Raw genomic sequence first — 57,247 nt, forward strand, 5'->3', positions numbered from 1 at the left:
TTTCGTCACTTTCAATAAAATAATTTAAGGTATGCGCAATGACTTCACTCTCTGAAATCTTAAAAACCTGCAATCCTAACTCATAAAATGCCTGCGGGTTGAAAGCAAAATTGTTAACCTTAAAAGCACGTAAGAAAGCCAGAATTTCCCACTGGTACTCCAATGAAATGGGAAAAGCAGAAATTGTAGAATCTCCCTGTTCATCCGGATTTAAAACCAGGCGCATACCAAAAGGTAAATCAAGACCGATATTTGCTGTAACAATATCCAGGCTATAAAAAGCAGAATCCCCTCTTTGACTCTTAGAATACTGTAAATTCTTATAATGAATCCTATCCAATAGCAGATTCAAGCCATCTTCTGCGAAATGCAAAAATTCAGGCAAATCATCAACTGTAATCACTTCTGAAAGTGATGGATAGTATCTTTTAGTTATCGGCTTGGTAATTGGCATTTCGTTCTTATCTATTGTTAATGATTTATTTCAAAGAAATTAATTTCTTCTATCTTTTATTATTGAGAAACCACTGAAGCTAAGCTTAACTCTATATGCATTTTTATTCTTATTCTTCCAACACTATGCAATAAAACTTACTAAGCATAATCATTCAATCTCACTTCTAAAATTGATCCCATATTTGATTATTAAGAATTGATTCATATTCTTTTTATTATAGAATTGAAGATTGGTACTATAAATCGTACTTTGAAACGTACCATGTATTATTACCTTTTAATAAACAATTATCTACTTAATTCTACCAGGAAGTGGTTTAGACATCAAAAACTCTTTCCACCCGATAACAATCTCCTTGAAATCTTGAAGTGGCATTGTACTATGAAATCCTTCAGAATCAAAAAAATTAACTACATTATTCTGAATCATAATATCTATCACCGTGGCGCCTGTATCTATTTCAAGCGCTGGATTTTCCAGTGCACTTTCGATATCGGGCAAAAGCGATTCATCAATTTCTGGGATTCGATGCCAATCATTTAAAAAATATGTCAGCGAAGAATTGCTCGTATCTACAACTTTCATTATCTCCCTGTTCGACATCCCCCAGTCAAAGACTTTATTTTCAAATAATATTTTATATTGAACTATTAAATTGTTGTTCATAACTTTTTAATTAAATTTTATAAATCTGGATATGCACTTTTTATTACTCCTTTTTCAATATGAAATCTTATTTTTTTCCCATCAGACATTATACCTAAATACACATTTCCATGCAATCGAATTCTGTTACGTGAAGCTATTACTATTTCTGATTGAACTCGTAACTCAGACCAATTGTCAGGAAAAAAAGTGCTAGCATTTTTTTTCATTTTCCAATTTCCCAAATCTATATTCCACACTCTAATTTTAGCACTGTAAAAACCATCACCAAGCGGAGTCACATTCCCGACGATATCACCGAGACTACTTGGGTTTATATTTCTTAATGCTGATTTGTAGTGAACACCATGGGCTCCGTAAGTGTAATCATTAAGAGAGTATGGAGGAATAGCACCATCTTTAAGTTTTTTTCCTGCTCTACCAACGAATAATTCATTATTTAATTCTTCCGACTTTTTTATAACTAAAGTACCGTCCAGAAACCAAATATTTTTTCTATAATTTAATAATTCTCTAGGGCATTCTCTCCAAATTACCGTTCTTGTGGCTGGAATTCCATCTTGGGTTTCATTCATTAATTTCCAAAACGAATCATTTAAAGGCGATTTCTCCACTTTTCCAACAAAATCTTGCCAAAAGGCTTCCCGTTCAACATCACTAAAAAAATTATCATACAAACTAGCTATGTGATTTGCCTCGTCTAACTCACTTTCAGCTAGTGAGACAATCCTATTTCTGAATAAGGCTTTACTAACTTGAGCGAGACCTCTAACTTTATTTATAACCAACAAAACATCATTGGGCAGGTTATGAGGAATTCCAAAATCGCTTAAATACTCCAGTTCTTCGAGGACATCATCAGCAGCCTTTGAGGTTTTTTTACTACTGTAAATAGCGTTACCAGCAGAACCTATGGCGAAAAGCATAAAAAAAAGGCTTAACTTTTTGTTAAGATTTTTCAGGTCTGTGTTATTGGCAATCTGCTCTTGATAAGCAAAAAAAGAGGATAATACGCCTGCAGTAAGTGAAACAATTTCACTTCCCGCATCTACTCCTCGCCAGAATAAGACAGCTGTTTCTAGAGAGACCAAATCATTTTTAACATTATTAATTTCCGAGATATATTTTAGATATCTCAAATGTCTCATGGTTGATAAACCGCCTGTAAAATAAAATATAGCTAATTCTAAACTAACTTCTGCTGCGAATAAAATAGAAGCATCGAAATCTTTCAGTTCATCGAATTCGACAGCATAATAAAATAAAAACACTGGAATAGGCAGAAAATTTGGCACATTCAAATCGAGATTTGAAGTATATCCTATTAACGATATTGGTTGATATAAGTGATATTCACCATATTTGATCTCAGTACTTTGAAAAGATTGAGTATTTGTTCCGTAAGGGTTATAATTTGAGTATGTCGATTTTGTTACTTTATTAATTATTACCTTTTCTCCAATAAATTCTGTCGTAGGTTTATATGTTATTTCATTAGATACCAAATTATAATACTGATTTGATTGGTTATCCACTTTGGATATTGAGAATTCTAAAATTGGATTGGCTCCATGTAATATCTTACCATCTTGACTATATTTCGGATAATATTTTTTTCCCTGTTTTAGAAAATAAGTATCAGGATTAAGGCCATCTTCGTTAGCGGTAACTCCATTAGGTATAAAGTAAAAATTAAACTCTGAGATTTTCCAAATTTCATAAATAGCGTAAACAAAATGTTTTCTATTTGTTTGCTGGTTCACAAACCAGTTCACAATTGGGTAACGCTCCAACCTACCATCATCCAGAAGCAAATACAACACTTCAAAAATAGTGACTGAACCATTTTCCTTTTTTAGAAGTAAAGTCAAAAAATCGTTTGCTAAATTATTTCTTTGTGTCATGGAAATAATCAAGTGAACGAGATATCGTTGAGAGTTTTGGGGTAATTCCTTTAATTTGTAATAAAAGAATAATTGTTCTTTAACAATTGCATATGGTATAGTTGCTAGTGCTGAAAGGGGCAAAATCTCTAAGATATACCTTAAACGGAGGTCTTCGCTAAATTCTATTAATTTATCCTGTATTTTATATAACGCGAAGTATAATTCTGTTAACCCATTATAATATTTCTCATAATCTTCGTAAGCAGCACCATCTTGAAAAACAGGCTCAAAATCATGTTTATGGATGTAATTTTGATCTGCATTTGGGTCATGGTAATATCCCCAACTTTTTTTGAGCTCGAAAAGAAGCTTACCATAATCAGTTAACGAATCTGCATTTCCTGATATCGTATTTGCAATGGAATCGATACTAGCCCACAAGGATACGCTGGCAATTTTTGGAAAAATTTCATTGTAAATTTCAGCTATTCTAAAAGAAATTAAAATTGTAAATTTCTTTATATTTTTTTTAGTGTTATCGTCGATCCATGTGCTTAAGTATCGAGTATAATTATTATTAAAAAAATATCTGGAAGCAAGATTTTTAGGCGCAGAGGGATTAACGACCGATGTAGCTATGTCCGGAATTGCTACCTCATAGCCAATCAACTTATTTCCTTCAAATATTTTCCCCAAATATTTCTTAATTCCACTATTTAGTGTTGCCTCTACTAAAAATCTATACCTTATGACATTAAAATAAAAACTGAATGGTTCACCAGAATCAACTTTATTTACAAAAACTTCATCCCCCACCTTTGCCGCAAACCTTGTAGAAATGAACTTATGCTTTTTGACAAACACTTTAATTTCACTGTCTTCATCATTAGTATAATTCAAGTATTCCCTTTCAAGAAAATAACCGTTAAGAGTATCTTTCAAATACCTATCTTTTTGTTTAAAATCCCCCGTCTGATAGTACTTGTATCTAAACACCGGATTACTCAGATAATTAAACTCAAGAATAAAGCCTTCAATATCGAATGCTAATTCTGTAAAAGTGGCGTCTAAATCAACTGCCATTCCATCGTTCTTTAGAATCACTACTGCCATTTATCCAATTTTATTAGTTATAGTAAAACTATTCTCAGGTGTTAGGTCCTCCATATATTCACTATAAGCTTTCGAAAAGTGATATTTTCGATCTAAGGAGTAGATGTTTATAGATGTAAGTGGCGTATACAATCTTAGCGCACCAGTAGCTATTTCTCCTACTACACCTAGACTATACTTTTGATATTTTATATTTTCAATCGATACGAATTCATTACCGCCGTCGAACAAATCAACCAAAAATAGTCTTGGGTAAATTAGATTCTTTGATACAATCAAACTAAGAATTGCATTATTTTCCTCTGTCGTTAATCCCAAAATAATTTTCGTTGGAGTACTTCCGTCTTTGGCATTTAATATTAGTCCGTTAATAATTTCGGAGCTATCGGTAAAAGATTCTAAGGTGTAATACAAGGTATCTGGCAACTGATAAGTTTTGATATCATTACTGGCTTTGGACGTAGAAGGATTGGACCGGGTATCCGGTGTAATTGTTCCTGTTACAGACAAACCGCTATTTAGTAAATCGACCGTTTCGGTAACGTAAGTTACTCTGCTAAGCGTTGTTGGGTTAGAAATACTTGTAGAAATTGAGTCCTGAACATTAACCGTTTGTACCCCGGAAATGCCAAGCTGGCGTTTGTCGAAAAAATGATTAACCAACTTTAACTTCTGTGAAGACAACACCGAATACCCACTCGTTTGATCTGCCTTAAATAAAGGCTCCGCACTAACCAAATCGAATACATCATCAAAGAAATTTGCTTTGGCCAATATATCGGTCGTGACATTCTGTTCATCAGTCTCCTGCCCAGAGATGTAATAATTTGCCTTGCCTTGGAAAATAAGAATATTGAAGTTGGCTACTGAGGTAAGGTTGCCACCCATACTTAAAGCAGCATTACTGAGCACAATTGATTTAGTAAAATCATTTGGTGTCCCATCCACAGTATCAGGCAATTTCAAGTATTCTGCATCAATAAAATTATTCTTGACCGCATTATCAATATTCGCAATTTGTCCATAAAGCATGCTGTTCTCATTATTATCGGTCACAAACTGCAGATAGAGCATGCCTTCTAAATTGTCTTTAATGATGACTGGCCAACCTTGCGTAGCGTAAACAGCATCTGCTAATGTGTTTTCCGATAATCCTATCTTGAGGCTTTCCGCTCCAGTTTCTCCAATTAGATAATTATTATAAAAGTTATAACTCCTACCCCTATCGCTCTGGATATAAAGGTAAAGGCGGTTTTTGTATGAAAATTTCGAAATGACATCATTGTAAATATCTGCACCTTTTTTAACGGCATTGCCAATGGCAATACTTCCGTTTGAATAGTGGAACCCAAAAAAAGCTGCAGCATCCAGAAACTGAAAAATATGTTCTTTTTTCAGTTTTTTCTGAAATTCACTCATGGTATTATTGAGCACTATTTTAGCTTCCTTGGCCCTTGCATAGCTTAAGTCAAATACAAACTCATCATTAGGCGTCGGTAAGCGGTAATCGCCATAATTTAAAACAATATCAATTCCGCATTCACCAGCCTGGAAATTCCCTAAAGACTTTCCCATATCAATAACGGGGAGCTCAAACGCTTCTGTATCCTTTTCTACGAATTCTCCATTACTTTCCACATAAACTGATTCCTTAAAGAAAAAATCAGAAAGCGGTAAATTATCAGCTTGCGCCACTGGCTCAAAGCCAATATATTTTGCCAGAAAATCTGGTACCTGCTGTCCCGGGTCTGTGCTATTATGAAAGGCCACGAAGCTGGCATTAATCTGATTTACGAAATCTGAAGTAGAGGAGGTCGGCGTTAGAACTTTATTTCCATTAAAAAAATCCGCTTCAACCAGTCCTCTATAAATAAAATATTTAATATTAAATCCTTCTATCGGCTGGGTAAAGGGACGTAAAATTAGGTTGACAAGACCTGTTGATCCAGTTTGGCGTTGAACAAGTACAATACCTTTACAAATGGCAAAAGCTGTTTTAACTCCAGAACCCACAGTAAATTTTGTTGTCAAGCGATATTCGTTTTCATCAACTGGACCAAAGGACTGACTTTCGGTCTGCGAAAGAACGTCCGGGTTTATAAAAAAATGCGATGTGGGTTTGAATTTTGAAATGTAACTATCTTTGTTCTCAGCCATATATTTTTAGGATTTTAATCCGCTTTTTTCATTGTTTAAATGTGATGTGATTTTTGCTCAGCCTCAAACTAAATTGGTAATTGATTTATGTATACCTCAATCCCCGATTTGTCGGTAACTGTTTTCACTACCCCATTAACCGCCCCTAGGTCAAAAGTTTCCTGGAAACCATGATCTGATTTTAGCGTAATTGATATTTGTTGATTTGAGGTGTTTTCTATTGCAACCAATTGGGATCCGTTATCGTTAACTACATTATAAGCACCATTTCTTGGGCTATTATATGCAGGCATTGGAAAATGATCTAACATCACATAACCTGTTGTACTATCTGTAATGCTAATCAGAACTGCACCATCACCTATATCCGACCTGTCGTTGAACATTTTATATCCAGGCGTTGAGAGCGACGTATCGGTGCTATGGCTTGACACTTCTATAAGATATAAGTTATCTGTAAGCACAAAACTGTGGCTATGTACATCTGCTACATCAACAACCCCACCCTGAAAATGATGCACGACATTTCCCGAGTTATCCTTTATATCTAAACTAAGTGAGGCATCATCTGGCCATCGGGTGCTGAGGTAATGAAACGTATTTACCGTTAAGGTATCACCAATATTATAGCTTCCATTGGAAGTTCCTGTCCCGACAAAAGTAACCAGATCTGTACTGACCCCATTTTTCTGCAGACTGAAATTTGCATCTACACTTGGCGGAGGTGGATTTCTTTGTAAATTATAGTTTATCGTAACCGGAGAAGAATAACTAAGTGTTTTGCTCGGCACATTATAGTTAAACCTTATAATAACCGGAAGGTCACTTTCAAGGTAGCTTCCATTTGCTCCAGCGCTTATCGGTCTGTCAAAATTTGTTAGTCCACCAATATTACTGCCGCCTGAAACTGATGGCATGTAATTCCCCGTATTTCCATTCATAACCATCACTGCATCACTACTGCGAAGACTATATGCTCCAGTCAGTTGGCCAGCTGAAGTTCCCCTACCGTTAATGGAAAATGCAAAATCGCTAACTAAAGGATTTTCGGCGATCAGTTTAGCAAGATTAAATTCGAACCGCCAATTGGTATTGGAGGGATTTAAATCAGATGCCAGAATTAATGCGCTAGCTGGCAAAGTTGCTCCTGGTACAATATTATTTCCAGTAAATGCAGGGTTATGGTTATGCGGGATATCAGCGTTTTCAAGAAACGCGATTATATTGAGCCCGGTATTATTATAAAAATCAACGACCAGAATACCTGCGCCAATGGAATTATCAATTACATTAATTTGTAAGGTGGCTTTTACCAATCCATCCTGCGAGGCACTTATGCTCACCTGCCGGCTGTCTCCAGATATGGTGTTTACAACTGCAGTATAAACTTGTCCATTAAAAAATCCCTCTGAGGCGGAGAAACTATATTGTGAAGATATATCTGCTATTGACCCATCAGAATAAGTACCCATTACTGTATAAGTTCCACTTGCACCCTCATTAAGGCTGGCTGGACCAGTGATTTTTATGAAAGCAAGTGTCACTTGAGTAACGTTTATAACAGTAATTACCCTTACCGCTTTTACTTCGCCATCTTCCAGGGCACCTATTGTTACGGCTTTATTTTGAAAGTCCTGATCATCATTTATCGCTGTAAAGATATTTCCCGAAAAAGTTCCTCCAGCGCTGCTTTGAAAAGTATATTTTGAGGTTAATTCTTCTGCATACCCATCGGTAAATGTGCGAAAGACCTTATAGGTAGCCTGGTCACCTTCGGGAACCGTTTCCGGACCAGAAATCACGATGGAAACTGGAAGTCTGCAAGTGCTGAATTCATGAGAAACAATTCCTGACCAACCCTCTCTTGTCAGTACCCGCACAGCGATCTGGTGACTTCCGCAACTCAGGGAAGAAGCAAATAATAAATTGTTATTGTCTATGACCAGACAATTATCTAAATACCACTCATAAGCGATTATTAGCGATTCATCTTCTGGCTGCTCAAAAACAACCGCAACTTCAACATTGTTATCACTAAAATATGTTTCTGCATTTAACGAAAAGGAAGGCTCAAATAGGCAGCTTGAACTCATAAATTATACTTAGTCGGTTTCTTTTTACTCAAAATCCTGCAAATTGCAGTGTTTTCATTATTTGCTGTCGTTTAAAGACAATAGCCACTCATCTCCGAAATAATATTATTTCTAATGTCTCCAAATTACCCACTTAATATTAGCACTTAATTAACTTAATATCAATTTTTACATACGAACACTATATTAATCGGGACAGAAACCCTTTTTTACAGGACTAACTTAAATCTGATACATAATTTCAACTCCCAGTTCGTTTTCGATAAAAATATAGAAAACCTATTTTACCTGACAGGGTAAAAAAACGGTATTTAAAAATATATTTCGTTTCAGATGATAAATGCAATACTTAGCCAGACTAATGCGCTTACCAGGGGGAGAGTATGTTGTAAAGAGTTATCTTGATATAAATCTTCCTTATTATAAATAGAAAGTAATAGAATTTTTCATAATATGAATTCTATTATCTCCTATAAGAAAACAAAAATTCACGAGGTCTGCGGGCAGCATATCGGTGCGTGAGGTTATATTCAAGAAAATCAAAACTGGTTTTGGTGGGGGAAGTGGAGAAATAAAAGATGTAGATAACAAAGCTGTGTCTTCAAAACCCGCTGCGATAACATTGATAATGGTATTGCTTTCACAAAAACTGAGAATTGCTTGCCTTAGTCTGATCTAAATTCCCGTTCCACCTAAGTTTAGTGTTCAAAAAAATAGATCGGTTAAGACCTTAAGTCAGCGCTATCGAAAGTTGGCTTGAGAAGATTCCGGCAGATTATGCGCGGAGCGCGACCAGAAATATTTCAAGAAAGAGGCTTTAGGCCTCTTTCTCAATTAAACAAACTACCACCAGATTTTGCAAACGCTTCACAAAGTTCAAATGCTGTTTGTCCGCGTTGCATGGCTGTTCCATACATGATGCTTTTTAATTTATATTCATCGTTAGCAAATTTGCGTACATTCTGAAAGTAACCTGTTACAGCATTGTAGGCACCAAACAAACTTCCTTTAGTAGTGTCTTGCTGTTGTGATGGAGCTGATTGTGCATATTGATATACATCCTCAACCATATTGAGGTAATGGCTGGAAAGCTGATGGAATTTTTCCTCTTTGATGCTCAACAAAGTTTCCTTTCCAGGCGACATGGCAATTTCAATTAATTTTCTTACTTGTTTATCATCAATGCGAATTTTTGCCCAGTGATTGTATAGCTGTTCCATTTCCTCGGCCAGTCTGCTGGTAATCCCCATTAGCTGGTGCGCCTGTTTTAACCTTTCAACAGCGCTGGCCGTATGCCTGATTTTGATACTATTCTGTTGGTTTCTAAAAGCCGCATTGAGCGTATTCTGACAAACAATTCTCACGGGAGTAAATGCTGCTGTAATGCTCCCGTAACCATCATGTGAGGTGGTTAAGAAAACATATTGTTCAATTAGATCATTCCTTCCAACCTTTATGTATTCGGTTAACTTAGCGGTAATAAAAATACGCTCACCCTTGCCCAAAACCCCAGCGGTTTCATATTTTACGCCCTTGTCTGCGCCAGTAATGCTATCAAAAAAGGAAAATGCATCTTTGTTCTGTACAATCTGATAGTCTTTACCAACAACACCTAAAACCTCCTGTGTATCGCTTCTTAAGGTGGCAAAAAAAATTATGGGCTAATATATCTGCTTCAATGGTTTGGCCTTGCAAATGATTATTAAAATTTTGATTATCAAGGGTAAAAAGCGGTCTTTTTTCGACGCTGTAATCCAGTCCTGCAAAGCCAATGGCCTCGCTACTGGTGGGATAATCTTCAACGACTATCCCAAGGTTATGCCAGGTCTTTTCCTTTACGGAAAAAAAACTATGTCGCTGGCTCTGTTGGTTATAATTTAGGTTATGCGCCATGATTGTTGTTTTTAAGGTTTCTGATTTTGGTGGTCAATATTTCGGCATGGACTACCTTTACGTTTGGGGTATTGGTCATTAAAAATCGCGAGGTTGATTCCATTTCCTGCAATGTTTGGTCAATAAGGGCATGGGTAGAGTATACCTCGATGCGGACGATAAAAAATATTTCCTGTGTTTTCATGATATTTAATTATGATAATGGTTTAAAAATTCATGGTAATGAAAATTGAAAATCTTTGGATTTTCTTCCAGCAGGTTTTCTGCATAGCCTTTCCAGTAAAGTTGGTCGAGTAGTTCAAAAAATGCGGTATTCATAAGATTATTTTAAAATTACACCCCGCCCGTTATGGACGGGATAAATAGATTGGTTATGCAGGAATGGTAATTTCTGCTTCGATTTCGGCTAAACGGCTTGTGCAAAGGTCACGTACAAACAATGCTACAGCTTTAATAATTACAGGGTTCTTGGTGGAGAACTTGTTACGTTTATCGTCGGTAATTTCGATTTCACAACCCTGATAATAATTGGAGGTTGCGTCCTCGGCTTCTTCTTTTTGCTCGATTTCGAATTTATCAAGGTTATCAATGGTGTGGACTAATCTGCCACGTTGCACCATTCTGCGGTGCAGTTCTTCTACCAGTTTCAGCGTTCCCTCTAAGTTTAGGGCAGGCCTTTCTGCAATTGCTTTTACTACTACATTCTCCGCTTTTTGTGGTTCGGACTGAACAACCGCAGCAATTGACTTTGGTCCCTCCTTTTCATCTTTTTTAGGTTCATCGTTTACGGCTGTTTTGTTTTCCGTGCTCAGATTTACCTTTACTGCCATCGGCTGATAAAATGGATTTTTGGCATCTTTAAGGTTTATAAATTCTGCTTTTCCGTTTGCGGTGTTGATATTTTGATTTTTCATGATTTTTGATTTTAAATCGTTATTAAAAACTTGATAAATGATCTCCTCTGGCTGAGGGGTAATTTTCCCATTGCGCTCCGCAATTGCGGAGGGAGTCGGATCAGTGGGTTTCTCATCTTTAATCGATACATGGCTTAACTATTAATTGTTCAATCCAGTCGGCAGGAGCCTCCTGGCTTTTTGTTAAGCCACCTCACCTTGATACAATCCAGGTTGCAAGGCAAGACTTTGCGAAAAAAAATACGCTCCCGAAGGGAGGAAGATTATTTTTCTGCAAACCCTTCAGGGCATGGTCTTTCCGGCAATCGGATTGTTCAGAAATTTGCTACTCAAAATGCCTATGGGTAATGAATTGAGGTGAGCACAGGAAGGAAAACAGGCAGAGAAGAAAAAAATGAACAAAAAATAAGCTCCTATGGATATTTCCACGGGAGCTTTAATTACAATCAGATAAGACCTTCATCCCTGAAGCTGAAGTATCGGTCGTTACTAACGATTAGGTGATCCAGGATCTTAATATCGAGCAGTTCTCCGACTTCCAAAAGTCTTTTGGTAAGTTTAACATCAGCATCACTGGGATCTGTTTCCCCGGATGGATGATTGTGGTAGAGAATGATATTACTTGCGCAGGCTTTAAGTGCTATGGCGAATATAACTTTCACGTCTACTATGGTCGCTGATTCCGCCCTGAGAGATGTTGACAATTCCTAAAACCCGGTTACGCCGGTTGAGCAATAAGATTTTAAATTCTTCAAGTAGCTCTATTTTATCCTGATTCCAGTTATCTAAAATAACCTGGTAGGCAAGCTTTGAGCTGTCAATCTGTGGCCGGAGTGCAGACTTAAATTTTGGTTTGTAGCTGATCTCGATTTCAGCAAGCTGATAGAATGAATTTTCCATAATATTTTGATTTAATTATGGAGCCCCAGCTGGTTTGGGTTCCGCCAAAGCGAATGAAGCAACGGAATAAATAGGATTGCAGCGCAAGGGCCACCAGCGGGTTTATGCCGGAATTTCATGCGCATGCCGGAAATCAAACCTAAATTTGATCCTAAATAAATGCAAATAATGAAATAAAAAAACTTAACCCAGCAGGTTAATTCGCTCGAGTAGTGCCGTTTTCCAAGGCATATAGCCTAACCTGGCACAAAGTTCATTGACAAAATATTCGACATCGGAGGGCACATCATTGACTACGCGAAAGCGAATTTTAAACTTTGGGTTATAGCTGAGGTAAACGATCAGGTCATCAGTCGAAAAACCGCTGCCCGAAAGGGTTTTAAGATGAACCTGCTGAAGTTCCTTTGCGGCACGCTCCAGTCGTTCATTCATAATTTTTGCCAGGTTTTTTTGAGGGACAAAATCAGTTTCCAAAATTGCTAAAACGGTAACAATCATAGCACAAATATATATTTGAAAAGGGAATTCACAAGTGGATAATAGTAAGGCGCTGGCTTCCAGCAATTTTCTTTTTTACAACATAAAGCTATAAGCGAGCAATTTCATTGAGGAAATATTTTTTGTTGTATTAGATTTGCAGCTATGTCCAGGCCATACAAGATCCATAACCTTTTCGAAAACACAGATTCTTTGCTCATAGAACTTAAGGAGTTTGACCTGGCGCTACCCGAAGAGGTTTCCATGGTCAACCACTGGCTGTTATACGATAAGATTTCGGAGGCAATGATCAAGCTCTGGTTACGTTCAGTTGATTCATCATCAGAAATTGAGGAGCGTTATTTTGAGCAGGGTTATCTTAAATTCAATAAAATTGAGGCCACTTATATTGAAAAGTTCAATTCAGCTCAGCATAAACTTTACAGGAAAAGCGAACTACAGGTTAGTGAACAAATGATCGATCTGATAGCGGGCTATTTTAAGACTTTTTAAAAATGCCAGGTTATACTAACCAATCAAATTAATTGATTATCAATATTTACGAAAAATCCCGGCCAATGGCCGGGATTTTTCATTTCCCAAATCAGCTTTCTTAGTTACTTTGAGCTATTTTTCTTTTCGGTTACTTCCGCTCTGATTTCCTGAGCAAGAACCTTCAGGTCCTGCATTGCTTTACGCACACGCGTACCAGCAGCAGCCACTCCACCATCATAAAACTTTGTAGCATCTGCTTCGATTGCGGATACTAGCTCTTTTACTTTTTCGAATTTTTCCATAATTTTTTTCTATGCTGATCAATAAATGTCCAGCGATTATAAATTGACTATTCGTTTACAAAAAACGAGCCGCTAAAATACAAAAAGCCCTTAAATGCCCAAACCCTGGCTGGTAGATACCTCTTTTCCCTTTGATTTTGTTACTGGCTTATTCAAAGCGGGCTCTTTCAGGAACTGCTCTCTTTTCTCTGGTCTGCCATTGGCTGCAAACATATTAAGCTGAGAATATCGAGGGACTGCCTCTATATGAAGCTTAACCTGCTCGCCATTTTTTTCCACGGTAATAATGGGACGGTCACCATTTTTCAATTGGGCCTCCAGTTTTTCTCTGTCCTTTGGATTCTCGAGTTCCTTAATATTAAATTTATCAAGAACCTCTTTTAAGTTAAAGCCATACGATGGATCGTGATACTGGTTGAGGTTAAAATTCATATGTCTGTCACGAGGGCCATCCAGGTCGAGTTTCATCCAGGCACGATAAGGCGTTCCGCCCTGGGTGAGCATATCTTCTCGGTAAACTGCTCTTCCCTCAATTAGGTTTACGGACTGTGAGGCTGTAAAACCCTTGCCCCTTTCTACCCATATCGTCTGTGGTAATGGTGGGTTACGAAAAGTTCTTGCAAAGTCCTTTTCGACATAATTAATCTTTCCTTCTTCCATTGACGCAAGTCTGGTCTTATCAGCAGCATCTTTTCCCACGGCCAATTCTACATTACCGGTGTGCTTTTTAAATACCTCAATAGCCTCTGCAACATTCTCTCTTTTAAATACATTATTTTTTCCTGGTGTTTCACTTGGAGCAATGACCAGATATTTGTGTCCAGCCTCTAAAGGCTTACCCTCATTGAGGGCCAAATCATACTTGTTCAAATAATAATTCTCGGACTGCCCGGACTGCTTGAAATACAGATTAAGATCAATTTGGCCTTTATGACCGTTGATCTGATCCTTTAAAATGAACTCGGGAAGATTTGCCTTCATGTTTTCTTCCATTTTTTCCTGAAGCGCCGTACCAAAGCCCAGGCTTTTCGCAAAACACCCGCGTGGTTAAATTATTCCCGTAGGTAGCTCGAATTTGTGAGTATTTATTGTTGTTGGTGCCCTGAGCAACCAGGCTTTTCAATTGCACTTTTCGGGATTGGAATATTGGCAATTATCTTACGCAGGTTCAGTCTTAATTCCCGGTAATAAACAGGTGAGCCAGGCTTGGATCTTGGTTTTAGAGCAAATGCTTTTTTCGGTCTAATCATAATCAAAGATTTAAAAAGCAAAAGTGATGGGTTAAGAAATGGGAAAGTGGTACTTCCCTACGTAGTAGCGTTATTTTATAACGATACCTGATGACACAGATCAGTCCATACCTTATTTTAGATAAAGAAAATACAGCGTATCTAAAACAGGGTTAACTGCACTGAGCATATCTCCAATTTGTCAAGTTCCTTAAGTGTTGCAGCAATTATCTTTTGGTTATAGTTGGTAGTGTCCTTATCGCCAACCTTTGCTAACATCATCTTTTTGAGTTTGGCTGTTGCATCTATAAGTGCTTCCTCCCTATTTGCAAAGGTTTGATCATATACGCAAATTCCGGAAGAAGATCCCGCGGTACCATAAGAACATGATAGTCCGTAAGTCCAGATTTGATTTGGCCCATGTCCCGGGGTAATGGTACTATAGTTGCCATATCTGTTTTTATCTGGCAGACCAAAGTGTAGTTGTTCTATGTTCAGAAATAGTGGTCTTTTTAACCAATCATATTCATCAAATTCAATGTTTTCAAAACCAAACCTTAATCCCATGCGGTAAGCATGAACATTAAAGATGATTTTTCTTAACGTGTTGCCGAACTTGGCAAACCATTCAATTGAGGCGATATCCTTACTATCCACTGCAGATGAGATTTCTTCAACTAACGGTCTTTCATATCCCATTAGATTGTGATTTTCTACATGGTAGATTAGTGTTTCTTTTGTAAGTAGGCTGACATTTGTTTCCATAATAATAAAAATTAGTTTTTTAATGCAGGAAATCATAGCTGGCAAATACCCGTCAAGGGCAACCGACCAGGTTGTTTATATACCCTTGCGGGTAAAAAATTGTCAGCTATATTTTAGCATTGAGAAAAAACTGATTGTTTGGAAGGGATATTTCAAACAATTATACTGAGGTGGATTAAGGATTGAATGCTTGAGAAGTTATGGCAATCCCTGAATAAAAAAGCTTTTCAGTGATCGGCATATTGTATAGCGAATTGGAATTGAATTTAAAGTCCAATGATACCCCTTTTTGAACCCTAAGGGTATAATATTGCAGAATCGGGATATGGTTTCCTTTTATTCGGATGAGGTGGATTATCGAATACCTTTTAAAGCGTTTTTTTCAAACAGGGCTGTAAAAAGCTTATCTTTAACGCACGTCCGGAAAGACCGATGGAATAGCCCATTGGCGCTAAGGTAATGACAAAAACCCAGAAAGTCCTTGGTATGGAGACGGGTAATTTTGGACCATTATTCAGGATTACTAGATTTAAGAACTCACATATCTTTTTAAATATGAATCCTTCAGAAAGGTTGGTTAATCAGTTTGGCCCAGAGCGGCTCAGGGCTTTGGGAATGGTTTCGGTGCTGGCAGGAAGTATTGAATTTAGATTGGAGCGCCTCATATGGACATTATCAAAAGAGTTGGTTGAAGGGAATAAGCCTTCTACCGATACAAAACCCGTTTCTTTCTTGCTTGAAAACCTGGTTAATTTATCAGAGGGGATCACGCAGCCCGAATTGCAGGGGATTTTTAGGCGTTGGATACAGATTGCCAAACCAGCGTTCAGGTGCAGAAATTCGATACTTCATGGGCTGGCCATTGTGTATAGCAATACCGAGGCAGAATTCATTACCAATACCCGTTGGGCGGGCGAGCAAAGGAAAAGAGCCAGCTCTTCCTTTCATGCCAATGAACACACCTTGGGGCTGCTGAGTTCAATTTTTGAGACCTTGTTAGATTCGATGATTGCGCTCCAATATTACCTGAACGGGCAAATCGAGCTTGAATCTTTTTTTACCCCAGAGTATACTCGGTCCATGCGGGAACAAAGGTCAATAGCAAATGAAATTGTTGACCTGGCGGCAGCGGTTAACCACGAGAAATACTAAATATTGATCCTACATTCTGCCTACCGCATAAACCAATTCTACTGACCCCTTTTCGCCAATTCTCTAAAATGCAGACAAGCAAAACTTTATAACAAATATATTTTCGGCAAGACAGGGTCAATGTACTCTGGTTTATCCAATTCATCATTGTTCGTAATAATCCAGTCCTGGTATGTAAAAACAGTAGCGGACATGCTTATAAATTCTTTTTTCTTCTGGAATTTCCCTGATCTGACCTCCCATCATTCTTCTTACACTTACATTTGCCAAGTGACAGATTAAAACCTCAGTAAAAGAAAATATGGTTTCCAAACCAGTTAAATATTGGGATATGGGTGTTTCTTCGAGCTTTGCTACTTTCGCATTAAGAGCGATTGAGGGTAGCGAGATCGATGTATCTGTATTGTATTTATAATCTTTAACTGTAACCTTTGGAAGCCTATGGTCTAACCCATTGCGCATTTCTTTAATAATCTTTAAGAATTCTAAGTTTTCCATCAAAAACTGGGAAAATCCATGCTCCGCTCCGAATTTATCATTAATCAACGTGGAAAATGTATCGAAGTGCGCCTGTTTATTCAAATCCAGGTCTATGAGCACAGTTGAGGATAGCTCAATCATTATCTGATACATGTGTTCAGCTTTTTGGAAAATGGTTTTTAACAAGGTTTCTAAATCAGGTATGCTCGGAATAGCCGGAGCCTTTCCGCCGTTTTTGTCCGCTTCATAACGGGCATTTGCTTCATGTTCCTTCTGATAATAGGCATCGATGTTATCTTTTAGATTGACTGCTTCCTTGGCCAATTCAATAATTAATTGCCAAATTATTTCCAGCTGTGCTTCAGGAAAACTTCCTTTTCTAAAAAACATTGATGCGGTAAGAAATATTTGTGACACAAGCGGAGATTCGATTCCAGATCCCAGCACTAATTTATGTGCCATGTTAGGCACATTAATATTAGTTCGCATCGGATCTAATGTGTCGGCCGTAATCAATTCATAAATACTCCTGTCCTTAATAATAAAAGTTCTCGTACCGATGTTCAGCATTCTTTTGATGGCGCCATCAGTTCCGTCCCCTACATCTAAATGCCCTCCCTTCCCTCTCTTTCTTGCTATCGGATCATCTTCCATACCAGATATTCTTTTTAATGCGCATGGCCTAAAACAGACACCGCAACCTATTTTTATCAAAGCTATAATTTAACTACGGAACCTATTTGCGCAAGTAGAAAGTTATTCAATTTTTCAATATTTCTCAACTGTACCAAAGATCCTAAAAATACTTGCCTGCAGTCCGTGAGTCAGCAAACATTCTTTTTTACCCATGTTTATGGTCTCAATCCCAATGCTCTTTTTGAAGATAGTAAGTCGAATATTTTATCAGATCGGTAAGCTGTTGATTTTCATTGATACAAACATCAATTTCGGGATATAGCACCCTAAAGTTATTCAAGGTTGCCACTGAGAAAAATATTAAGTATGGTGCTGTAAAATGTACGTATTCATTCACATCTATCGAATTGTTTAGAAAATAATCCAGCTGTATCATAGCAAAAGGCTCGGAATGTGAGTACAATGAATGGAACTTATAGATGTAATCATGGTGAAACTTAGACACTCCTGCAATAGCGTGTAATTGACCTGGTTTTGGCCAGTTCGGTAAAATGCTATTCTTATACCTACCAAATTTCTTGCTGAACTGTTCTAAATAATCGGGGTATTTTTCCTGGATAATGTTGGTGTACAAAGCGATCTGTTTTCCTTCCGCATCTAAGTTTTCATCTTTTCTTGCCCTATTTTTCGCCATCAAAACCCGTTCGGAAAGCCCTCTGACTTTCCACCATAGGCATACAAAATGCCGCTCTTCTTCAGTCTTAAAATCATTAATGATCCAGGATGACTGTAGAAAGCTTTCATATACAGACCTGGTGAGATCAAGAGGCGTAAATTGATCAAATGATCTACCAGTAACTTGGGGAATGATATCATCAATATGATAACCGTGCAAAATCCTGATGCTGGTGAGCAACTTGCTGTAGATAAAAGCAATATAGGCAAGCATATTTTTTCTTAGCGCATCCGTTGGCTGTCTAGGATCCGTTACAGGCTTAATGGTGCTAAGTATGTGCGAATAATCGGAAGACACTTTTACTAGGACCTCAAGATCATCTTTGCTTTGTTTGTTAAAGTTTAGGGTATGCATTTATAGAATCGATGACCTCTAAATAACAAAAAACTAGGCAAATACAAAAGTGCTAATCTACTCTCAAGAACTTTCTGTGAGAATTTGAATATAAAGTTGTTGGCTAAAATTGCATAATTTTAACTGAACAAAGAGTGGATATAATTTTTCATTTAGGTATTGACATAGCTTATGTACTTAGAGTATACGACAAAGGAGCATGAAAAAGTAGCATTTTATGCATATACAAACCCGGACAGATCTGAGCTGATCGGAATGGCAGAAGGATATTTGGGCATACGGAATGATCTTGTCACCGTAATCAAGATTATTCCAGAATTTCAGAACAAAGGATTTGGATTTAAGCTTTTTACTGAGGTTTTCCAACACCTTTCGGCTCCAGGGCCCATTAGCACAGTGGTAGGATCCTGGGAAAAAGGCAATGAATTCAGCTACTGTGAAGATGGGCAGTCTACAAACCTAAGCGTCTTCCAACAACTAAGGGACAGCGGATTTACCGATAAAGAAGCGGCCTTTGGCACTCCGACAGGAAAATGGGCGCACCGCATGGGATATAACCTAGTTGATTTTAAGGTCATCGGTAGAGATTATGTTCATCTCGAATTTACCAAAACAAGTTAAGAAAGCTTCTACTAAACATTATCCGCTACTTTAGTTATACCTTTCTTAGGAACATGTATAAAAAGGGCAAAACGAGATAGATCGCTTGCTAAAATAAAAAAAAGGTAAAAATATTTGCACTACGCAAGTATATTGCGCAGCAAACTAATTTCTTTGTATCATAGAAACTATAAAGAAATCCACGGACCGAAAACAATGCGCGATGCTACAGCAGAAAAAACAAGCGGAATTACTCGAATATCGAAACAGCAGAAAAAATAGCGATAACGACTTTATGGCCACCATTACATTTAACTTGCTTGAAAACTTGAGTAAGCGCAACAACTTTATCCATAAACAAATTGCGCACTATAAAGAACTGGACAAACAATTTGATCAGGATTTTGGTATTTCGGCTGGATTTTACATCTGTTCATTAATTACTTGTTGGGAGACATTTTTTAGGGATCTATTTATATTTATCTGCGATTTTGATCCAAGTATAAATCAAATATTAAGAAAGGAAATTGATGGAGAATCTCTAGGTAAATTAACCGTTGGAGAATATTTTGCTGCGAAATACAATTTTCAGAACTTAGAGCAAATGCGTAAAGCATTGGACAAAATCTACAGAAGGCAGACAGCATCAATTTCCGATTATTTCCCTACTGAGATTTTCCAGAACGTGGCGATGACAAGGCCTTCCATTATTTTCTTTTGGATTTCCGAACGTAGGTTACAAGAAAAAATTGAAGATGTATTGGCAACAGCCTTCAACATACGACACCGATTGACACATGATGCAAATTTCAAATAGAAATCATACCTGATCAAATATCTGAAATTGAGTCTGTATTCCAGACCTTACCCCAATTTATTTCCACCAGTCTTGCTGTTAAGTACGGTCAAAAACAGGTAGTTTTTAATATGAAAGATAAATCTTTGAGATTTACAGATAATCCGCTGGCTGAAGAGATGCCATATGCGTTCAATACCAAAGATTTCATGGCCGAAGATTGGCAGGTCGTGTCCAAAGTTGACCATGTTAAACTAGTTGAAAACCTGAATAAAGCTTAGCACAAATGGAAAAGGAGATGAATAATATGGGGGCAGACCAAATCGTAAAGCTCATCAAAACGGGGCTCGAAAACTGGTCGATATTTTCCCCCGGACTAAAGGATATAAAAGTAAACGGGACCTATCTATTAAATGCGGGTTACACTCTTACTGTGGATTATATTTCCGGCTTTACCAAAGCACTTGATATCAAAGTTGAAATTTCCACCATCATGGTTTTTTGTGCAAGCTTTCTATCCGGTGAATTCGAAAACAGTCTTCCTATTTCAAGAATAGCAGTAAAAGCCTTGGACGATGTCGGCAATGAACTTCTTTTTGCCATCACAACAAAAGAACTGGCAAAAAAAGCATCGCGTTCCAATGTAGAATGGCTCAGAGGCACCTATTTTCAGGAAAACACCGAAGATTACAGGCTTATGAGAGCCAAAGCCATTATCTCAGACATCGAAAACGGGTTGCGAAGAGCCATCGTCGAAGTGTATTCGAACAAACATGGGAACGACTGGTGGAATACTATGATAGGAGAAAAAATCAGGAACAGTACCCAGTCCATGTATGAAAACAACTATGGCGAACTTATAAGCGACGGCAATATTCTAATTGATCATACATTTACCAGAGATCTAAAGAAAATCATTTGTTCGGACTGGGAAGCATTTTCACATCTCTTCCCTTCTAAAATTGGTTTTGAAAATGAGATGGACAGGTTCAATGAGCTCAGAAGAATTGAGGCACACAATAGATCCGTAAGTCGCGAGAATCTCGTCGAACTGGAAAAGCTTTATGAACAGCTTCTTTTAGAAATTTCAAAAATTATTCCTGGTTTGGAGTTCAACTTTATGTTAGAAAATTGGAAAATAGGTATCAAAAGCCTGGGCGAAATCCAACTCAAATCAACCTATACCATTCAACAACTAGAGAAATTACCTTTGGACGAAAAAATCAGGTTAATCGTAAAACAAAATAAAAATATTATTCAGTACCTGCAACAAATCATCCAAAGATTTGATAGCCTGAAGCCACCGATTTCAAAAAAACAGGTACATGAACGGTTGAGAGAATGCTACCTACAGTATCAGAATTTAGAGAAAGAAAAACTTTCCGCAATAGAGGGATTCCAATTTGAAAAAATCCAATCCATTGAAGACAAGATAAAACTACATAAGTCCAATATGGATGAATTTTCCTCAAAATTTCTTTTATCTGAATCCTAAAATCTAGCCATTTGTTATTACTGACCTTATAACCGGTTTAATAGTCCTAAACAAGGACCAATAAATATCTTATAAACACTTGTGCCCCGCAAGGGGCCGCCGGATATTTTGGGCATCCCGCGCGGGGCACATCAAACACAAAACAGTACCTACTTCAAAAATCCCTGCTCTTTGAGATTATTGAGCCAAATGTCGGCAAACTCGGCGTATTCCTACTACAGTTCGTGGTCAGGGTAGCTCGTACCATCCCCGAACCGTATGCTCTGCTGGTCGATGCCCAGGTTTGCCTGTCTAATGGTGTATGGAATTGCACTGTACTTTTCCAAAACGTCACCATCCCTTACGCTAGACTGATGAGGCTCGAACCTATTAAGTAGAATTGTCTTTGTAAATCAGATTCTTAACACTTAATATTATTTTTTCGAAAAATTTACTTAAAAATTTTCAAATCTGCAATTCGTTTCAAATCCTCAATAAAAAAGTTCGTTAACTGCCTTGTGACGTGCACTTTTCTTACTATACAGAAATGAGTGTTCTAAAAACCTCTCGAACTATGAGAGTGAAAGATTTTTAGAACACAATACTGTTACTTTTTTTGGAAATTTTGGGGTTCTTTTTGCAAGTTATTTTTCTCCAAAATCCTTTCTAATACCTCCAGAAAGCCACAAAGGTGTTCAAAGTATTTCCCGTGCACGTACTTAAGGAAACGCACGAAATGTTCTGTTTCCTTTTTTTATGCCCTTATACCACTGAAAAACAATATGTTAAAACACATACAAAACGTGTTCGACAAATTGAGCTTATTTTCTATTGTTTTTGAATGATAAATGTAAAATTGGCTTAAAAGGCTAATAAACTATGTTTTTTAGTGTTCGACATTCCCTTAAGGATTTTTGCTTAGAAATAAAATTCTCCAATTGGATTCATTTATCAATGAAAATCTTTAGAAGTTCAAAGTGGAGATTTCGCATATAGAGATCAGTCCATTGCGAAATCGCTTGGTCGTTGATGAATAAATTTCCAATTAATCCTGAAATACTACAGGAACAGAACCATCGAGCTAAAGGGTTAAAGTAGAAAACTGAATACCCTGGTATCGCATCAGAACCGGAAATCTGTTTTTTTTGCTTTGGTCAAATCTGATTATATTTACCTAAAATAAATTATGCGCTCTACATTCTACCACTTTTTAAACATTGGTTTGCTTCTGCTGCTGTGTTTATCGTCCTGTATTAAAAAGATGCCCGCTCCTTCAAACAAGAAACTTCGGGACAGCTATACCTTAACCTGGAAAGGCGAACGGAATTTTTTATTGTTTCAGAACCGGCACATCGATTCAGGAAGATTGACAGATGAAAAATGGCCGCTGATCAGCGTACATAAAGGCAAAAAGGAAGTCCTGAATATTTCAGACCGCGATAAAGTATTGACGCTGAATGTGGATGGCTTGCATTTTCCGGTCACTGCGGTGAGCTATCCAAGCGCTAAAAAACCTGCGCAGTTTTATAACAGTCCGCTTCGGCTAACTGGCTCGCATTTTGATGTTGAGGAAAATTCCTGGAGCGAAAAGATTCAAAAAATGGAAATATCAAATCTTGACTGCGATTACCTTGAAATTTCCAGTCAGGATACCCTATCGGTTTCGGTCAGTGGAAATATCAAAGCGATGCGCTTCCAAAGCTATTTTTTAGGCGTAAAAGGTTTCCTTGACCTCACTGTCAATTCCTCGAGCCTTCCAGATGTGGATAGTTTGGTCATTTCAGATAAAGATTTAGGCTTAATCCGAATATGGGCGCATTGCAAAAAAGTGATCATCAAAGACTGTCTGGTTTCATCAAGCAGCATACTCGGCATCACCAGCCACAGACCCGACACCCTGGTGCTTGATCATGTGGAGTTTAGCGGCCAGGGCTTGCTTTCCATTGATCAGGGATTCTACTCTGTAGGCGGCGCAAAGACGGTATTATTAATAGAAAACACCGATATCAGCAAGATCAAGTTGGATTATTCGGATTTTTTCTACCAGCCTTATTTCGAAACGCCCAATAATAAGAAGAAACAGGATTGGTCTTACTCGAAAACCAAACAGAATTTTCTGGCGCTGATCCAAGGACAGAAAGCTTCCTTTAATGAGGCCGGCATGACTGCTGCATCAGCGGATTTTGCCCGTTTTGAAGATCAGAAAAATGGGCTGACCCGATTTTTAAGTCCCATTAAACGCTGGTGGAACAACTATGGATTTGATAAGGTAAAAGTGGTATACAGTATACTCTCAATGTTCCTGGGCATAGTGGTTTTTAATGCCTTGTTTTTCCGGTATGTAGTTGCAGTTTATAAAATCTCCTCGATTGACACCGCACGGGCTCGGTTTATTGCTGGTCCCCTTACTTTTAAGAAAAGTATTTTGAGGTTTATTTTGGTCTGTTTTTACAGCGGTTATTTATTTTTCGGTCTGAAACTGGATGTATCCAAACTTGAGCTCAAATCGTATGGGCTTGCAATAGTGATCATTATGGAATACACTGCCGGGATTATATCCATGGCTTATCTGGCCAATCTGATTCTGGCTGGATAGATGTGATCAGTCTTTGTTTGACTTTTAGCTTTTTAACCCATAACGTCCATTATGAAAAATTTTACCTCACCCAAGGGAATTTTCTCTTTACGCATTCCGGTAGAATGGCAATATATCAATGTTGCTGCTGGGATGAAGGAAGAGTCGCCATATAGTTTTCAGCACTATCAGGAATCCAAAAGTGCTTTTCAGGTCAGTTGCTATCCCAAGCCGGCCAAATGGGACAACAAAATACCTGATCAAAAGGCCAATACCGACCATCTTCGATTCGAGCAGACGCGAATGGATGATGAGGAATTTCACGTCCATCTCTGGTTTGCGAATGTAGAAGACCATTATTTCATAGTCAAGTTTATTTATGATGCTCATCGGGCACAGAGCCTTGAAGTGGCAGCGGAACTCACTCAAGTCACTCTTGCACTTTCCACACTACAGTTCTTGACGGGTTCAACGCGCACAGCGGCGATGGAACTTGACGTCTATGAAAAGTTTATTGCCTCACTGGCCGCATCCTTTGATCTGCGAAACAGGGCATTCGAAAAAATGGCCCTGATCGAATTGGTGATCATTTTAGCAAACCAGATTGATGCCTATCTAAGAATGGCCATTGTGTTGCATAAACAGCTAGCAGACCAGACCGAGCGGATAGAGGTGTGCCTGCTTAGACAGGAAAAAGGTGACCAGCCGGTCTTCGAGAAACAAATTTATAGCATGGCTGCAGATCTAGAAATTATCAGTGATGAGCTTCGGGACAGTCTGTTCTCATTGTACTCAGAACGCAACAAGGTGGTACACAGATACATCATTTCAGATTTCAAAACCCGTGACTTGATTCAAATCGTTTATGACTATGACCAGATTTGCGAAAAAGTGCGGCTGAGGCTCAAATATTTTGAAGATCTGCAACTTGCACAAAAGGTGGGTATTTATGCACACAAAAACCCCGGCGGAATGCCTGACGCGCTGGCGATGGATATCCTCTTTGCACAGGTGAATGACAAACATTTGGATAAGGAACTTTTTAGAAAGATCAGTCCAAAAAAAACAGGTCGTAATGAAAAAAGAAGTTCAAAAAACTAGGTCCGCAGATGAGGGGCATCCCATCAGCATTGATGAAATAATCGCCCTTATCGGCCAACATTTTGACTATGCCTTAGATACTGGCAATCCCTCTTATATCAACCGGGGCATTGCTATGGCTGAAGGTATAAATGAGGGGGACTGCAGCGCACAGCAACGGATTACCCTTCATTATTTCTTATCTAACGGCTGGTTTTCCTTGCAGGGTTTTCAGCAAGTACACCTTGATGCCGACTGGACGCTGGGCCGAACAGAGATGACCAGGGGATTGTTTCACCTGCGAAAATGCATCGCAATTTCGGAATTTCAGCATGCACAAAAAGAACTTCGGTGTGAGGTTTATACCAATCTTGGCAATCACTTTTCCCATGTGGGTCAGTTCATAGAGGCTATCCAATATTGGCGAAAAGCTTTAGAAATCATTCCAACATTTGCGATGGCCATGGGAAATATGGGTATGGGGCTGTACCGCTATTCTTCAGCTCAACACCTGGATAAACACCGCAGTATTTTTGTTCACCAGGCCTACCAGTGGCTCAAAAGTGGATATGCCTTAAAAAAATCCATTCATCCCTTTGCCGCAAGGGAATTTAGTAAATTAATAAAGATGATAGAGAAAAGCTGGCCCGAGGAGTTTTTGGCGCGGGAGATGGATTTTTCCTTTGCGCTTGGCAAGCAGCGAAAGCTAAGGGAATATCGGGAGTGGGGCCTTACCAATGGACTTTACCTAAATCCGCTGAACGATCTGGGCGCTCTTGAACTGGCTTCCCATGATTGCCTGCACCTGCCCGCAATGACCGTTGGGCTGGATGAAAGGCCGAAATATCATTCACTCTACAACCAGCTCAAGCAGGAATACGGGACAGCCAGATTCCTATTTTATGAGGGCACCCAGCACCCTGCCCGCTCCTATTCGGACAAAGACATCAAGCTGGTGGATACCCTGGATTATGCCGATTACTCTTTCAACCTGGAAAAGGTAAAGATTGCCTACCGGCTGATTTATTCTATATTTGACAAGGTCGCGTATTTTCTCAATGATTACCTCTCAATCGGCATCCCGGTAAATCAGATCAGCTTTCGCGTACTCTGGCATGAGGACAGAAAGGGCGAAATCCTCCGGCCGAAATTTTCAGGTAGTTCGAACCTGGCGCTAAAAGCTCTGTACTGGCTGAGCAGGGATCTTTTTGATAAAGGAAGCAGCCAGGAGCTACTGGAACCAGAAGCCAAGGAACTGGCCGACATCCGCAACCACATTGAACACCGTTCCTTTAAGATCAAGCAGTATGGGAACTGGGGTGAAATCGAGGATGGTTTTACATTTGCCATAGGCCGGGAGGAATTTGAACTGAAAACGCTCAAGCAGCTCAAGATGGCAAGGGCCGCGCTGATCTATCTCTCATTGGCCATTCACGAGGAAGAAAAGCACAGGGTAAAGAATGGACATACGATCCCCTACCTTCTCCCTAATTTGCGGCAGGATTATAAAATTTAAAGCATCATTATGGAGATGAACTATAACCAATACCATTTTAACCCGAAGCAGCTGGCGGAGATGGAAGAAGAAGTGGATAAACTGATGCGCAACCAGCAGGGCATCAAAGCATTTTTGTCAGATTTTATGGATGGCACGCGCAGCCAGGAAATACCATCAGACTATATGACTTTTTTACATTTGCTGTTTAAGATTTATTTTAACCTGGATGCGGTTGCTGCACTGTTGCCGGCAATCAGGACGGATGTGCGCCAGAAAATCAGCATCAACCTGCTGTTCCGTTCGGTGGTGGACGATATCATTAACCTGTATTACTTGTTGGGCACAGTAACCAAAGGCCCAGGCAGGCGGGTTTCGCTGGAAAATGAACTCACTATACTTCACAAGGAGTTTTTGATGAGCTGTGAGGAGATCATCGCTGCAGAGGCAAAGATCCAGGAATATGGTTATCATTACCAGCAGTTGGAATTACCTGAAAGTCCGGATTTGGAGGCTGCATTGCTGGAAATGCGCAGGCAGAATCCCGAAGTTTATGATAATAAAAAAAAAGAATACAGGAAAAATAAAGCGATCAGGGCAAACAGTCTGGCTTCGCTAAAACCGTTGTTTGAAATGACTGATTACGCCGTGTTTCTGTCCGAAAAACAAAAAGTGCGTTTTATCGACGCCAGGGGATTCAGCCGCAGTGAAATGTTTACCTATCTGTTCAAGTATTTTTCCCAGTACCAGCATTACAGTCCAAAGGCGCACGAGTTCCACCTGTCCGATGCCCTCCTGGATTTGAAATGCTACCGCTGGGCACTTATGGAAGTGCTCGACAGCATTGGGGAGATCAACCGGATACTCTCGCTGAACAATGCCCAGGAAATGGAACAAAAACTAAACGAAAGGATCCGGGACAGCATCAAATGGGAGTAAGTGGTGCGCCGGGCAGGCTATAGAGAAATCCCCCATCCTTTTCTGGCTGGATGTAGAGCTCGTTCAGGAAGGCCATCAGGTACAAGTAACCATCCAGGCAATGATCAAGTTGCGCTTTGAGATACACCAACAAATTGTTGCGCTCTTCATCCATCTGTACAACCACAGATTCATCATCACTGGACCCGTCGAGAAATTTGCCGAAAAATTCGTTGTCATAACCCTTTTGATGCACAAAAAACTGTCGTCGGCCGTTAAATTTCGGATATTCATTTTTAGAAAAGTCAACCAGCCATTTTAGGTTTTCAGAATTCATCAATTGCGGGTATTTTGAGCAGATGTGTTCAAATGGATGGTGAAAGTAGGTTTTTCCGCGCAGCTTAAGAATGACCTCGGGAAAAAAGCCAGAGAGATAATCTGAGATGCGCTGCCAATACTTATAAATGCTTTCAAAGGCGATTGGAATTTCGCGGTTAAATCTTGCATCTTCCAGGGTCTGATCATAAACGAAGTGTTTTTTCCCATTGTGGTAGCGGTAACTGTATTTAAGCTGTAGAATATAGGGATGATATAGGTAAAGCGTCCCAATCCGGTACTTGATTTCTCCGGTAATGGAAAACAATTCGGTTTCGGCGTAATAGTAATTTTTATCAGATAGCTCCTTGTTGATCTCCGTGAACACCTGCTGCAGCCTTTTGTACAAACCGGCCTGCCCGGCCCTTACTATGGCCGGGTTGGACAGGGCCATAACGGAAATACCCTTAAAAGTATACTGATTATCGCTCAGTGCCTGCAGCCCTTCCCGCTGATAAATATCAAAAAGCAGGTTGTTGTAACTGTCAATAATCGCGCGCGGGTCAGTTATTTCCATTGAAATCGGATTGGATTTTTAGTCTTTCAATTTTTGCTGAAGCCAGCTTTTGTCTCAAGTCACACCCGGGTTCATAAATGCAAAGGTTAAGGGTTGTGAAAAGCGAATCCGCCTGGCGGATTTTTTCGGTCAGGTCCTGCATCTGGGCTGTAGAGAGTATGTGGCTTTCTTCATCCACTCCCCTCTTGAAGGTTTTGTCCTTGAATATTTCGGCGGTTATCGGATCGCTTTCTGTGCGGTCGTTAAACCAGCTGCCATGGACCATGAAATTGCGCTGAGAGATGAGTCCTTCGGTAAGGACAAACAGCCTGTCCACATGTTTGAGCTCCAAATCCCTGCCTACATAACGGATGCTTAGGAGGCTTCTGAATTTTTGCAGCATCGGGTAAGCGGTTAGCTCGGCGAGCATTACGCGGGCATACCGGACTTCTTTGAGTCCGTCCAGGATCAGCAGGGTGTAAATGGAGACTTTTAGGGTCAGTATGAGCCTTTCAAATTCGATGACCAGTTGGCCAAGGCCTTCAAAAATATTATGGTTGTTTTCCGCGGTATTTTCCTTCAAGGTTGATATCTTAATAGCTCCAAGATAAGCAAAAAAATAACCAGTTAGACATTATCACCTTTATGATCGTCATTGAAAAAGGAACCAAGACCGTACTATCGGCCAGGTTCCACTTAGCCAACAACATCTGCGCCTACCTCTATGACCAGATCACCGAAATCCTCGATGCACCGGAATACGAAATGATGGCCAATACCGACATCGATTTTAACGACGATCCCGAACTCAGGGCTATCTTTGAACGCCAGGATAGCCATCCGCTGGATATCCTGCAGCAGTTTGAGCGAAATGCAGAACTGGAGGTGGTGGTGACCAAGCACCTGGTGATGTCGATGCTCGCGGATATGGTGAATTTCATTTACGAATCGATCATCATAGCCCAGAAGGGAAAGATGAGCGTAGCCTATTCCCTGATCCGCAAACCCTTTAAGGACCAGCTATGCCTACTGGAGCAGATCCTGGTGGACCGGGAGGAGTTTTTTCAGCGGTTTTTCCATCATGGAGATTCCAGCGCCTATGATCCGAGTGCTCCTTCGCTAGATAAACGCGAGTTGATCAAAAAGGCATCAGCAAAGATCAACCTTCTAGCGCCCGACGCAGACTTCATGTATGACATCCGCTATGACCGTTCCATTCATTGGGGATTGAGCGTACTCTCGGACAAGGCGATCCATATTGTCACTTCCAACAAAAACTACAAGACGCCCAATCAGGATATGAACTTCCTTTTTGTGGCGCCGGAAGAGGTGGAGAACCTGCAGGAACATTATTATTTTGCGATGCCACAGCTGATGATCTACACTACTGCGGTGATCGATGATATTGTTTTTGGGCTTATGCCGCATAAAAGGGGCCTCAGGCTGGAAAAAAAACTTAAACGCTTTCTGGGCCAGATCATGCTCATGGACCATCCCGGTGGTGTAGAATCCAAAAAGGTCTACCGCTTTCTTTCTGCCCAGATGAAGTCCAGCTGCCCAATATGTGCCCACAGAAACCGGTATACCAAAAGGGATTTCATCGGGTATTTTTTTGAGCATGTGTTGTATTGCAAAAAATGTTTCAACACGGTGCCCCTGTCTGAGGAGTTGCAGGATTTCCTAGCGGATTTTTTTCACAAAAGTCCGGAGGCAAAAGTGAATGATGCGGAATAAATCTTAATTTTAGGGATGACAAATTCAGCGCCCCAGCTCCAGGCCTATTCCATTCAGTTCTGTGGAATGTTCAACTTCAGTCCCATCCAGCGCGAAATGCTGAGGACACAGCCGATGTACCAAAAGGCTGTCATTACCAATCAAACGGTGAGGAGCATCATTTCCAGGCAATATTATCCGGCATTCCGGCCCTTCATCCTCAACGACTGCCCGGACAAAGAATACATGGAACTGGTTTCTGCCGGTGTGGCTTTTCCAAACTGTACCTTTGAGGACTACAAGCCGAACGGCCAGGTGATGCCCTCCCCTGTTTTCAATGTTGAAAAGGTTTCGGTCACTTTCTATAACGAAGCATTCAGGACGGGCATTTACAGCTTTGAGATCAGGGTGGTGGATGCACAGGGTGCTGAGGTGCCGCTGGATGTGGAAGAACTCTCCTCTTTGGTCAAATTTGCCAGGGAGTTTGACAGCAAAATCATCACCGGCGGGCAGACGATGCGCATTTCAGACTTTATTGAGAAAAAAATGCTCGTATTGAATAGCAACGGGGATTTTATTTCCATATCCGAGCAGCAGGGATCTGTGTATTATAACGGTTCCAAACTCAAAACCTGGATCACGGCGGATCTGGCAAATTTTCCTGCGGGCTATGAACCCGATCATGCGCTTTTTGAGCTGGGTACTTCAGCACCATATCTAACGGCGAGTACTGCTGGAGACTTCCGTCCGAGCAAGTTGTACCTGGATTCGATCATCAGCGGCAAAATCAGTGTATTTGAAAACTGGTCGGCACTCTGTCTGCAGGATACTTTCATCCTGCTGGCCAGCAATTACCTGCAGCAAGGGGAACTGGTCTGGCGGGATACTTACATGAAGATCTACAAGTTTAACCTGTATTGCAAGTTTTATCTATTCAAGGTGAACTCAGAGGTGACCACCAAGGGCAAACTCTCGGTCACCAGGACGGAGCTGGCCCGTTTTTTAAACCTGTACCATATGGAAATGATCTCCTATAACTTTCTGCCTAATCTGATCTTTGCCAACATCAAACAAACTCTGGGGATCCACGGTGAGTCGCTGGCACTGATGGAAAAAATCGAGAACAGCTCGAAGATTTTAAGGGAAGAGAGCGATAGGCTCCTGAATATACTCCTGGCGATCATCGCCTTTACCAGCCTGGTTTCGGTAATAGGTGATTTCAGCGGGCTGATAGCCAAGCTGTACGGCAATGCGGAACCTTCAATGGTCGTGCAACAAGGCAATACCTGGATTGCACTGGTGGTGCTTTTGGCACTGATCGTTTTTGTAACCGGGCGTTATTTTTTCCGTAAACGCAAGCTTTAACCCACCAGATTATAGATGAAGTTACAGCAGGCTTTGGTAAAACGACCTAAAAGTTAGGTACCAGTTGGCCATGTCGATTTCGCGGTTTGGCATGCGATAGCGGATGTAGGCCCAGTAGGCAATCATACCTAGTGAACAGGCATGCTGGGTAACGGCCTTAGTGTCGGTGAGCAGTCGGATCTGGCTGATGGTGAAGTGTCCTTCCTCCGTGCCGAATTTTCCCTTGAGGATATCTTCGCCATGGATGGATCCCGACCAGCCCCGATAGAGCACTTCATAAAGCCCCTGATGACTGAGTTTTTCGGCAAGCTGTTCGATGGTGGGCGGGCCGTCGAATAACTGGTGCCAGGCAGGATTTCGCGTGCCGGAAGAAACGCTGCGCTGGTATTCGGTCTCGACTTCTTTATATAGTGGATGGTCCATGAGGGATTTCAGGTTTTCCCTGTGGGCAGGCAGGCCTTCGATGTTTGGTGGCAGGATGTAATCGGGCAGTGACCGGTCTGCCCGGAGTTTGCTTCGAAGTTGTTTAAACTGCTCTTTTCCGGGTGTGAGCTTCTCGGTGAGCTTGTTTTCGCTGTGATAATTGCAGATCAAAAAAGCCAGTCCGTTTCGCTCCACCGCTCCCTGGAGCATAAATTCCAGGTTCAGTACCGATTCGAGCACGACACGGAGCAGACTTTTGCAGGGGTCGATCGAACCGGCCCGGACCAGTACCGAAATGGCGTCCAGGTTTTCCAGGATATTGCGGAAAATCATCAGCTGTGGAATGACTTCATCACGCCCATTTGTGGCCTCAAGCCCCCAACTCAGCACATGGGTACCGAAGCTGACCAGCTCATCTATTCCCGCAGAGTAAGTATTTAATGTGTTTTTTTCCTGCGGATCAAGGTGATCCAGACCGGGATGGAGCTCAAAAACAGGCTTGGTGTTCATGGTATTCTATTTTTAATCGTTACGGTATTTGATCGAATAGCGTTCTTTCAGCTCTGCATCTACCAGAAGTTCCAGCCCCTCGCGCTGAGTGAAATAACGGAAGGACAGCTCGATGGTATTATAGGCATACAAGATGACCTCTTCGATCGCTTTCAGGTTATGCTCATCGTCCTCTCTGGTCAGTTCCCTTTCAAATGTTGCATTGGAATAATGCACAAATTCAGATGTATCCTTCCAGGAATAGTAGGCGCGCTGACTGAGCTTACTGAATTCAAAATCGGTGATGCCTGCGGCAATCTCGGTCAGGGTTTTGAACCGTTTAAAACGGAACCTGTCTTTATCGGAAAAGAATATGTCGTTTTCCGCGCGGTTTTTAAAATGTTCGATCAGTGCCTTAAACTCAGTAATGGACAAATAGTGGGGATACTTGCCTTCAAAATGTTTGTGGTTGGAATCCACAAGAATGCGGAGGGCAAGAAATGCCTGTCGGTGTACATCTGCATTTAGGGCTGTTATGGCCTGCTGTTCATCTGCATCGAGCTTGAGGTAAAACACATGAAGGAAATCGTCCAGCAGACAGCGGCAGAGCACAAAGATACTGGTGATGTTGTGGTGTGCGGTATGTTCGAGCAGCGTGGCGATATCGTTGAGCAGGACCACCTGACGTCTGATCATGCCCAGGTAATAGTCCTGCAGGAGCTGCTTTTCAGGGCAGCGCCCGGCAAGTTGTCCCAGGTTCTCATCGCCATAGACGGCAACTTTTCTCGCTTCGGCAATGATGCCGGGAAGGTCGATGTTTTTTATTTCTTTCATTTCCGAGCGATTTTTACTTAGGATTACCAGTTTTCATAAAGGTATTGATTCAGGTTACTTCTCTGCAATTTATCAATTTAGAATCAATGAAGTGCTGGAAATAGGCCATTAGATCGTTTTTGGATGTCATGGGAAATCGAAATAAAGAACAGTTCTTGCATATGGGCCGCGTTATTACCCGGCGAGCCCCAGGATAGATGCAGCTGGAAAATTTGACCTGTTTTACCGATTGGCCACATCCCCTGATAGTTTACAACCTACCGACTTTTGCCTGAAACCTTTACGGAAATATCAAGACAAAAAAAATGGGTGAAATTGTCAAGAATGATGAGGAATTAGGCCAATCTTTTCTATTTAAATTTAATGAAGGAACCTGACTAGCAGTTAAGCTTTTAAAAAATGGTCTTAATGGTCTTATCAACCCCTGCAATCAAATCTCCGACTTCTTCTGGCGTAGGCTCGTTGATTTTATTATGGCTACAGAGGTTTCGAATGGCACCAAGACGCTGAATAAATAGCCATTGTGGCGTATCGATAACCGAGTTTTTCTTGAGGGCTTCATTGAGATCGTTAATGGCAGGGTTTTTCTTGATGGCAATATGATGATCGCAAAGAACTTGAAAAAGGTGTTTTTCTAGCACGACACCAGCAACTGCACCTGCTGCGCGCGCAAATTTGTGTTTTAAAAGTTCTTTGGCAGCGGCAAGTTCGGAATCAAAAAAATCGGCCTGTACCAGTTGACGGATATCAAAGAGTGAACTTTCAAAGCGCGCCTGAATTGACTGTAGAATACTAAGCTGTTGCCGAAATTGTGGTAATGCCGCATCCAAACCTACGCTGGTTGCAATTTTGAAACTCTGATTTCTGATATTGCCCTGTAAATAGTCTTCAATCGTGTAATTATCCGATTCCAGGAGTTTTCGGTTCTTGGGTTTTTCATAATATTTAATAAAATCACCAAGGCGGTCAGGCAAAAGTTGTTTGATTAAAACCAGCGATTCAGAATACCATGGCTGATATTTGAGGTCAAAGTCGGGGAGATCTTTAATGAACTTTGTAACTTCTTCATCCGAGTTCATCACTGTACGAATGTTTTTTATGAACTTGTCCTCAAAAACCTCGTAGTTCATAGCATAATACAACTGTTGTCCCAGCTTTAGAAGTTTTTGCAGATCGGATTTATACTTGTCAATATTGGAAGCCATAGTGGAGCGTTTTTTTGTTAAAGGTAAGGGAAATGAGATAAAGTGTTTCAAATCAAATGAGATGTATTTTCAAAATATAAAAGATTTTGAGGTTCTTAAATCGGGGGCTTTCTACAAAAAGTACATTCTTTTCCTCTCCAGCTGGCCTCCGTTTCAATACCTCTATCAGCTTCTTCCATTCAGGTCGATTGAAATTTTTTGCTGAAAAATCTTCACTGTAGATTCCTTTAATCTCAATATTGTTAAAATCACAATATTTCAGAAGACGATCTTCCTGTTATGGCAGTGACTAACCTTTTCTCCTTTGTTCATCATTAATAACACGTACATATAAGTAAGCTGATTTCATATGAATTCAATGATATGTACTATATCACGAACGTTTTTCTAATTAAAAGGTTATTAATAATTTAAGGCAGAACCTTCTAATTGAGTATATGAAATTATAATCTTAAATTGGGGTGATCATGCGAAGTAAAAATGACTGTGGTTTGCGAGAACGTTTATAATTAGTTCAACTAAAAAACAGAAAATAAATCTAGCTCTTTAACTGAAATTATTTGAATATTTTGTTCAATCAAAGAGTGTTCTAAAAACCTCCCTAACTATAAGAGTGCAAGAGTTTTAGAACACAATATTTTTACTTTTTTTGGGAATTTCGGAGTTCTTCCTGCAACTTATTTTTCTCCAAAATCCTTTCCAACACCTCTAAAAAGCCAGAAAGTTGTTCTAAGAATTCACCATTCCCTGTAATGAAAGCAATGCGCTGATAGCGATACATACTTGAAGTAACTAATTTTTTTCACAGACTGTCAAATTAAAGGCCTATTTCCCTTCTCTGATCAAGTTCAATGCTCTTTGTAGATGTACATCTTCAACTCCACTCAAATCTTTGGCAGATACTTTAAAATAAATATCTGGTTTGATACCAACACGCTGAGTTTCTCTTCCATCAGGATAAAAGATACCATTACCAGTAAAACTGAAACGATAACCTCCTGGCAGGGTCAATCTTTTTACATCACCATCAGCACCCGCTGTTTGACTACCGATAATAGTGGCATTGGCATTGAACTGACGTAACATCATAGAAAACCACTCGCCCATGCTTTGGGTATTTTCGTCTGTTAAAATTACTATTTTACCTTTATACAATTCTCCCATGGGCTTTGTGCCGTCCTTAGACATATACATATAGTTTTCAATACCTTCCCTATGAATGAAGGTGCCAGGGTCTTTTAGGTCTGCAGCATAATAACGGGCAAAGGCAAATGGTGCTTTACCCAATACCAATGGCAAATAGTAACCAAATAGACCCGGTGCCTGAGGATATTTCCTCATGTCAAAAACGAGGGCCCTTTTACTTTTCAGTTCAGCTGATAATTTTGCAAGGTCATTGTCTTTTGGCAGGTCCTTATCAAAGAAATTACCAGCCCTGAACAAAGTAATATCACCAATATTTTCTATACCTTTTATTTTTTTCTCTTTAGCCCTTTTTTGCAGAATATAATCTTCAATAATTTTGATACTTTCTCTGTTACGACGGTCTAGCATCACCAGCTTTAGATTTAGATAGGCTCCATCTCTTCTCACCTTTACATTTAAAGTTCCGCCCTTTAAATTGCTAAATGCAAAAGTATCACCCCTGTCATTATTAGATGTACTCAATTGCCTATACTTAACCGCATCATTTGATGCAGGGAGCAATGCTCCTCTTTCCTTAAGCCAACCTTCCATTTTTATTCCATTTATGGCGACAATCTCATCACCTGCTTTCAACGAGCTACTTTTTGCCAAAGAATCGTTTAAGAATTTTTTAACGATAATACCTTTGGCCTCTGCCTTATAATCGAAGGGCGGATAATATCTAACTTTGACAATATCACTGGTCATTTTCAAATTACCGTTTTCCATAAACTCTCCTCCGTGGGTATCATTAATTGCAACCTCTAACATCAAAACACTCTTCTCATAGCTGAGCCTGTTCCTAATCTCCCTGAACATAGGTATCATTGATGTTAGAACCTTTCTCCAGTCCTTGTCCATCATATATTTATAGGGGAAAAGATATTCAATGGCATTCCAGGCCTTTGCCAAGGTCAGCAAATTCATTCTCTCTTCGTTAAATGTATAATTGGTATAAGCAGCCTCATTTGGCAGATCACTTTCATACCAAACTGTTGGAATATATTGATGGTTGCCGCTCAGATTAACCTGATTGGACAATGCTATTAATTGTTTTCTTAAAGCAACCGTATACTTCTTGTCTTTAATCCAATTGTAGTCAACATTTTTAAGCAAATGCCGGTAGCTGTTTAATGCATCGTGGTCGTAGCTGTGTGCTTTTGCGGTGAACGCAGGATCAACTGCTCCAATCATCGTTGATATCAGTTGATTGAATTGCTTTTGATCAGCATTTTTAACCGAATCAATCAGTGATAGAAACACTTTATCTGCATCAAATTTACCAACAATGCTTTTTTGAGATTTGTACTTAACCAATCCCCATATCTGGATGAATTGCTTTATATTCTGATTTTGAGTCTTAATGTTTTTCCTTTGTGCATGTACATTAACTATATGGAATAATAAGACAATCAATAGGAAGTAATATTTAATAGTTTTCATGTAATCTATTTTTTGGTTTGACTCCTCAAATGTTCACATCTTAGCTTACAGAAAGAAAAGCGATTGACCAACGCCAAATGTTTATTGACAAGCAAGGAATTATGAGCAAATCAATCTTGTGTATTTTTTGACCCATCTTGTCAATAAAATTGACCGTTTAGTGTATTTATTTTCCTGCCAATCTTAATTTAACATACTTTTAAACATGAAAAGACGACTATTTTTCTACCTTCATATCGGATATTGGTTACTGGTACTGATGCAGGTGTTGTTGGTAGCCCTGGGTACCGGGGTTCTTGGTACACATTTCGATTGGCGGTTATTTCTCTCCATTGTATTACCGGTTAAAGCTTTACAAATTGCTTGTTCTGCTTTGTTCTTTTATATAAACTACCTTTTACTGATTCCATATGTGTTAAAAAAAGGGACCATCCTTAAATATATACTCTCACTGGTAGGCGTTATCATTGTATTCAGCCCGCTATACTACTTAATGGAACAAATTGTGTATCCTTTAATCGGCTGGAAAAGCTATGACATGGATCTCGACTTCTTTTTCGCTTTCATCGTTGCCTTAGGTGCCAATTTTCTGAATATCTTTTTAGGTCTGTTGTTGAGTTACCTAATGGATTGGCGAACCATCCGTGCCGAAAAAGAAGTTGTAGAGAAGGAGCATCTAAAAACCGAACTGGCCTTTTTAAAATCACAGGTAAATCCACACTATTTGTTCAACACCATTAACGATATCTATTCGCTTACCCAACAACAGTCTGAAGAAGCACCGGAAGCCCTACTTAAGCTCTCTGAAGTGTTGCGTTATATGTTGAGGGAAAGTGATGACCCTTATGTGCCATTGGCAAATGAAATAGATTACCTGAACAATGTCATCGACTTACAAAAAATTGGACAAAAAGGCAATTCACATATCAATTTCAAAGTGGTAGGCAAAATAGAACATCAAAAGATTGCGCCACTAATTCTGATCAATTTTATAGAGAATGCGTTTAAACATGGTGTCTTTAAAAATAGTGAAAATCCGATTGAAATTTTAGTTACTATTGATCATCAGGCTTTTCATTTGCATCTTCGCAATAAAATAAATGTTGCCAAAAAAGACAGAACTGGTGGGATTGGCTTGGTGAATGTCCAAAGGCGCCTGGCATTGATCTATCCAAACCGCCATAAGCTTTTGATTGATCCACAAACTGATACTTTTATTGTTGATTTAAAAATTGACCTTTATGATTAGATGCATCGTTGTAGATGACAAACCCTTAGCCATTGATGTTTTAGAACATTATATTTCCAAAGTTCCATCTCTGCGTTTAATTTTTACTACTGTCAACCCTTTAGATGCATTAAACAAGGTAATTGAGGGTGGAGTAGATCTGGTTTTTCTTGACATACAGATGCCCGAGCTCAGCGGACTTCAGTTCATGAAGATTGTAAAGGGGAAATGTTTGGTGATTTTAACCACCGCTTATGCCGAGTATGCCCTGGAAGGTTTTGATAATGATGCTGTTGATTATTTATTAAAGCCCGTTTCATTTGAACGTTTTTATAAAGCTGTAGAAAAAGCCCAGCTCATCTTAACAGGGTTGGCAGAGATAGCCAAACCAAGCGCCTCATTCTTTGTAAAGGAAAAAGAAGTTAGCCATATCTTTGTAAAAACCGAATACAGACTGGTTAGGGTTAATGTAGCTGATATTCTATATATTGAGGGTTTGCAGAACTATGTAATGATTTATACAGCCAAAGAAAAGATTACCAGTCTGCAAACCATGAAAAAAACCGAAGAGCAGTTACCTGTCAGTCAGTTTATCCGGATTCATAAGTCTTTTATTATAGCCATAAATAAGATCACTAGTATCGAACGAAACCGCATATGCATTGGCGAGAAAATAATTGCATTAGGCGAGGTTTACCGTGAAGCATTTTACAAAGTGATAGCGAATAATTAGCATTTGATAAATATTATTATTTACTCAGGCGGAATTAATAAAATTCATTAAGACAAATTATTTTACAAAAAAAATAGGTATATTTCTAGAACACCAAAAGTCTATTTTTCTTTAAAGATCTTCAACCTTTTCTTGCAATTTATTTTTCTCCAAAATCCTTTCTAATACCTCCAAGAAGCCAGAAAGGTGTTCTAAAAATTCAATATCCCCTGTGGGGATTGATTTGTCTTTCTCAAAAACTTTAGGTATCCCTAGGGTAAGGGAGATTATTTTTATGTATGGTTCATAATTTTACATTATCAAATGAAGAGAAATATTATGACACACAAAGAAAAGTCTCCAAATCTCGAAGTTCGCAATCAAGAACTGTTCGATATTATCTCAGATCTAGCTAGAAAGGTTAATGACATCCATCGTTTGCACTTTTCAGAAGATCAATTAAAAAAGTGTAAAAATCAAAAACAAAAGTTTCTTGCAGAAATCTTGACAAGTCCTGCAAGAAACCCTAAGAAAATTTAAATGGCTGGAATGGCTTTGTCCGACCTAACGAATTTCAGCAGTTCTTTCAGATAGGTTTCCGTTTCCGAAAGACTTCCATGCCTATTGGCCGAACAGATTTCTGCGAGGGTCCATCCTGCCCTGAATTTTCTTACGTTTGACAGGTGTTTAAACGAATAGAGTGTATAGTTTTTATCCAACAAACCTGTTGCCTCCAAACATTTTTTGAATCTATTATAGGCGTAATTTTCTGAGCACATACTCCGTGAGATAAATGTTTGGGCAGAACCAAGCAGAAAATATTCTTTATCGAATTTTTCTATCTGTAGTTTATCCAGTTCAACTCTTAAGCTCACATCAATATTTACAGGGATTGATTTTTTATTCTTTGACACGGTACCTGGTACTGTAATCGTATTTTCCTCCAGATCAATATACTTCAACTGAAGAAATCTAAGCTCCTTCGGACGGATGCAGGTGTAATAAATCATCCGCACAAATAGCTGACAATATTTATCATGCTTATCAAGCCAGTCCATGATAACCTTAAAATCACGTTCCGTAAAAACCTGATGGGACTGTGTCGGCATTTTTTTTCGCGTCTCACAATCAGTTACAGGATTCTCTGGAATATATTTATTAACCTTTAAGTACCGAAAGAAATTATTGAGGCCTATTCTGCAGTTATTATAAGTTACACCCGCCCACTTTTCCTCCCTTTCCTTGAAATTGAGAAAATCGGTTATCTCAAAATCACTGATCGTATTCACCTTTTTACTACCTCCATGGTACTTGATGAAGGAGTTTACTGTTGAACGGTAGGTACTGATTGATTTTGGCCTGGTTCCCTTTGCTTTGTGATAGGATTCAAAAAGAACCAATGCTTCGTCAAGATCAACGCCTATTAGCTCCTTTTTTAGCCTTGCGTTTGCCTGCTCATCCAAAGGATTCCAACCGCCTTCGAGCGCAATGCGGTAAGCTTCGCAGAGATTATTAAAGTTTTTAAGCTTTTGCCTAGGATCTTTGATCCTGTTGAGCTTCCTGGTCACCCTGATCCGCTCCATCCGTTCTTCTGCTGCATTGTGAAAAAAGAACTCAACATACCAACTTTGCCTGGCAACCTCTTTTTCCATCGTACTTCCCGCGGGAACTTTGATAATGTTCCGCCCTTTTACGACACGGGGGACAGTATATGGCAGCTCAGGAATCTCCATGAGGTCAAAATTAGGCCCAGGAGGAGTTCTTCCCTGGAACTTACGTTCGGAATACCCAACCTTTTCTTGGTTATGTTCAGAAGAATTTTGATTTTTCCGCCTTGCCGGACGGGGTGAATTTTTGGTTCCCGAGGCGTTTACTGGCAGACTTGTGTCAGAGTTATGGGACAAAAAATCTTCTAAGTCATTGTTTTTCAACGACTTAGAAGATACCGTGGAGAATATCGGATTCGAACCGATCACCTCTTCACTGCCAGCGAAGCGCTCTAGCCAAATGAGCTAATCCCCCAAAGGATTTGAATCGTTAACAATTTAAATTATCAACTTGGGCAAAAATAGTAAATAGTTTGTCTAAAGCAAATGAAAATTGATCTTTAAACTTAAGGCAAACCCCGCAGCTAAACTACAAATAGCCAATGCAGAAGATAAAGGATAGTTTATGAATAAAAAAAGCAGGAAGGCAGCAATTACCAAAACTATAAAAAAACATAAATGCTTTATAAATGGTGCCCATACAAAGCATCGAAACCGCAAGCAAAATAAATGCAAGAATGGCGATAATGGTTAGAAACATTAACCGAATGTAAAGCCCTTCTGTTACTTAACTATTAATCTTCTATTAATTCAGCAATTTTTTTGTTTAAGAATTCCTGATAAAGATCTGCGAACTGCGAAACATGAAATCCATCCATTAGCGCATGATTTGCATGAATAGAAATGCCCATAATTTTTTTTCCGTTTTCATCTCTAACCTTTCCAAAAGAAATTTTGGGGCAGCTATCTTTGTAAGAGAAATTACGGGCGTGCGAAAGCGAAGTAAAATTTAACCAGGGTAAAGCCGAATAGTGTATTACATTTTCTCCTGATGACGAAGGGATTAATCCTGTGGTATTTTCTACTTTTTCAATTTCTATTAAAGCGTGTTTTCTGAATTCAGAAAAGTCTTTATAAAAATCCATGTAACCAAAACCAAATGTCCCGTTTCCTCGGTTTATGGTTGCTGCAGCATTAACCTCATTATATTTCCAAACTTCTCCATCTATAATACGATATTTAAAATTCTCGATTTGGTTTGCTGCCAGAAGCGATTTATGCAAGTACATTAAAAAAAAAGAAACCCCTAAATCTTTTGCTTCCTTGTAAGTTGAGGTACAGTCAAAATCTACAGTAACACCGAAAAAGGGCTCTTCAAATGCGTTGAAAAAGTTAAAATGGTCTTTTCTTAACCAGTTGTTCAGATCTATTTTTTCTTTCATATAATTAATTTTGGTAAAACATCAGATAGGCTTTCCATCTGGTAAAAATTTGGGTGTTCAATGGTATGTTCAATATGTTCGTGTACCCAGGTGGTATGGTACGGAATATGCGCCGCATGGCCACCTATATTTAAAACGGGTAAAACATCCGATTTCAAAGAATTTCCAAGCATTAAAAACTCGCTTGGTTTGCAGTCGAGGTGCTTTAACAGTTTTGTATAATCACTTTCTTGTTTATCGCTCATTATTTCTATATGGTGAAAATAATGATCTAAACCAGATTTAGTAAGCTTACGTTGCTGATCGAGTAAATCGCCTTTTGTTGCTACAACTAATTTGTATTTCCCGAATAATGTCTTTAAAACTTCTTCAACCCCATCGAGTAATTCTACAGGTTTATTTAACATTTCCTGCCCTAATTGTATGGCTTTATTTATTATTTCTGGATTAACATTTCCATCAGAAACCCGCAAAACAGTTTCAATCATACTTAACATAAAGCCTTTAATACCATAACCATAAAGTGGTAAATTGGCGATTTCCGTTTTATACAATTCGGCTATGATACTATGGTGAGGCATAAAATCTTCTAACAAACCAGCAAATTGTTCTTCCGTTTCTCTGAAATAAGGCTCGTTTACCCAAAGTGTGTCATCAGCATCAAAAGCGATTACGCTAATCTTATTGTTCATTGTTATGATTACTTTTAGTGCGACAAAGTTAAATCAACCAACAAATAAAAGAAAGGACAATTGTCCCGATTGGAAATATGTTACGTACAAACCCTACTTTTTTATCGTTTATTGAATCTTTATTGGGCGAAAAGGAAACGCATCAACATATAAAACTGAAAGATTTTCCTGCAGGATATAAGCTTATTGAGCAGGGCGGTAAAATAAATAATCTTTTTATTATTAAGGATGGAATTACCAAGTGTTTTATTTCCGAAGAAAACGGGAAAGATTTTATTATCGAATTTCTTGGAAAAGGAGAAGTTGTTGGCGAGCTCGAAGCACTGAAAAAAATCGACTGCCTATGTAATGTCGAAACAATAAGCATGGTATCGGCATTCGTTATTCCACATCATTACTTTTTATCGTTAATTGAAACCAATGTAGACTTTACCAGAATTCTGCTGCAAGAATTATCAACCCGAATTATCCAAACCAGCAGTAGAGCTTCCTTCCAACAGCTTTATACTTTAGAGTACGGCCTAACAAAATTATTAAAGCTACAAACCGAGGCAGATTTAGAAATTTCTAAAGAAGACATGGCCGCTTATTTAGGCATATCGGTTCGAAGTTTAAACCGAACATTAAAACAAGTTAAGCTTAATACCAGCTTAAACACAATAGAGATTAAAACGCTATTAGAAAAACTTATTTAGTTCAAATTTTCTCAACTTTTAAGCATTAACCTTGTTTACAAAAGGAATGAAAATATAGTGAAGCGTGTTAATCGAAATAAAAAAATCTTTTATAGTTTTATAAAAAATAACATCCTTACTAACATATTGTATCATAAAAAAATATTAGAAGAATGAAAGTTGAAGACGTATTTAAAAATAACGAGAAATGGATTGCTGACAAGCTATCGATAGATGAAAATTATTTTACTGAATTAGCAAAAGGCCAAACTCCTGAGTTTTTATATATTGGCTGTTCTGATAGCCGCGTAACTGCTGAAGACCTAATGGGTATCCAGCCTGGACAAGCATTTGTGCATCGTAACGTAGCCAATTTAGTAAACAACGTCGATTTAAACGTTATGACGGTTTTAAATTACTCGGTTCGCCATTTAAAGGTGAAGCACGTTGTAGTTTGTGGTCATTACAATTGCGGTGGTGTTAAAGCTGCTATGCAACCTGCTGATATGGGTATTTTAAACCCTTGGTTACGAAATATCCGAGATGTTTATCGTACCCATAAAGATGAATTAAATGCCATTGAGGATGAAGGTAAACGTTACGACAGATTAGTAGAGCTTAACGTACAGGAACAATGCGTAAATTTATTGAAAACTGCTGCAATACAAGAAGCGATTACAGAGCGGGGCTTAACGGTTCACGGTTGGGTTTTCGACATCCGTACGGGTAAATTAATTGATTTAAAAATAGATTTTGATGCAATTTTGAAAGACATCAAAGAAATTTATAATCTTTACTAGTCGTACAGCAGTCCGAATGGGAAGTTAGCATTTTGTATATTATAAGAAAAGTCCGAAGGTTAAGTTAACACAAGTTACTTATCCTTCGGACTTTTTTTGTTTTAAATGTCTGGCTGCTTGCTTATTTGAAAGGCTAAATGTTAGCTCTGTAGTAGACCAATAAACTAATGACCACTAAACCAAAACCTATCTCCCCATCCAACCGCCATCTACGGTTAAAATTGTTCCATGTATATAATCGCTTGCACCTGAGGCAAGAAATAGTGTCGGCCCTTTAAAATCTTCTGGAGTTCCCCATCTTCCTGCAGGGATACGAGCTAAAATAGAAGTACTTCTTTCTTGATCTTCACGCAATGCCGATGTGTTATCAGTAGCAATATAACCTGGAGCAATTGCATTAACATTTACACCTTTAGATGCCCACTCGTTTGCAAAAGCTTTTGTTAAGGATGCTATAGCACCTTTACTTGCTGCATAACCTGGAACTGTAATTCCGCCTTGAAAGGAAAGTAATGACGCTGTGAAAATAACTTTTCCGCTACCACGGGCGATCATATCTCTGCCAATTTCTCTGGTTAAAATAAATGGTGCAGTCTGGTTTACAGCAATTACTTCGTCCCACATTTCATCAGGATGCTCTGCAATTGGCTTGCGTAAAATAGTGCCTGCATTATTTACCAGAATATCGATAACCGAATGTTCGCTTTTAACTTTTTTAGTAAAATCTAACGTTGCAGTTCTATTACTAAAATCGCATTGATAGGCATAAAATTTTCTGCCTAAAGCAATAACTTCTTTTTCCACCGAACTATCCTGAAGTTCTAAACTTGCAGAAACGCCTATGATATCGGCACCAGCTTCGGCCAAAGCTAAAGCCATTGCTTTACCAATCCCTCTTTTGCAACCCGTTACTAATGCAGTTTTACCTGCTAAATCAAATATGTTTGACATTTTTCTTTTCTTATTGAAATTATGTTCTATTTATCTAATAGTCGCCATTTTCGGCCCAAGCGGAAAAATCTTTTAAACTTATTTCGCTCTAATATTTAGGAAAGTAAAATCTACTTTAACTCGGTGATTGCACAATGGTCCATATCGCCATAATCCAGATTTTCACCAGCCATACCCCAAATAAAAGTATAATTACTGGTTCCAGCGCCAGAATGAATTGACCAGTTTGGTGAAATTACAGCTTGGTCGTTTTGCATCCAAATATGACGGGTTTCTTGTGGTTCGCCCATAAAATGGCAAACACTTTGCCCTTGCGGCACTTCAAAGTAGAAATAAGCTTCCATCCTTCTATCGTGTGTGTGTGCTGGCATGGTATTCCATACACTACCCGATTTTAATTCCGTCATACCCATTTGCAACTGACAAGTTGGTAAAACACTATTTACTAAAAGCTTGTTAATTATTCTGTGGTTTGCCGTTTCTGGTGTACCCAGCTCTACAATTTCTGCATCAGCCTTGCTTACTTTTTTTGTTGGGTAAGTATGATGTGCAGGAGCTGAATTAATGTACAGCTTTGTCGGCTGTGCGGCATCTGCCGACTCAAAAGAAACCTCTTTCGTTCCTTTTCCAATATACAAAGCTTCTTTATAATCTAATTCAAATCTCTCTCCATCGGCAATTACAATTGCCTTTCCACCAACGTTAATAATACCTAACTCGCGGCGCTCTAAAAAGTAATTTGCTTTTAAATCGCTAGGATTGGGTAAATCCAGTTTTTGATCAACAGGCATGGCGCCACCAACAATGTATCTATCAAAATGCGATAATGTAAGGTTTACCTGATTTGCTTCAAAAACATTTTCTATTAAAAAATTTTCCCGCAAAGTAGCGGTATCCATTTGTTTAACTTCTTTTGGACTTTGAGCGTAGCGGCTTTCGAATTTATTCATTGGTTAAAATTTGAGATTTGATTAGGGATTTTAGCAAAAGCTAAATTATAATCGCAAATATATTTATACCAAACTTAAAAACTGAATTAATACGCAACTTTATAAGTCTTTTTATTAATTCAATTTTACAGGCTTAAAAGTTCGAATTAATTGATAAAACTAATTCTAAAAGATTTTCTTAAATCGCCAGTTACAGAAGTAATTCCCGCATTTGTTCCATGATTTGTATTGGTACTACTTCCAATCGGTTTTGTAATCACAAACCTAAACTGATTGCCAGCATCGAGTTTAACTACATCAAAAGGAATGGTTATCGTTTGTACGGTATTGGCTGCCATTTGTTCAAATGTGGAGTTTACTGTCGTAACATCTGTCCATAGCCCAAATTTAAGAACCTGAAAAACCAACCTTAAAGCTGTTTTACTGCTGGTTGATGAAATAACAGGATTATAATTCAAAAAGCCTGAAATATCGTAAGAACCGCTTTTATTTACAGTAAATGTCTGCAAATCGCCATTCAAGGTTATGTAAGTTGGGTTTGTAATCGCTATGCTGCTCGTTTCCCACGGGACTGGGATTAATGGTAAACTGGAATTGAAACTTGTTAAAGTTAAACCACTCATTAAATAATCTGTCGGCGATTTCATAAAAAAATCATCTGGCGATAAGCGTACTTGTACATCATTTGTAGATGAATAGGCTTCCCATACCGTTCCATTCCACATATAAATACAATTAGCCTTTACTGGATTTGCGCCCGTAGTAGTTTGAGTATTGTAAACCCACAAACCAACTTTTGGAGAAATAATTGTGCTTACATCTGTTGCACTGTTTAACGCCACTCTTGTCATCAAGAAACCTTTCTTGCTTCCAGCTGGTAAAGCTGATACATCCATATCTAATAAACTAGAAGCTTTTGGCGATCTTGTTCTTAATCCTGCAAGTTGTGCATTGGCATTACTCAGAAACAGGAAACAGAAAGAAAGTACTATTAATAATTTTTTCATCGTAATTTATCAAATAAGCTAGTCTAGTTTAAGGATTCTAATATTTTTGGAAAAATTTAAGCCTCCAGGTACAGTTATTGTTGCGCCTGATTCATGAGTACCTCCGTAAGTTCTGCTGATGACAACCTGGAGAACATCATTGGTATCGAAGTGTATAACAGATGGTGGTGCAATTAAAGTTCTGGAATAGCCGCCCGTCTTTTTACCCCAAACTAATATTGTTTGTGCAACTGTAGTCCAGGTGCCGCCCCCATTAGTCGAGCGCTGAATTTTGTACAAAAGATTCGTATTCGAATCATCAGAATCATCTAAGTGAGGATTATAATTTACATAGCCAGATACCTCATACTCACCTGTTTGGTTAATAATAAAACGGTTATTACTTAGCGTAACGTTATTCCCGTTATTAGTAAGTACGTAAATATTATTAAAAGTAACCTGTACATTACCTCCCCCATTTATTGTTGATCTATTGGCAGGAGTCAGTTCTTGTTCTATAGGTTCCTGGCAAAAAAACACTTGTGGGAGCAATAGTTTCTTTAAGGTATTAATGTCTGCCAGGTCAACCCATCGGCTCCCATTCCAAAAATAATGGTGATCTGTTTCTACCTCATTTGGAGCTATGCCCGCTGTGTTTGTATTATACACCATTAATCCAGCCGCAGGATTTGGGATGGTGGTTACATCCAAAGCATTTTGGAGGTTTACTTTTGGCAACAGAACGCCCCCTTTTTTAGCATCAGAACTTACTTCCAATATAGTTGAGGCATCGGGTGTTCTCGTTCCAATCCCTGTTTGAGCGTGTAGCAGGCATGTAGAACATAAAATCATTAAGAAAGTTGTTTCAAGAAATCGAAAATTTATTTTCATATTATAAGCTATAATCAATCAACCGTATTCTTATAGATTTAGCGATCGGCGTATTTGTTGTTACATTAATTTCACCAGTACCTTGCACAGAATTGCTATCTACATAGGGAGCTGAGGTGATCACCCTTATAAATTCATTCGCATTAAATTGAACAGCGGTGATGGGTACAATTAATGTTTTAAAATCTGAAGCAGAGCCCTCTCCTCAATTTCCTCGGGCGCCAGCTACAGCAACCCATGGTCCTGTAGCGCTTGTACCTTTTTGAATAATTATATTTTGCAGGGCTCGAGCACTGGATGAACCATGTGGATTATAGTTGATGTAAGAGGATAATTCATATAAACCCGATTTATTTACCTTAAAGGTATTATTGGCTGAGGGCGTAATAATATTACCAGTATTAAGATCAACAGTTTCGAAGCTCATTACCAATATCTCTGTATCAGCGATATCAAATTTATTAACTTGTGGTACTATGGATTTGCTATAAAAAACCTGGGGAACTATTAGTTCTTCTATAGCCAGTAAACCTGGCATAGAAACCCATTCAGTCCCATTCCAAAAATAATACCTGTTTGCATAAACATCGTTGGGTTTTGATCCTGCTGATGCTGTATTGAATACAATTAAACCTTTTTCTGGTGCAGGAATTGTTGCCTGATCAAATCGACCAGTTAATGCAATGCCAGGACCCCTGAAACCTTTATTTGTTGATTGCAATTCTAAAACCGCCGATGCATTGGGTTGTTGTGTTCCAATTCCAACTTGCGCCTGTACACCTGATACAACTATATGTACCATAGCCATAGCCAAAAAATATTTGTAATATTTTACCATTTTCTAAAAAATTAACAATTCAAACGAAATCGTATTATTTTTCAGGGAGATTACTATAAAGTGGGCTTTAAATTATTACGATCCAGATAAATTCTTCAAAATCGTATGGGAAGTAAATTAAAACTTATTTTGCTGCACTTAGCCACTAACCATTGAGATGTAGGTTATTAGGGAGGTCAGATTCAAAAACAAAGGAATAAAAAAAAATCAAAAACAGAAAGAAAATACTAAGTAATAATACAAATATTATAGAAAAACGCTAACGATGTCCACCTACTCTCTATCCGGTATAATTCAGTAGTTTTTTATGATATAATCATGACAATATATCATCAAGTTAATATCCTTTATAAAACACATTCTCCTGACAAACATATCTGTCGCGCATCCGTTAGTTTATTATTATTAAAACTTATGATATGTCGATATTAAAAAATAAAGTTGCTGTGGTTTCTGGTGCTGGATCTGGAATCGGACGGGCCATAGCCATTACCTATGCACAAGAGGGTGCAAAAGTTGTTGTAGCAGATATTAATGAAGAACATGCCGATGAAACGGTTAAATTAATTCTAGAAAGTGGCGGAGATGCTTTTAAGGTTAAGGCAGATTCTTCAAAAGCAGACGAAAATAAAAGATTAATAGAGGCGGTTGTAGAAAAATATGGCCGATTAGATATTGCCTGCAACAATGCAGGAATGGGTGGACCTGCAAAACCTACTGGGGCCTATGAACCAGATGAATGGGACAAGGTTATTGCGCTAAACCTTAATGGTGTATTTTATGCCTGCAAATACGAGCTCGAGCAAATGGAAAAAAATGGTGGCGGAACAATTATTAACATTGCATCAATTCATGGGCAAGTTGCAGCGCCAAACAGTCCTGCTTACACCGCTTCAAAACACGCAGTTGTTGGATTAACCAAAAACATTGCAGTGGAATATGCTCAGAAAAACATTAGATGTAATGCGGTCGGACCAGGGTACATCGAAACGCCTTTGTTATCAGCCAATCTAAATCCAGAAGCTATGAAAGCAATTGCTGCTAAAAGTCCTTTAAATAGACTAGGAACGGCACAGGAAATTGCGGATTTAGTTGCTTTTTTAAGTTCTGATAAATCATCCTTTACCACAGGAAGTTATATCATCGCAGATGGTGGTTATACTGCTATATAATTTTTTAGTTCAAAGTTAATTAAACATCTAAATGTTGTGAATAATAAACTGATTATTTTAAACCTTGATAATTTCGAATGGTCATAGTAAGAGTTATTAAATATCTATACTATGAAAAAGATGATATATTTTTTGCTTTTAGCAATGGCTGTAAATTTTAGCTCTTGTGTAGTAAGAACTCGTCAGCCAAGGGCAGCTTGGGTTCCTGGACATTATGAAATTGGACCTTATGGTGGTCGACATTGGATTAGAGGACACTACCGCTAATTTTTAAAATTCGAAAAATAAAAGGCTGAACTTAGTAACTAAGTTCAGCCTTTTATTGTGTTAAGAATCTTTAATTCTTTAATGAGGTCATATCAATTACAAAACGATAACGTACATCACTTTTAAGCATCCGCTCGTATGCTTCGTTAATATCTTGAATTTTAATAATCTCTATCTCAGATACGATGTTATTTTCGCCGCAGAAATCAAGCATTTCCTGAGTTTCGGCAATACCACCAATTACAGAGCCCGCAACAGACTTTCTGCCCATTATTAATGGAACTGAATTCAACATCGGATCTAACGGACCTAAATAACCTACCAATACAATTGTTCCGTTAATGCCCAATGTAGGCACATATTCATTTACATCATGCACATAGGGTACAGTATCAATAATTAAATCAAATTGTCCGCTTACCGCTTTCATTTGAGCACTATCGGTAGATATTACCACACCATCAGCACCTAATTCTTTTGCATCCTTTTCTTTTTCAGGAGAACGAGAAAAAAGCGTTACCTCTGCACCTAAACCTTTGGCAAGCTTAATAGCCATATGCCCAAGACCGCCCAAGCCAACTACCGCTACTTTACTTCCTGGGCCAACATTCCAATGTTTTAATGGCGACCAGGTCGTAATTCCCGCACACAATAAAGGTGCAGTTGCTGCAGCATCAAGGTTTTCTGGCACCTTTAAAACAAAATGTTCATCAACCACAACTTTTTCCGAATAGCCGCCATAGGTTCTGCCACCCAAATGCTTATCCTTACCGTTGTAAGTCCCTGTGAATCCTGGAAGACAATATTGTTCCAAATCCTTTTTGCAAGATTCGCATGTTCTGCAAGAATCTACAATGCAACCAACCGCAGCCATATCACCAACTTTGAATTTGGTTACTTCACTTCCAACGTTGGTAACTCGCCCTACAATTTCATGACCAGGAACTGCTGGATAAACTGTACCACCCCAGTCGTTTTTAGCAGTGTGTAAATCCGAGTGGCACACGCCACAAAATAAGATATCGATCTCAACATCCTTTGGTGTAGCCGTTCTGCGTTTTATATTAATTTGTTTTAAAGCTGATTCCGCCGATTCAGTTCCAAAAGCTTTTACTTCGAAAGTTTGCATATATTTCTGATTATTTATTTACCAATTCGTACTCTTCGTCTGTAACAGGTGTAAGCCAGGTTACATTTTTTTCGTTTTTAAAATTGCTTATGGCCACATGAACGAGTCGTTCTGTATGCCCAGCACCATGCCAGTGTTCAATACCACTTGGAATATTTATAACATCACCTTGTTTTAAAGCTTTGGCCTCCTTACCTTTTTCCTGATAAAAGCCCGTTCCATCGGTAACAAGTAAAATCTGACCCGCTGGGTGAGTATGCCAGTTTGTTCTTGCCCCAGCTTCAAAAACTACATTACCAATACTATAAGTTCCTGTTTCATCTTTCGGAACTAAAATAGTAACCCAGGTAACACCAGTAAAATAATCAGCAGAACCTCGCTCCCCTTTCGGAAAGATTGTATTTTCGTTATTATTTATTATTTCCATCTTTTTGAATATTTATTGATTGCTCAATAAGCCATTTTTTAACTTTAATTTTTGCTTCTTCTTGCTCTGCTCCCCTAATCACTAAAAGTTTTCCGTCTTTTTCGATACCGCCCTTTATTTCGAAACCTTTTAATATTTTGCTATCTGGACAAAGTTCTTTTATGGTTTCAAAACTACTCCCTACACCATAACCAGCATTTGTGTTAAATGGGATTAAGGTTTTTCCGCCGAGATTATACGTTTTTAAGAAGCTTCTTACTGGAGGTGGTAATTTCATTCCCCAGGTAGGAAAGCCAATAAAAACAGTATCATATTTTTCTATATCATCGATTTTTGTTTTTAATGCAGGTAAATAACCTCGTTCATTTTCGCTAGCCACTTGGTCAACAGTTGTTTTGTAATCAGCGGGATAAGGCTTTTCGAGCTCTAAAGCAACTAATTGTCCACCAACGTTGGCATGAATAATTTCGGCAATTGCTTTTGTATTATTTGTTCTTGATAAATACACAATTAAAACCTTTTTGTTTGCAATAGGTTCTTGTGCTTGTGTGCAAGCTGCTGTAAAGCACATCATCAACAAGGTAAGGAAGTTAAAAACTTTATTTCTCATGCCAAAAAATTATATAAAACCTAAATCATTTAATCTATTTCCCTATTCTATTTTGTAGATGTTGCGGATATCTGGCACCTTGTACAGCAATTTTCGAGGCTGCAGTTTCAATATTTTCTAACTCATCCTTGGTTAATTCAATATTCGCAGCAAGAATATTTTCTTGTAAACGATATAATTTTGTGGTACCAGGAATCGGCACAATCCAGGGTTTTTGCGCTAATAACCAAGCCAAAGCAATTTGAGCTGGGGTTGCATCCTTTTCTGTAGCAATGGTTTTCAAAAGGTCGACTAGCACCTGATTAGATTTTCTATTTTCCTCAGAAAAACGCGGTACAATGTTTCTAAAATCAGTGCTATCAAATTGTGTATTTTCGGTAATTGCACCTGTTAGAAATCCTTTACCAAGTGGACTGAAAGGCACAAAACCTATTCCTAATTCTTCCAAAGTTGGTAATATTTCATTTTCTGGCTCTCTCCACCATAGAGAATATTCACTTTGTAAGGCTGCAACTGGCTGAACAGCATGCGCCCTGCGAATGGTTTCTGCACCTGCTTCAGAAAGCCCCCAGTGTTTTATTTTTCCCGCAGCAATTAAATCTTGTATTGCTCCTGCAACTTCTTCTATTGGCACACTTGGGTCAACACGATGTTGATAGTACAAATCTATGTAATCAGTTTTTAATCTTTTCAATGCAGCTTCTGCAACTGCTTTTATATTTTCAGGGCGGCTATCCATCCCTAAATCGGTTTTGCCTTCTTTAAAACCAAATTTTGTTGCAATAACTAGCTGATTACGAAACGGAGCTAAAGCCTCGCCAAGTAATTCCTCATTTAAAAATGGCCCATAAGCTTCTGCTGTATCAAAAAAGGTAACTCCAGCATCAAAAGCTGCCTGTAATAATTTAACTGCTTCTTTTTTATCGGTTGCTGGTCCGTAACCAAAACTTAAACCCATGCAACCCAAACCTAATGCAGATACTTCTAGTCCGCTATTTCCTAATATTCTATTTTTCATAACCTTTATTTTATTAAAAATTACACCTGTTTCCATTTCACAAATCGTGATTACTAACAAGTACAATACAAAAGTCTTACCTATTTCCCGATACTTTGTTATATCAATTACGGTTATATATACCAATATTACTGATACCCGCTTACGAATTAGATTTATATCGTTAGTAATATTAAGTTTGACTAAGTATTAAATTAAACAAAATGGATAACCTGGTAAGATTAAATAGTGTAAGTGATTACAATAAGCGGGTTGGACAAGAAACGCTTCATCCGCTGGTTAGTGTGATAGATTTATCAAAGTCGAAACCACTACCCCACGAGCGCTTGCATTTTGGGTTCTATACCATTTACTTAAAGGAAATAAAATGTGGCGATTTAAAGTACGGCTGCAATTACTACGATTACCAGGAAGGGACTTTAGTATTTGTTTCGCCTGGCCAGGTATTGGGCATCGAACCTAATGGCGAATATTATCAGCCAAAAGGTTACGCACTAACTTTTCATCCAGATTTAATTAGGGGAACGGCGTTGGCTCGACACATGAACGATTACAATTTCTTTTCTTATGAAGTTTTTGAAGCACTCCATTTATCAGAAAGCGAGCGAAATGTAATTGTAGATTGTTTTTCTAAAATCGATTTTGAATTGAAAAGACCGATTGATAAACACAGTAAAACACTTATTGTTACCAATATCGAGCTTTTCTTAAACTACTGCCTTCGCTTTTACGACCGCCAGTTTATTACCAGAGATCATGTACATAAAGGGATTTTAGAAAAGTTTGAACACAACCTAAACGATTATTTTCAATCGGACAAGCCGAAAACACTGGGCTTACCATCTGTTAGTTTTTTTGCCGATGAGCTTAATTTATCAGCTAATTATTTTGGCGATTTAATTAAAAAAGAAACAGGAAAATCTGCTCAGGAGTATATTCAATCTAAACTGATGGATCTTGCCAAGGAGAAAATTTTTGATACCAGTAAATCGGTTAGTGAAATTGCCTACGAACTTGGTTTTAAATATCCCCAGCATTTTAGCCGTTCGTTTAAGCAAAGTGTAGGCTATTCGCCTAATGAATACCGAATGCTAAACTAATTTGGTTCAGTTTATTTAAAGTATAATTTTCAAAGATGAATAATGTAGAAACTATAGCAGATTTTTATACGCGTAAATACAATCGTATTCCAGAAAATTATCATAATGAAATCGGGCATTTCAATGTATTTAAGTTAGAACCACACATTGGAGAGCATGCGAAACCAATACCCTATAAACGTCGTGATTATTATAAAATAACTTTACTTATCGGCGAAAGTAAGATCGTGTACGCAGATAAAGCAATAGAACTTAAAAAACAGGCACTCATATTTTCGAACCCACTCATACCTTACCAATGGCAACATGGCGAAAATACTCGAAATGGTTTCTTTTGCGTATTCGACCAATCTTTCTTTCATCAATATGGTAACCTTGGCCAGTATTCTGTTTTTCAACCTGATGGCAACCATGTTTTCGAACTTAATGATATTCAGGTAAAGTTATTAACTGCAGTTTATGAACGAATGTTTGATGAAATTAATTCAGATTACATTTATAAATACGATGTTTTAAGAACAATGATTAGCGAAATCCTTCATTTTGCAATGAAAATGCAGCCATCTCTACCATTAACTAAGCAACCAGCAAATGCGGCACAGCGTATTTTAGCCTTATTTCTCGAATTATTAGAACGTCAGTTTCCAGTAGAAGAAACGCATAAAGAATTAACATTAAGAACCGCTTCGGATTTTGCAAGCCAGTTAAATGTTCATGTAAATCATCTAAATCGGGCAATTAAAGAAACTACCAATAAAACAACCTCACAAATTATAGCAGAACGACTTTTAAAAGAAGCTAAAATTCTTTTGAGACAAACCAGCTGGAGCATTTTTGAAATCGCTTATGCTTTGGGATTTAGCGAAGCGACCAATTTTAATAACTTCTTTAAAAAGCATGCTCAATTAAGCCCTTCCAAATTCAGAAACATTGGGTTAAAAGTGATGTAGAAAATTATTCCAATATAACTTCTAAAAAACCTTCTTGGTTTTCATTTCTTAGATAAAGTGTATAGGTATCGTTTAGGTCTTTAAACCTTTTCTTAAGCACTTCGGCAAAATTTTTAACTGATGTTTCTCCAGTTAAAATAACCGTTAAATCTTCTGCATTACCTCTAACTTCGATAATTTCATTTGGAAACAGTTCTTTTAGTTCGTGTGGGAATTCCATAAATATAAAACGGATAAAGGTGTGTATAGTTTTAAATGATTAAATTATCTGAAACAGGTTATTTTCGAAAACTAGCAAGTCGATTCAGTGAATTAAAGTTAAACATTATGTTAGCATTAGTACATTAAAATCAAAAGAAAGAATAAGGATTGATTAACTTTGGAAAATGAAAATATTTCAGCAAACCTTCTCTATTAGCGAACGTAAAAGGGGCTTTCATTTAATTACTTCTGATATCATTAATGCTTTTCCCGAACTGAAAGAGATAAAGGTTGGCATTTGTCAGGTTTTTATTCAGCACACTTCTGCTGCCTTAACTATAAATGAAAACGCAGACCCGACTGTGCGGATAGATTTTGAAATGTATTTCAACAAAACTGTTCCAGAAAACGACCCCGACTATGAGCATGATTATGAAGGTTCTGATGATATGCCTGCACATTTAAAAGCTGCATTATTGGGTAATTCTGTAACCATCCCGATAACAAACGGACGATTAGCTTTAGGTACCTGGCAAGGCATTTATCTTTGCGAGCACCGAAATCATGGCGGAAGAAGAAAAATAATCGTTACAGCCTGGGGTTCATAATTAAACCTTTATTTCTGGATGGTTATCTTGAATAGAATTATTCCCTGTTTCTATTTCGACCTCCTTCGTGGTTACCGCATAATGAGAAGGGTGAATTTCGGCTCCATAAGCAATTGCATAAGCTTTGGTAAATTCTGCGCCAAAATATAAAATAATAGACGAATAATAGGTCCACAGTAAGAGGATAACCAACGATCCAGCAGCGCCGTATGTACTACCTACATTGCTAGATCCTATATAAAAGGAGATGCCGAACTTACCAATCATGAATAAAATCGCGGTAACAATTGAACCCGAAATTACATCACGCCATTTTATAATCGCATCAGGTAACACTTTAAAGATTACACCAAATATTAAAGCTATTACGGCTAAGGTTACAACTTGATTAATAACATAAAAAACGATTACAGAAACATCTTCATATCTGGCTTGAAGCCTTGCGCTAAACGTATCTAATACGGCCGTTACCGATAACGAAACCAAAAGCAAAAACCCCAAACTAATAATTACAGAAAAGGAAAGAAAGCGGTTTTGAAGCATCTTTAACCAACCTCTTTTGGGCTTAGGTTTTAATCCCCAAATGGTATTTATCGAATCCTGAATATCGCCAAAAACCGTAGTTGCACCAATCAATAATGTACCTAAACCAATTACAAAAGCAACTGTGCTTTTCCCATTTAAGTAAGCTGTTTTGATAATTTGCTGCAATTGCAACGCCGTATCTTTGCCTAAAAAACCAGTTAATTGCTGATAGATTTGTCCTTCTGCAGCCTCTCTACCTAAAAAGATTCCGCAAAGCGAAATAATTACCACCAGCAAGGGAGCCATAGAAAATACAGTGTAATAAGCTAAGGAACCACTAAGTTTGGTTACTTTATGA

At 38.5% G+C, this 57,247-nt stretch carries 58 protein-coding genes, 1 tRNA gene and 2 pseudogenes (2 of these 61 running past the window's edge); 22 read left to right on the plus strand and 39 right to left on the minus strand.

Features of this window, described 5'->3' with window-relative positions; translation table 11 throughout:
* The 12 genes and pseudogenes from ABD692_RS12530 to ABD692_RS12585 all read right to left on the minus strand — a co-directional run.
* Positions 1–454: the 5' end (the start) of a hypothetical protein gene (locus ABD692_RS12530; protein ID WP_344767448.1), read on the minus strand. The gene continues 5,873 nt to the left of window position 1, outside the view; the window shows 454 of its 6,327 coding nt (coding positions 1–454); its start codon is at positions 452–454; the stop codon falls past the left edge of the window.
* Between the two features lie 294 nt (positions 455–748).
* Positions 749–1,123 (minus strand): hypothetical protein, encoded by a 375-nt coding sequence (locus ABD692_RS12535; protein WP_344767450.1) that lies wholly within the window; start codon positions 1,121–1,123, stop codon positions 749–751.
* Positions 1,124–1,140: 17 nt separating this feature from the next.
* Positions 1,141–4,122, minus strand: a complete 2,982-nt coding sequence (locus ABD692_RS12540; protein WP_344767452.1) for an EndoU domain-containing protein — start codon at positions 4,120–4,122, stop codon at positions 1,141–1,143.
* A complete protein-coding gene (locus ABD692_RS12545) occupies positions 4,123–6,279 on the minus strand; it encodes a hypothetical protein (protein ID WP_344767454.1) in 2,157 nt (718 codons plus the stop codon).
* 68 nt (positions 6,280–6,347) lie between these two features.
* Entirely contained in the window at positions 6,348–8,372 is a 2,025-nt protein-coding gene (locus tag ABD692_RS12550) for a hypothetical protein (protein WP_344767456.1), read from the minus strand.
* A gap of 830 nt (positions 8,373–9,202) precedes the next feature.
* A pseudogene (locus ABD692_RS12555) lies at positions 9,203–10,265 on the minus strand (DUF932 domain-containing protein).
* Positions 10,255–10,449 (minus strand): hypothetical protein, encoded by a 195-nt coding sequence (locus ABD692_RS12560; RefSeq protein WP_344767458.1) that lies wholly within the window; start codon positions 10,447–10,449, stop codon positions 10,255–10,257. Before ABD692_RS12560 ends, ABD692_RS12555 begins: the two are co-directional and overlap by 11 nt.
* A 5-nt stretch (positions 10,450–10,454) precedes the next feature.
* Positions 10,455–10,583, minus strand: coding sequence for a hypothetical protein (locus tag ABD692_RS12565; protein ID WP_344767460.1), 129 nt, complete (start codon positions 10,581–10,583; stop codon positions 10,455–10,457).
* Positions 10,584–10,636: 53 nt separating this feature from the next.
* Positions 10,637–11,179 carry a hypothetical protein gene (locus ABD692_RS12570; protein ID WP_344767462.1) on the minus strand — a complete coding sequence of 181 codons (543 nt, stop codon included), beginning with the start codon at positions 11,177–11,179 and terminating at the stop codon, positions 10,637–10,639.
* A 446-nt stretch (positions 11,180–11,625) separates the two neighbouring features.
* Positions 11,626–11,841 carry a JAB domain-containing protein gene (locus tag ABD692_RS12575; protein ID WP_344767464.1) on the minus strand — a complete coding sequence of 72 codons (216 nt, stop codon included), beginning with the start codon at positions 11,839–11,841 and terminating at the stop codon, positions 11,626–11,628.
* A complete protein-coding gene (locus ABD692_RS12580; protein ID WP_344767466.1) occupies positions 11,813–12,079 on the minus strand; it encodes a hypothetical protein in 267 nt (88 codons plus the stop codon). Before ABD692_RS12580 ends, ABD692_RS12575 begins: the two co-directional genes overlap by 29 nt.
* Before the next feature lie 183 nt (positions 12,080–12,262).
* A complete protein-coding gene (locus ABD692_RS12585; protein ID WP_344767468.1) occupies positions 12,263–12,577 on the minus strand; it encodes a hypothetical protein in 315 nt (104 codons plus the stop codon).
* A 144-nt stretch (positions 12,578–12,721) separates the two neighbouring features.
* Here ABD692_RS12585 and ABD692_RS12590 point away from each other — a divergent pair, with 144 nt between their 5' ends.
* Positions 12,722–13,069, plus strand: a complete 348-nt coding sequence (locus tag ABD692_RS12590) for a hypothetical protein (RefSeq protein WP_344767470.1) — start codon at positions 12,722–12,724, stop codon at positions 13,067–13,069.
* Positions 13,070–13,173: 104 nt separating this feature from the next.
* Here ABD692_RS12590 and ABD692_RS12595 read toward each other — a convergent pair whose 3' ends face one another.
* From ABD692_RS12595 to ABD692_RS12605, 3 genes are all read right to left on the minus strand, one after another.
* Entirely contained in the window at positions 13,174–13,353 is a 180-nt protein-coding gene (locus ABD692_RS12595) for a histone H1 (RefSeq protein WP_344767472.1), read from the minus strand.
* Positions 13,354–13,443: 90 nt separating this feature from the next.
* Complete coding sequence (locus ABD692_RS12600; RefSeq protein ID WP_344767474.1) at positions 13,444–14,346, minus strand: hypothetical protein; 903 nt, start codon at positions 14,344–14,346, stop codon at positions 13,444–13,446.
* Between the two features lie 398 nt (positions 14,347–14,744).
* Positions 14,745–15,347, minus strand: coding sequence for a hypothetical protein (locus ABD692_RS12605; RefSeq protein WP_344767476.1), 603 nt, complete (start codon positions 15,345–15,347; stop codon positions 14,745–14,747).
* A gap of 555 nt (positions 15,348–15,902) precedes the next feature.
* Here ABD692_RS12605 and ABD692_RS12610 point away from each other — a divergent pair.
* A complete protein-coding gene (locus ABD692_RS12610; protein WP_344767478.1) occupies positions 15,903–16,499 on the plus strand; it encodes a hypothetical protein in 597 nt (198 codons plus the stop codon).
* Between the two features lie 144 nt (positions 16,500–16,643).
* On the opposite strand, the gene ABD692_RS12615 is transcribed toward ABD692_RS12610, so the two are convergent.
* Both ABD692_RS12615 and ABD692_RS12620 read right to left on the minus strand, forming a co-directional pair.
* On the minus strand, positions 16,644–17,633 hold the full coding sequence (locus ABD692_RS12615; protein ID WP_344767480.1) for a hypothetical protein: 990 nt from the start codon (positions 17,631–17,633) through the stop codon (positions 16,644–16,646).
* A gap of 205 nt (positions 17,634–17,838) precedes the next feature.
* Positions 17,839–18,705 (minus strand): DUF5677 domain-containing protein, encoded by an 867-nt coding sequence (locus ABD692_RS12620; RefSeq protein WP_344767482.1) that lies wholly within the window; start codon positions 18,703–18,705, stop codon positions 17,839–17,841.
* A gap of 171 nt (positions 18,706–18,876) precedes the next feature.
* Between ABD692_RS12620 and ABD692_RS12625 the strand changes: the two genes are divergently transcribed.
* The 8 genes from ABD692_RS12625 to ABD692_RS12660 all read left to right on the plus strand — a co-directional run bounded on the left by ABD692_RS12625 (position 18,877) and on the right by ABD692_RS12660 (position 27,664).
* Positions 18,877–19,326: a hypothetical protein gene (locus tag ABD692_RS12625; RefSeq protein ID WP_344767484.1), complete on the plus strand. Its 450-nt coding sequence runs from the start codon at positions 18,877–18,879 to the stop codon at positions 19,324–19,326.
* 202 nt (positions 19,327–19,528) lie between these two features.
* Positions 19,529–20,122 (plus strand): hypothetical protein, encoded by a 594-nt coding sequence (locus ABD692_RS12630; RefSeq protein WP_344767486.1) that lies wholly within the window; start codon positions 19,529–19,531, stop codon positions 20,120–20,122.
* 110 nt (positions 20,123–20,232) lie between these two features.
* On the plus strand, positions 20,233–20,382 hold the full coding sequence (locus ABD692_RS12635; RefSeq protein WP_344767488.1) for a hypothetical protein: 150 nt from the start codon (positions 20,233–20,235) through the stop codon (positions 20,380–20,382).
* Between the two features lie 5 nt (positions 20,383–20,387).
* Positions 20,388–21,596 carry a hypothetical protein gene (locus ABD692_RS12640; RefSeq protein WP_344767490.1) on the plus strand — a complete coding sequence of 403 codons (1,209 nt, stop codon included), beginning with the start codon at positions 20,388–20,390 and terminating at the stop codon, positions 21,594–21,596.
* A gap of 1,165 nt (positions 21,597–22,761) precedes the next feature.
* Positions 22,762–24,171, plus strand: a complete 1,410-nt coding sequence (locus ABD692_RS12645) for a hypothetical protein (RefSeq protein WP_344767492.1) — start codon at positions 22,762–22,764, stop codon at positions 24,169–24,171.
* A 51-nt stretch (positions 24,172–24,222) separates the two neighbouring features.
* Positions 24,223–25,251: a hypothetical protein gene (locus tag ABD692_RS12650; RefSeq protein WP_344767494.1), complete on the plus strand. Its 1,029-nt coding sequence runs from the start codon at positions 24,223–24,225 to the stop codon at positions 25,249–25,251.
* Complete coding sequence (locus tag ABD692_RS12655) at positions 25,226–26,746, plus strand: LA2681 family HEPN domain-containing protein (RefSeq protein ID WP_344767496.1); 1,521 nt, start codon at positions 25,226–25,228, stop codon at positions 26,744–26,746. The genes ABD692_RS12650 and ABD692_RS12655 overlap by 26 nt, the downstream gene beginning before the upstream one ends.
* Positions 26,747–26,755: 9 nt before the next feature.
* Positions 26,756–27,664: a hypothetical protein gene (locus ABD692_RS12660; RefSeq protein ID WP_344767498.1), complete on the plus strand. Its 909-nt coding sequence runs from the start codon at positions 26,756–26,758 to the stop codon at positions 27,662–27,664.
* On the opposite strand, the gene ABD692_RS12665 is transcribed toward ABD692_RS12660, so the two are convergent.
* Together ABD692_RS12665 and ABD692_RS12670 are read right to left on the minus strand one after the other, a co-directional pair.
* The gene (locus ABD692_RS12665; protein WP_344767500.1) at positions 27,651–28,535 is read right to left on the minus strand and encodes a hypothetical protein; all 885 of its coding nucleotides are present in this window, start codon (positions 28,533–28,535) and stop codon (positions 27,651–27,653) included. The two genes, ABD692_RS12660 and ABD692_RS12665, sit on opposite strands and share 14 nt — an antisense overlap.
* On the minus strand, positions 28,522–29,097 hold the full coding sequence (locus tag ABD692_RS12670) for a hypothetical protein (protein WP_344767502.1): 576 nt from the start codon (positions 29,095–29,097) through the stop codon (positions 28,522–28,524). The genes ABD692_RS12665 and ABD692_RS12670 overlap by 14 nt, the downstream gene beginning before the upstream one ends.
* 62 nt (positions 29,098–29,159) lie before the next feature.
* Here ABD692_RS12670 and ABD692_RS12675 point away from each other — a divergent pair, with 62 nt between their 5' ends.
* Both ABD692_RS12675 and ABD692_RS12680 read left to right on the plus strand, forming a co-directional pair.
* A complete protein-coding gene (locus ABD692_RS12675) occupies positions 29,160–30,248 on the plus strand; it encodes a hypothetical protein (protein WP_344767504.1) in 1,089 nt (362 codons plus the stop codon).
* Between the two features lie 15 nt (positions 30,249–30,263).
* A complete protein-coding gene (locus tag ABD692_RS12680; RefSeq protein ID WP_344767506.1) occupies positions 30,264–31,592 on the plus strand; it encodes a hypothetical protein in 1,329 nt (442 codons plus the stop codon).
* Between the two features lie 21 nt (positions 31,593–31,613).
* On the opposite strand, the gene ABD692_RS12685 is transcribed toward ABD692_RS12680, so the two are convergent.
* From ABD692_RS12685 to ABD692_RS12705, 5 genes and pseudogenes are all read right to left on the minus strand, one after another.
* On the minus strand, positions 31,614–32,525 hold the full coding sequence (locus ABD692_RS12685) for a DUF5677 domain-containing protein (protein ID WP_344767508.1): 912 nt from the start codon (positions 32,523–32,525) through the stop codon (positions 31,614–31,616).
* Positions 32,526–32,537: 12 nt separating this feature from the next.
* Positions 32,538–33,338, minus strand: coding sequence for a DUF5677 domain-containing protein (locus tag ABD692_RS12690; RefSeq protein ID WP_344767510.1), 801 nt, complete (start codon positions 33,336–33,338; stop codon positions 32,538–32,540).
* Positions 33,339–33,730: 392 nt separating this feature from the next.
* Positions 33,731–34,543 (minus strand): hypothetical protein, encoded by an 813-nt coding sequence (locus ABD692_RS12695; protein WP_344767511.1) that lies wholly within the window; start codon positions 34,541–34,543, stop codon positions 33,731–33,733.
* Positions 34,544–34,595: 52 nt separating this feature from the next.
* Positions 34,596–34,808, minus strand: a pseudogene (locus ABD692_RS12700) (recombinase family protein); the annotation flags it as partial.
* A gap of 560 nt (positions 34,809–35,368) precedes the next feature.
* Complete coding sequence (locus tag ABD692_RS12705) at positions 35,369–37,171, minus strand: S41 family peptidase (RefSeq protein ID WP_344767513.1); 1,803 nt, start codon at positions 37,169–37,171, stop codon at positions 35,369–35,371.
* A gap of 205 nt (positions 37,172–37,376) precedes the next feature.
* On the opposite strand from ABD692_RS12705, the gene ABD692_RS12710 reads away from it, so the two are divergent.
* The 3 genes from ABD692_RS12710 to ABD692_RS12720 all read left to right on the plus strand — a co-directional run bounded on the left by ABD692_RS12710 (position 37,377) and on the right by ABD692_RS12720 (position 39,651).
* A complete protein-coding gene (locus ABD692_RS12710; RefSeq protein ID WP_344767514.1) occupies positions 37,377–38,420 on the plus strand; it encodes a sensor histidine kinase in 1,044 nt (347 codons plus the stop codon).
* Positions 38,413–39,132, plus strand: a complete 720-nt coding sequence (locus ABD692_RS12715; RefSeq protein ID WP_344767516.1) for a LytR/AlgR family response regulator transcription factor — start codon at positions 38,413–38,415, stop codon at positions 39,130–39,132. Before ABD692_RS12710 ends, ABD692_RS12715 begins: the two co-directional genes overlap by 8 nt.
* A gap of 303 nt (positions 39,133–39,435) precedes the next feature.
* A complete protein-coding gene (locus ABD692_RS12720) occupies positions 39,436–39,651 on the plus strand; it encodes a hypothetical protein (protein ID WP_344767518.1) in 216 nt (71 codons plus the stop codon).
* Here ABD692_RS12720 and ABD692_RS12725 read toward each other — a convergent pair.
* From ABD692_RS12725 to ABD692_RS12740, 4 genes are all read right to left on the minus strand, one after another.
* The gene (locus tag ABD692_RS12725; protein ID WP_344767520.1) at positions 39,648–41,042 is read right to left on the minus strand and encodes a tyrosine-type recombinase/integrase; all 1,395 of its coding nucleotides are present in this window, start codon (positions 41,040–41,042) and stop codon (positions 39,648–39,650) included. The genes ABD692_RS12720 and ABD692_RS12725 overlap by 4 nt on opposite strands.
* 17 nt (positions 41,043–41,059) lie before the next feature.
* Positions 41,060–41,133: transfer RNA gene (locus ABD692_RS12730), tRNA-Ala, on the minus strand.
* A gap of 319 nt (positions 41,134–41,452) precedes the next feature.
* On the minus strand, positions 41,453–42,100 hold the full coding sequence (locus ABD692_RS12735; RefSeq protein WP_344767523.1) for a CatA-like O-acetyltransferase: 648 nt from the start codon (positions 42,098–42,100) through the stop codon (positions 41,453–41,455).
* Positions 42,097–42,792, minus strand: a complete 696-nt coding sequence (locus ABD692_RS12740) for an HAD family hydrolase (protein ID WP_344767525.1) — start codon at positions 42,790–42,792, stop codon at positions 42,097–42,099. Before ABD692_RS12740 ends, ABD692_RS12735 begins: the two co-directional genes overlap by 4 nt.
* A gap of 77 nt (positions 42,793–42,869) precedes the next feature.
* On the opposite strand from ABD692_RS12740, the gene ABD692_RS12745 reads away from it, so the two are divergent.
* Positions 42,870–43,487: a Crp/Fnr family transcriptional regulator gene (locus tag ABD692_RS12745; protein WP_344767527.1), complete on the plus strand. Its 618-nt coding sequence runs from the start codon at positions 42,870–42,872 to the stop codon at positions 43,485–43,487.
* A 152-nt stretch (positions 43,488–43,639) separates the two neighbouring features.
* Positions 43,640–44,266 (plus strand): carbonic anhydrase, encoded by a 627-nt coding sequence (locus tag ABD692_RS12750; protein ID WP_316756513.1) that lies wholly within the window; start codon positions 43,640–43,642, stop codon positions 44,264–44,266.
* Between the two features lie 186 nt (positions 44,267–44,452).
* Here ABD692_RS12750 and ABD692_RS12755 read toward each other — a convergent pair whose 3' ends face one another.
* The 5 genes from ABD692_RS12755 to ABD692_RS12775 form a co-directional block, all read right to left on the minus strand.
* Positions 44,453–45,217, minus strand: coding sequence for an SDR family NAD(P)-dependent oxidoreductase (locus ABD692_RS12755; protein ID WP_316756511.1), 765 nt, complete (start codon positions 45,215–45,217; stop codon positions 44,453–44,455).
* Between the two features lie 110 nt (positions 45,218–45,327).
* Positions 45,328–46,167: a 5-dehydro-4-deoxy-D-glucuronate isomerase gene (kduI, locus tag ABD692_RS12760; protein ID WP_316756509.1), complete on the minus strand. Its 840-nt coding sequence runs from the start codon at positions 46,165–46,167 to the stop codon at positions 45,328–45,330.
* 146 nt (positions 46,168–46,313) lie between these two features.
* On the minus strand, positions 46,314–47,174 hold the full coding sequence (locus ABD692_RS12765) for a hypothetical protein (protein ID WP_344767531.1): 861 nt from the start codon (positions 47,172–47,174) through the stop codon (positions 46,314–46,316).
* 18 nt (positions 47,175–47,192) lie between these two features.
* On the minus strand, positions 47,193–48,044 hold the full coding sequence (locus ABD692_RS12770) for a hypothetical protein (protein ID WP_344767533.1): 852 nt from the start codon (positions 48,042–48,044) through the stop codon (positions 47,193–47,195).
* A gap of 205 nt (positions 48,045–48,249) precedes the next feature.
* The gene (locus ABD692_RS12775) at positions 48,250–48,882 is read right to left on the minus strand and encodes a hypothetical protein (protein ID WP_344767535.1); all 633 of its coding nucleotides are present in this window, start codon (positions 48,880–48,882) and stop codon (positions 48,250–48,252) included.
* 419 nt (positions 48,883–49,301) lie between these two features.
* On the opposite strand from ABD692_RS12775, the gene ABD692_RS12780 reads away from it, so the two are divergent.
* Both ABD692_RS12780 and ABD692_RS12785 read left to right on the plus strand, forming a co-directional pair.
* The gene (locus tag ABD692_RS12780) at positions 49,302–50,054 is read left to right on the plus strand and encodes an SDR family NAD(P)-dependent oxidoreductase (protein ID WP_316756501.1); all 753 of its coding nucleotides are present in this window, start codon (positions 49,302–49,304) and stop codon (positions 50,052–50,054) included.
* A 111-nt stretch (positions 50,055–50,165) separates the two neighbouring features.
* Complete coding sequence (locus ABD692_RS12785) at positions 50,166–50,321, plus strand: hypothetical protein (protein WP_344767537.1); 156 nt, start codon at positions 50,166–50,168, stop codon at positions 50,319–50,321.
* Positions 50,322–50,391: 70 nt separating this feature from the next.
* Here the strand turns inward: ABD692_RS12785 and ABD692_RS12790 are convergent, their stop codons facing one another.
* From ABD692_RS12790 to ABD692_RS12805, 4 genes are read right to left on the minus strand one after another with little or no spacing between them, the layout of a single operon-like run.
* Positions 50,392–51,450 carry an NAD(P)-dependent alcohol dehydrogenase gene (locus ABD692_RS12790; RefSeq protein WP_316756499.1) on the minus strand — a complete coding sequence of 353 codons (1,059 nt, stop codon included), beginning with the start codon at positions 51,448–51,450 and terminating at the stop codon, positions 50,392–50,394.
* Between the two features lie 10 nt (positions 51,451–51,460).
* Positions 51,461–51,877, minus strand: coding sequence for a (R)-mandelonitrile lyase (locus ABD692_RS12795; RefSeq protein ID WP_344767539.1), 417 nt, complete (start codon positions 51,875–51,877; stop codon positions 51,461–51,463).
* Positions 51,861–52,487 carry a flavodoxin gene (locus ABD692_RS12800; RefSeq protein WP_344767541.1) on the minus strand — a complete coding sequence of 209 codons (627 nt, stop codon included), beginning with the start codon at positions 52,485–52,487 and terminating at the stop codon, positions 51,861–51,863. Before ABD692_RS12800 ends, ABD692_RS12795 begins: the two co-directional genes overlap by 17 nt.
* 34 nt (positions 52,488–52,521) lie before the next feature.
* Positions 52,522–53,505 carry an aldo/keto reductase gene (locus ABD692_RS12805; RefSeq protein ID WP_344767543.1) on the minus strand — a complete coding sequence of 328 codons (984 nt, stop codon included), beginning with the start codon at positions 53,503–53,505 and terminating at the stop codon, positions 52,522–52,524.
* Between the two features lie 203 nt (positions 53,506–53,708).
* Between ABD692_RS12805 and ABD692_RS12810 the strand changes: the two genes are divergently transcribed.
* Together ABD692_RS12810 and ABD692_RS12815 are read left to right on the plus strand one after the other, a co-directional pair.
* The gene (locus ABD692_RS12810) at positions 53,709–54,605 is read left to right on the plus strand and encodes a helix-turn-helix domain-containing protein (protein WP_316756491.1); all 897 of its coding nucleotides are present in this window, start codon (positions 53,709–53,711) and stop codon (positions 54,603–54,605) included.
* Between the two features lie 35 nt (positions 54,606–54,640).
* Entirely contained in the window at positions 54,641–55,555 is a 915-nt protein-coding gene (locus ABD692_RS12815) for a helix-turn-helix domain-containing protein (protein WP_344767546.1), read from the plus strand.
* A 4-nt stretch (positions 55,556–55,559) separates the two neighbouring features.
* On the opposite strand, the gene ABD692_RS12820 is transcribed toward ABD692_RS12815, so the two are convergent.
* Entirely contained in the window at positions 55,560–55,775 is a 216-nt protein-coding gene (locus ABD692_RS12820; protein WP_316756487.1) for a hypothetical protein, read from the minus strand.
* 166 nt (positions 55,776–55,941) lie between these two features.
* On the opposite strand from ABD692_RS12820, the gene ABD692_RS12825 reads away from it, so the two are divergent.
* Positions 55,942–56,364 (plus strand): secondary thiamine-phosphate synthase enzyme YjbQ, encoded by a 423-nt coding sequence (locus ABD692_RS12825; RefSeq protein WP_316756486.1) that lies wholly within the window; start codon positions 55,942–55,944, stop codon positions 56,362–56,364.
* Here ABD692_RS12825 and ABD692_RS12830 read toward each other — a convergent pair whose 3' ends face one another.
* A protein-coding gene (locus tag ABD692_RS12830) for a YihY/virulence factor BrkB family protein (protein ID WP_316756485.1) crosses the window boundary here: on the minus strand, positions 56,365–57,247 show its 3' portion. 89 nt of this gene lie beyond the right edge of the window; the window shows 883 of its 972 coding nt (coding positions 90–972); its start codon lies beyond the right edge, outside the window — the gene reads right to left on this strand; the stop codon is at positions 56,365–56,367.

The organism is Pedobacter ginsengiterrae, assembly GCF_039537385.1.
Classification (GTDB): domain Bacteria; phylum Bacteroidota; class Bacteroidia; order Sphingobacteriales; family Sphingobacteriaceae; genus Pedobacter; species Pedobacter ginsengiterrae.

Excerpts from the sequence above, each read along its gene's own strand:
- ABD692_RS12535 (WP_344767450.1), bottom strand. The coding sequence starts at position 1,123 with ATGAACAACAATTTAATAGTTCAATATAAAATATTATTTGAAAATAAA.
- ABD692_RS12540 (WP_344767452.1), bottom strand. The coding sequence starts at position 4,122 with ATGGCAGTAGTGATTCTAAAGAACGATGGAATGGCAGTTGATTTAGAC.
- ABD692_RS12545 (WP_344767454.1), bottom strand. The coding sequence starts at position 6,279 with ATGGCTGAGAACAAAGATAGTTACATTTCAAAATTCAAACCCACATCG.
- ABD692_RS12550 (WP_344767456.1), bottom strand. The coding sequence starts at position 8,372 with ATGAGTTCAAGCTGCCTATTTGAGCCTTCCTTTTCGTTAAATGCAGAA.
- ABD692_RS12560 (WP_344767458.1), bottom strand. The coding sequence starts at position 10,449 with ATGAAAACACAGGAAATATTTTTTATCGTCCGCATCGAGGTATACTCT.
- ABD692_RS12565 (WP_344767460.1), bottom strand. The coding sequence starts at position 10,583 with ATGAATACCGCATTTTTTGAACTACTCGACCAACTTTACTGGAAAGGC.
- ABD692_RS12570 (WP_344767462.1), bottom strand. The coding sequence starts at position 11,179 with ATGAAAAATCAAAATATCAACACCGCAAACGGAAAAGCAGAATTTATA.
- ABD692_RS12580 (WP_344767466.1), bottom strand. The coding sequence starts at position 12,079 with ATGGAAAATTCATTCTATCAGCTTGCTGAAATCGAGATCAGCTACAAA.
- ABD692_RS12585 (WP_344767468.1), bottom strand. The coding sequence starts at position 12,577 with ATGATTGTTACCGTTTTAGCAATTTTGGAAACTGATTTTGTCCCTCAA.
- ABD692_RS12590 (WP_344767470.1), top strand. The coding sequence starts at position 12,722 with ATGTCCAGGCCATACAAGATCCATAACCTTTTCGAAAACACAGATTCT.
- ABD692_RS12595 (WP_344767472.1), bottom strand. The coding sequence starts at position 13,353 with ATGGAAAAATTCGAAAAAGTAAAAGAGCTAGTATCCGCAATCGAAGCA.
- ABD692_RS12600 (WP_344767474.1), bottom strand. The coding sequence starts at position 14,346 with ATGGAAGAAAACATGAAGGCAAATCTTCCCGAGTTCATTTTAAAGGAT.
- ABD692_RS12605 (WP_344767476.1), bottom strand. The coding sequence starts at position 15,347 with ATGGAAACAAATGTCAGCCTACTTACAAAAGAAACACTAATCTACCAT.
- ABD692_RS12610 (WP_344767478.1), top strand. The coding sequence starts at position 15,903 with ATGAATCCTTCAGAAAGGTTGGTTAATCAGTTTGGCCCAGAGCGGCTC.
- ABD692_RS12615 (WP_344767480.1), bottom strand. The coding sequence starts at position 17,633 with ATGGAAGATGATCCGATAGCAAGAAAGAGAGGGAAGGGAGGGCATTTA.
- ABD692_RS12620 (WP_344767482.1), bottom strand. The coding sequence starts at position 18,705 with ATGCATACCCTAAACTTTAACAAACAAAGCAAAGATGATCTTGAGGTC.
- ABD692_RS12625 (WP_344767484.1), top strand. The coding sequence starts at position 18,877 with ATGTACTTAGAGTATACGACAAAGGAGCATGAAAAAGTAGCATTTTAT.
- ABD692_RS12630 (WP_344767486.1), top strand. The coding sequence starts at position 19,529 with ATGCTACAGCAGAAAAAACAAGCGGAATTACTCGAATATCGAAACAGC.
- ABD692_RS12635 (WP_344767488.1), top strand. The coding sequence starts at position 20,233 with ATGAAAGATAAATCTTTGAGATTTACAGATAATCCGCTGGCTGAAGAG.
- ABD692_RS12640 (WP_344767490.1), top strand. The coding sequence starts at position 20,388 with ATGGAAAAGGAGATGAATAATATGGGGGCAGACCAAATCGTAAAGCTC.
- ABD692_RS12645 (WP_344767492.1), top strand. The coding sequence starts at position 22,762 with ATGCGCTCTACATTCTACCACTTTTTAAACATTGGTTTGCTTCTGCTG.
- ABD692_RS12650 (WP_344767494.1), top strand. The coding sequence starts at position 24,223 with ATGAAAAATTTTACCTCACCCAAGGGAATTTTCTCTTTACGCATTCCG.
- ABD692_RS12655 (WP_344767496.1), top strand. The coding sequence starts at position 25,226 with ATGAAAAAAGAAGTTCAAAAAACTAGGTCCGCAGATGAGGGGCATCCC.
- ABD692_RS12660 (WP_344767498.1), top strand. The coding sequence starts at position 26,756 with ATGGAGATGAACTATAACCAATACCATTTTAACCCGAAGCAGCTGGCG.
- ABD692_RS12665 (WP_344767500.1), bottom strand. The coding sequence starts at position 28,535 with ATGGAAATAACTGACCCGCGCGCGATTATTGACAGTTACAACAACCTG.
- ABD692_RS12675 (WP_344767504.1), top strand. The coding sequence starts at position 29,160 with ATGATCGTCATTGAAAAAGGAACCAAGACCGTACTATCGGCCAGGTTC.
- ABD692_RS12680 (WP_344767506.1), top strand. The coding sequence starts at position 30,264 with ATGACAAATTCAGCGCCCCAGCTCCAGGCCTATTCCATTCAGTTCTGT.
- ABD692_RS12685 (WP_344767508.1), bottom strand. The coding sequence starts at position 32,525 with ATGAACACCAAGCCTGTTTTTGAGCTCCATCCCGGTCTGGATCACCTT.
- ABD692_RS12690 (WP_344767510.1), bottom strand. The coding sequence starts at position 33,338 with ATGAAAGAAATAAAAAACATCGACCTTCCCGGCATCATTGCCGAAGCG.
- ABD692_RS12695 (WP_344767511.1), bottom strand. The coding sequence starts at position 34,543 with ATGGCTTCCAATATTGACAAGTATAAATCCGATCTGCAAAAACTTCTA.
- ABD692_RS12705 (WP_344767513.1), bottom strand. The coding sequence starts at position 37,171 with ATGAAAACTATTAAATATTACTTCCTATTGATTGTCTTATTATTCCAT.
- ABD692_RS12710 (WP_344767514.1), top strand. The coding sequence starts at position 37,377 with ATGAAAAGACGACTATTTTTCTACCTTCATATCGGATATTGGTTACTG.
- ABD692_RS12715 (WP_344767516.1), top strand. The coding sequence starts at position 38,413 with ATGATTAGATGCATCGTTGTAGATGACAAACCCTTAGCCATTGATGTT.
- ABD692_RS12720 (WP_344767518.1), top strand. The coding sequence starts at position 39,436 with ATGAAGAGAAATATTATGACACACAAAGAAAAGTCTCCAAATCTCGAA.
- ABD692_RS12735 (WP_344767523.1), bottom strand. The coding sequence starts at position 42,100 with ATGAAAGAAAAAATAGATCTGAACAACTGGTTAAGAAAAGACCATTTT.
- ABD692_RS12740 (WP_344767525.1), bottom strand. The coding sequence starts at position 42,792 with ATGAACAATAAGATTAGCGTAATCGCTTTTGATGCTGATGACACACTT.
- ABD692_RS12745 (WP_344767527.1), top strand. The coding sequence starts at position 42,870 with ATGTTACGTACAAACCCTACTTTTTTATCGTTTATTGAATCTTTATTG.
- ABD692_RS12750 (WP_316756513.1), top strand. The coding sequence starts at position 43,640 with ATGAAAGTTGAAGACGTATTTAAAAATAACGAGAAATGGATTGCTGAC.
- ABD692_RS12755 (WP_316756511.1), bottom strand. The coding sequence starts at position 45,217 with ATGTCAAACATATTTGATTTAGCAGGTAAAACTGCATTAGTAACGGGT.
- kduI (WP_316756509.1), bottom strand. The coding sequence starts at position 46,167 with ATGAATAAATTCGAAAGCCGCTACGCTCAAAGTCCAAAAGAAGTTAAA.
- ABD692_RS12765 (WP_344767531.1), bottom strand. The coding sequence starts at position 47,174 with ATGAAAAAATTATTAATAGTACTTTCTTTCTGTTTCCTGTTTCTGAGT.
- ABD692_RS12770 (WP_344767533.1), bottom strand. The coding sequence starts at position 48,044 with ATGAAAATAAATTTTCGATTTCTTGAAACAACTTTCTTAATGATTTTA.
- ABD692_RS12775 (WP_344767535.1), bottom strand. The coding sequence starts at position 48,882 with ATGGTAAAATATTACAAATATTTTTTGGCTATGGCTATGGTACATATA.
- ABD692_RS12780 (WP_316756501.1), top strand. The coding sequence starts at position 49,302 with ATGTCGATATTAAAAAATAAAGTTGCTGTGGTTTCTGGTGCTGGATCT.
- ABD692_RS12785 (WP_344767537.1), top strand. The coding sequence starts at position 50,166 with ATGAAAAAGATGATATATTTTTTGCTTTTAGCAATGGCTGTAAATTTT.
- ABD692_RS12790 (WP_316756499.1), bottom strand. The coding sequence starts at position 51,450 with ATGCAAACTTTCGAAGTAAAAGCTTTTGGAACTGAATCGGCGGAATCA.
- ABD692_RS12795 (WP_344767539.1), bottom strand. The coding sequence starts at position 51,877 with ATGGAAATAATAAATAATAACGAAAATACAATCTTTCCGAAAGGGGAG.
- ABD692_RS12800 (WP_344767541.1), bottom strand. The coding sequence starts at position 52,487 with ATGAGAAATAAAGTTTTTAACTTCCTTACCTTGTTGATGATGTGCTTT.
- ABD692_RS12805 (WP_344767543.1), bottom strand. The coding sequence starts at position 53,505 with ATGAAAAATAGAATATTAGGAAATAGCGGACTAGAAGTATCTGCATTA.
- ABD692_RS12810 (WP_316756491.1), top strand. The coding sequence starts at position 53,709 with ATGGATAACCTGGTAAGATTAAATAGTGTAAGTGATTACAATAAGCGG.
- ABD692_RS12815 (WP_344767546.1), top strand. The coding sequence starts at position 54,641 with ATGAATAATGTAGAAACTATAGCAGATTTTTATACGCGTAAATACAAT.
- ABD692_RS12820 (WP_316756487.1), bottom strand. The coding sequence starts at position 55,775 with ATGGAATTCCCACACGAACTAAAAGAACTGTTTCCAAATGAAATTATC.
- ABD692_RS12825 (WP_316756486.1), top strand. The coding sequence starts at position 55,942 with ATGAAAATATTTCAGCAAACCTTCTCTATTAGCGAACGTAAAAGGGGC.